The 52562-nt window shown below is 64.7% G+C and carries 62 protein-coding genes (1 of these 62 cut by a window edge); 32 read left to right on the top strand and 30 right to left on the bottom strand.

The features are described 5' to 3' along the window. Positions 1-473 precede the first annotated feature (473 nt). Complete coding sequence (locus IVB31_RS23875) at positions 474-1253, top strand: fumarylacetoacetate hydrolase family protein (protein ID WP_247328416.1); 780 nt, start codon at positions 474-476, stop codon at positions 1251-1253. A gap of 296 nt (positions 1254-1549) precedes the next feature. Here the strand turns inward: IVB31_RS23875 and flgH are convergent, their stop codons facing one another. The 4 genes from flgH to flgF are packed head-to-tail and all read right to left on the bottom strand — an operon-like array spanning position 1550 to position 5044. Continuing rightward, positions 1550-2317, bottom strand: a complete 768-nt coding sequence (flgH, locus tag IVB31_RS23870) for a flagellar basal body L-ring protein FlgH (protein ID WP_247328413.1) — start codon at positions 2315-2317, stop codon at positions 1550-1552. Positions 2318-2321: 4 nt separating this feature from the next. Next, entirely contained in the window at positions 2322-3467 is a 1146-nt protein-coding gene (gene flgA / locus IVB31_RS23865; protein WP_247328411.1) for a flagellar basal body P-ring formation chaperone FlgA, read from the bottom strand. A gap of 10 nt (positions 3468-3477) precedes the next feature. Continuing rightward, positions 3478-4266 carry a flagellar basal-body rod protein FlgG gene (flgG, locus tag IVB31_RS23860; RefSeq protein WP_247328409.1) on the bottom strand — a complete coding sequence of 263 codons (789 nt, stop codon included), beginning with the start codon at positions 4264-4266 and terminating at the stop codon, positions 3478-3480. Positions 4267-4282: 16 nt separating this feature from the next. Further along, positions 4283-5044 carry a flagellar basal-body rod protein FlgF gene (gene flgF, locus IVB31_RS23855; protein ID WP_247328467.1) on the bottom strand — a complete coding sequence of 254 codons (762 nt, stop codon included), beginning with the start codon at positions 5042-5044 and terminating at the stop codon, positions 4283-4285. Between the two features lie 382 nt (positions 5045-5426). Here flgF and fliL point away from each other — a divergent pair, with 382 nt between their 5' ends. The 5 genes from fliL (at position 5427) to IVB31_RS23830 (ending at position 12173) form a co-directional block, all read left to right on the top strand. Then, positions 5427-5927, top strand: coding sequence for a flagellar basal body-associated protein FliL (fliL, locus tag IVB31_RS23850; RefSeq protein WP_247328406.1), 501 nt, complete (start codon positions 5427-5429; stop codon positions 5925-5927). A 19-nt stretch (positions 5928-5946) separates the two neighbouring features. Continuing rightward, a complete protein-coding gene (gene fliM / locus IVB31_RS23845; protein ID WP_027567600.1) occupies positions 5947-7149 on the top strand; it encodes a flagellar motor switch protein FliM in 1203 nt (400 codons plus the stop codon). Next, positions 7146-7592, top strand: coding sequence for a DUF6468 domain-containing protein (locus tag IVB31_RS23840; RefSeq protein ID WP_247328404.1), 447 nt, complete (start codon positions 7146-7148; stop codon positions 7590-7592). The genes fliM and IVB31_RS23840 overlap by 4 nt, the downstream gene beginning before the upstream one ends. 9 nt (positions 7593-7601) lie before the next feature. Further along, positions 7602-8357 carry a flagellar protein FlbB gene (locus IVB31_RS23835; protein ID WP_247328402.1) on the top strand — a complete coding sequence of 252 codons (756 nt, stop codon included), beginning with the start codon at positions 7602-7604 and terminating at the stop codon, positions 8355-8357. A gap of 102 nt (positions 8358-8459) precedes the next feature. Beyond that, a complete protein-coding gene (locus IVB31_RS23830) occupies positions 8460-12173 on the top strand; it encodes a tetratricopeptide repeat protein (protein ID WP_247328465.1) in 3714 nt (1237 codons plus the stop codon). A gap of 442 nt (positions 12174-12615) precedes the next feature. Here the strand turns inward: IVB31_RS23830 and fliP are convergent, their stop codons facing one another. Beyond that, a complete protein-coding gene (gene fliP, locus IVB31_RS23820; protein WP_007612290.1) occupies positions 12616-13377 on the bottom strand; it encodes a flagellar type III secretion system pore protein FliP in 762 nt (253 codons plus the stop codon). Continuing rightward, positions 13374-14339, bottom strand: a complete 966-nt coding sequence (locus IVB31_RS23815; protein WP_247328400.1) for a flagellar biosynthetic protein FliO — start codon at positions 14337-14339, stop codon at positions 13374-13376. The genes fliP and IVB31_RS23815 overlap by 4 nt, the downstream gene beginning before the upstream one ends. A gap of 347 nt (positions 14340-14686) precedes the next feature. Between IVB31_RS23815 and flgB the strand changes: the two genes are divergently transcribed. From flgB to atzF, 9 genes are all read left to right on the top strand, one after another. Further along, positions 14687-15091 (top strand): flagellar basal body rod protein FlgB, encoded by a 405-nt coding sequence (gene flgB, locus IVB31_RS23810; RefSeq protein WP_027518914.1) that lies wholly within the window; start codon positions 14687-14689, stop codon positions 15089-15091. A 72-nt stretch (positions 15092-15163) separates the two neighbouring features. Further along, a complete protein-coding gene (gene flgC / locus IVB31_RS23805; protein ID WP_247328398.1) occupies positions 15164-15589 on the top strand; it encodes a flagellar basal body rod protein FlgC in 426 nt (141 codons plus the stop codon). A 16-nt stretch (positions 15590-15605) separates the two neighbouring features. Next, on the top strand, positions 15606-15914 hold the full coding sequence (gene fliE / locus IVB31_RS23800; RefSeq protein WP_247328395.1) for a flagellar hook-basal body complex protein FliE: 309 nt from the start codon (positions 15606-15608) through the stop codon (positions 15912-15914). A 76-nt stretch (positions 15915-15990) separates the two neighbouring features. After that, positions 15991-16254 (top strand): flagellar biosynthesis protein FliQ, encoded by a 264-nt coding sequence (gene fliQ / locus IVB31_RS23795; RefSeq protein WP_129268713.1) that lies wholly within the window; start codon positions 15991-15993, stop codon positions 16252-16254. A gap of 17 nt (positions 16255-16271) precedes the next feature. After that, positions 16272-17042: a flagellar biosynthetic protein FliR gene (gene fliR / locus IVB31_RS23790; RefSeq protein WP_247328391.1), complete on the top strand. Its 771-nt coding sequence runs from the start codon at positions 16272-16274 to the stop codon at positions 17040-17042. A gap of 11 nt (positions 17043-17053) precedes the next feature. Beyond that, positions 17054-18133 (top strand): flagellar biosynthesis protein FlhB, encoded by a 1080-nt coding sequence (flhB, locus tag IVB31_RS23785; RefSeq protein ID WP_247328389.1) that lies wholly within the window; start codon positions 17054-17056, stop codon positions 18131-18133. Positions 18134-18287: 154 nt separating this feature from the next. Further along, positions 18288-20867 (top strand): PAS domain-containing protein, encoded by a 2580-nt coding sequence (locus tag IVB31_RS23780; RefSeq protein ID WP_247328387.1) that lies wholly within the window; start codon positions 18288-18290, stop codon positions 20865-20867. 338 nt (positions 20868-21205) lie between these two features. Next, positions 21206-22234, top strand: a complete 1029-nt coding sequence (locus tag IVB31_RS23775; RefSeq protein ID WP_247328385.1) for a Tim44-like domain-containing protein — start codon at positions 21206-21208, stop codon at positions 22232-22234. An 11-nt stretch (positions 22235-22245) separates the two neighbouring features. Continuing rightward, entirely contained in the window at positions 22246-23787 is a 1542-nt protein-coding gene (gene atzF / locus IVB31_RS23770; protein WP_247328383.1) for an allophanate hydrolase, read from the top strand. Between the two features lie 10 nt (positions 23788-23797). Here atzF and IVB31_RS23765 read toward each other — a convergent pair whose 3' ends face one another. The 4 genes from IVB31_RS23765 to IVB31_RS23750 all read right to left on the bottom strand — a co-directional run bounded on the left by IVB31_RS23765 (position 23798) and on the right by IVB31_RS23750 (position 27312). Beyond that, positions 23798-24523, bottom strand: a complete 726-nt coding sequence (locus IVB31_RS23765; protein WP_247328380.1) for a Crp/Fnr family transcriptional regulator — start codon at positions 24521-24523, stop codon at positions 23798-23800. A gap of 91 nt (positions 24524-24614) precedes the next feature. Further along, the gene (locus IVB31_RS23760; RefSeq protein WP_247328462.1) at positions 24615-25454 is read right to left on the bottom strand and encodes an ABC transporter ATP-binding protein; all 840 of its coding nucleotides are present in this window, start codon (positions 25452-25454) and stop codon (positions 24615-24617) included. Between the two features lie 20 nt (positions 25455-25474). Further along, positions 25475-26131, bottom strand: coding sequence for an ABC transporter permease (locus IVB31_RS23755; RefSeq protein ID WP_247328378.1), 657 nt, complete (start codon positions 26129-26131; stop codon positions 25475-25477). A 182-nt stretch (positions 26132-26313) separates the two neighbouring features. Then, the gene (locus IVB31_RS23750) at positions 26314-27312 is read right to left on the bottom strand and encodes an NrtA/SsuA/CpmA family ABC transporter substrate-binding protein (RefSeq protein WP_247328375.1); all 999 of its coding nucleotides are present in this window, start codon (positions 27310-27312) and stop codon (positions 26314-26316) included. Positions 27313-27595: 283 nt separating this feature from the next. Here IVB31_RS23750 and IVB31_RS23745 point away from each other — a divergent pair, with 283 nt between their 5' ends. Further along, a complete protein-coding gene (locus IVB31_RS23745; RefSeq protein ID WP_247328372.1) occupies positions 27596-28303 on the top strand; it encodes a glutathione S-transferase in 708 nt (235 codons plus the stop codon). Positions 28304-28600: 297 nt separating this feature from the next. Here the strand turns inward: IVB31_RS23745 and IVB31_RS23740 are convergent, their stop codons facing one another. From IVB31_RS23740 to IVB31_RS23730, 3 genes are all read right to left on the bottom strand, one after another. Continuing rightward, positions 28601-29275, bottom strand: a complete 675-nt coding sequence (locus IVB31_RS23740; protein WP_247328369.1) for an isoprenylcysteine carboxylmethyltransferase family protein — start codon at positions 29273-29275, stop codon at positions 28601-28603. 116 nt (positions 29276-29391) lie between these two features. After that, complete coding sequence (locus IVB31_RS23735) at positions 29392-29568, bottom strand: hypothetical protein (protein WP_247328367.1); 177 nt, start codon at positions 29566-29568, stop codon at positions 29392-29394. Positions 29569-29850: 282 nt separating this feature from the next. Continuing rightward, positions 29851-30324 (bottom strand): hypothetical protein, encoded by a 474-nt coding sequence (locus IVB31_RS23730; RefSeq protein ID WP_247328365.1) that lies wholly within the window; start codon positions 30322-30324, stop codon positions 29851-29853. A 245-nt stretch (positions 30325-30569) separates the two neighbouring features. Between IVB31_RS23730 and IVB31_RS23725 the strand changes: the two genes are divergently transcribed. Continuing rightward, positions 30570-32225 (top strand): fumarate hydratase, encoded by a 1656-nt coding sequence (locus IVB31_RS23725; protein WP_247328362.1) that lies wholly within the window; start codon positions 30570-30572, stop codon positions 32223-32225. Positions 32226-32415: 190 nt separating this feature from the next. Here the strand turns inward: IVB31_RS23725 and IVB31_RS23720 are convergent, their stop codons facing one another. The 5 genes from IVB31_RS23720 to IVB31_RS23700 form a co-directional block, all read right to left on the bottom strand. Next, positions 32416-32712, bottom strand: coding sequence for a hypothetical protein (locus IVB31_RS23720; protein ID WP_247328360.1), 297 nt, complete (start codon positions 32710-32712; stop codon positions 32416-32418). Positions 32713-32819: 107 nt separating this feature from the next. Continuing rightward, positions 32820-33374, bottom strand: a complete 555-nt coding sequence (locus IVB31_RS23715; protein WP_247328358.1) for a septation protein IspZ — start codon at positions 33372-33374, stop codon at positions 32820-32822. 12 nt (positions 33375-33386) lie between these two features. Then, on the bottom strand, positions 33387-33962 hold the full coding sequence (locus IVB31_RS23710) for a hypothetical protein (protein WP_247328355.1): 576 nt from the start codon (positions 33960-33962) through the stop codon (positions 33387-33389). 77 nt (positions 33963-34039) lie between these two features. Further along, on the bottom strand, positions 34040-34303 hold the full coding sequence (locus tag IVB31_RS23705) for a hypothetical protein (protein WP_247328351.1): 264 nt from the start codon (positions 34301-34303) through the stop codon (positions 34040-34042). Positions 34304-34343: 40 nt separating this feature from the next. Continuing rightward, positions 34344-35741: a carotenoid oxygenase family protein gene (locus tag IVB31_RS23700; RefSeq protein WP_247328349.1), complete on the bottom strand. Its 1398-nt coding sequence runs from the start codon at positions 35739-35741 to the stop codon at positions 34344-34346. Positions 35742-35847: 106 nt separating this feature from the next. Here IVB31_RS23700 and IVB31_RS23695 point away from each other — a divergent pair, with 106 nt between their 5' ends. Beyond that, positions 35848-36585, top strand: coding sequence for a TetR-like C-terminal domain-containing protein (locus IVB31_RS23695; RefSeq protein WP_247328347.1), 738 nt, complete (start codon positions 35848-35850; stop codon positions 36583-36585). 48 nt (positions 36586-36633) lie between these two features. Beyond that, on the top strand, positions 36634-37266 hold the full coding sequence (locus tag IVB31_RS23690; protein ID WP_247328345.1) for a DUF6321 domain-containing protein: 633 nt from the start codon (positions 36634-36636) through the stop codon (positions 37264-37266). Here the strand turns inward: IVB31_RS23690 and IVB31_RS23685 are convergent. Continuing rightward, on the bottom strand, positions 37263-37868 hold the full coding sequence (locus IVB31_RS23685; protein ID WP_247328342.1) for a hypothetical protein: 606 nt from the start codon (positions 37866-37868) through the stop codon (positions 37263-37265). The genes IVB31_RS23690 and IVB31_RS23685 overlap by 4 nt on opposite strands. Before the next feature lie 162 nt (positions 37869-38030). On the opposite strand from IVB31_RS23685, the gene IVB31_RS23680 reads away from it, so the two are divergent. Next, positions 38031-38603 (top strand): SET domain-containing protein, encoded by a 573-nt coding sequence (locus IVB31_RS23680; protein WP_247328340.1) that lies wholly within the window; start codon positions 38031-38033, stop codon positions 38601-38603. 137 nt (positions 38604-38740) lie between these two features. Here IVB31_RS23680 and IVB31_RS23675 read toward each other — a convergent pair whose 3' ends face one another. Continuing rightward, complete coding sequence (locus IVB31_RS23675; RefSeq protein ID WP_247328338.1) at positions 38741-39139, bottom strand: hypothetical protein; 399 nt, start codon at positions 39137-39139, stop codon at positions 38741-38743. Positions 39140-39177: 38 nt separating this feature from the next. Next, positions 39178-39408 carry a hypothetical protein gene (locus tag IVB31_RS23670; RefSeq protein WP_247328336.1) on the bottom strand — a complete coding sequence of 77 codons (231 nt, stop codon included), beginning with the start codon at positions 39406-39408 and terminating at the stop codon, positions 39178-39180. Positions 39409-39509: 101 nt separating this feature from the next. Here IVB31_RS23670 and IVB31_RS23665 point away from each other — a divergent pair, with 101 nt between their 5' ends. Next, the gene (locus IVB31_RS23665; protein WP_247328334.1) at positions 39510-40331 is read left to right on the top strand and encodes a helix-turn-helix transcriptional regulator; all 822 of its coding nucleotides are present in this window, start codon (positions 39510-39512) and stop codon (positions 40329-40331) included. Between the two features lie 79 nt (positions 40332-40410). Continuing rightward, the gene (locus IVB31_RS23660; protein ID WP_247328332.1) at positions 40411-41076 is read left to right on the top strand and encodes a DsbA family oxidoreductase; all 666 of its coding nucleotides are present in this window, start codon (positions 40411-40413) and stop codon (positions 41074-41076) included. Between the two features lie 6 nt (positions 41077-41082). On the opposite strand, the gene IVB31_RS23655 is transcribed toward IVB31_RS23660, so the two are convergent. Continuing rightward, the gene (locus IVB31_RS23655) at positions 41083-42255 is read right to left on the bottom strand and encodes a GNAT family N-acetyltransferase (RefSeq protein WP_247328328.1); all 1173 of its coding nucleotides are present in this window, start codon (positions 42253-42255) and stop codon (positions 41083-41085) included. A 171-nt stretch (positions 42256-42426) separates the two neighbouring features. Here IVB31_RS23655 and IVB31_RS23650 point away from each other — a divergent pair, with 171 nt between their 5' ends. Then, positions 42427-42855, top strand: a complete 429-nt coding sequence (locus tag IVB31_RS23650; protein WP_247328324.1) for a YeeE/YedE family protein — start codon at positions 42427-42429, stop codon at positions 42853-42855. 5 nt (positions 42856-42860) lie between these two features. Then, positions 42861-43325 (top strand): DUF6691 family protein, encoded by a 465-nt coding sequence (locus IVB31_RS23645; RefSeq protein ID WP_247328322.1) that lies wholly within the window; start codon positions 42861-42863, stop codon positions 43323-43325. A 57-nt stretch (positions 43326-43382) separates the two neighbouring features. Here the strand turns inward: IVB31_RS23645 and IVB31_RS23640 are convergent, their stop codons facing one another. Both IVB31_RS23640 and IVB31_RS23635 read right to left on the bottom strand, forming a co-directional pair. Beyond that, positions 43383-43715: a hypothetical protein gene (locus IVB31_RS23640; protein WP_247328319.1), complete on the bottom strand. Its 333-nt coding sequence runs from the start codon at positions 43713-43715 to the stop codon at positions 43383-43385. 107 nt (positions 43716-43822) lie between these two features. Continuing rightward, positions 43823-44227, bottom strand: coding sequence for a hypothetical protein (locus tag IVB31_RS23635; protein ID WP_247328317.1), 405 nt, complete (start codon positions 44225-44227; stop codon positions 43823-43825). A 152-nt stretch (positions 44228-44379) separates the two neighbouring features. On the opposite strand from IVB31_RS23635, the gene IVB31_RS23630 reads away from it, so the two are divergent. Both IVB31_RS23630 and IVB31_RS23625 read left to right on the top strand, forming a co-directional pair. Next, positions 44380-44613 (top strand): hypothetical protein, encoded by a 234-nt coding sequence (locus IVB31_RS23630; RefSeq protein ID WP_247328315.1) that lies wholly within the window; start codon positions 44380-44382, stop codon positions 44611-44613. Continuing rightward, positions 44614-46662, top strand: coding sequence for a pyrroloquinoline quinone-dependent dehydrogenase (locus IVB31_RS23625; RefSeq protein ID WP_247328313.1), 2049 nt, complete (start codon positions 44614-44616; stop codon positions 46660-46662). A 46-nt stretch (positions 46663-46708) separates the two neighbouring features. Here IVB31_RS23625 and IVB31_RS23620 read toward each other — a convergent pair whose 3' ends face one another. After that, positions 46709-46951 (bottom strand): PilZ domain-containing protein, encoded by a 243-nt coding sequence (locus IVB31_RS23620; protein WP_247328459.1) that lies wholly within the window; start codon positions 46949-46951, stop codon positions 46709-46711. 181 nt (positions 46952-47132) lie between these two features. Between IVB31_RS23620 and IVB31_RS23615 the strand changes: the two genes are divergently transcribed. Next, positions 47133-47426: an HdeA/HdeB family chaperone gene (locus tag IVB31_RS23615; protein ID WP_247328311.1), complete on the top strand. Its 294-nt coding sequence runs from the start codon at positions 47133-47135 to the stop codon at positions 47424-47426. 108 nt (positions 47427-47534) lie between these two features. Here the strand turns inward: IVB31_RS23615 and IVB31_RS23610 are convergent, their stop codons facing one another. Next, the gene (locus IVB31_RS23610; protein ID WP_247328309.1) at positions 47535-47999 is read right to left on the bottom strand and encodes a PaaI family thioesterase; all 465 of its coding nucleotides are present in this window, start codon (positions 47997-47999) and stop codon (positions 47535-47537) included. A gap of 145 nt (positions 48000-48144) precedes the next feature. Between IVB31_RS23610 and IVB31_RS23605 the strand changes: the two genes are divergently transcribed. The 3 genes from IVB31_RS23605 to IVB31_RS23595 all read left to right on the top strand — a co-directional run bounded on the left by IVB31_RS23605 (position 48145) and on the right by IVB31_RS23595 (position 49039). Next, complete coding sequence (locus tag IVB31_RS23605) at positions 48145-48279, top strand: peptidylprolyl isomerase (protein ID WP_247328307.1); 135 nt, start codon at positions 48145-48147, stop codon at positions 48277-48279. 107 nt (positions 48280-48386) lie between these two features. Next, positions 48387-48680 carry a hypothetical protein gene (locus IVB31_RS23600; protein ID WP_247328304.1) on the top strand — a complete coding sequence of 98 codons (294 nt, stop codon included), beginning with the start codon at positions 48387-48389 and terminating at the stop codon, positions 48678-48680. Between the two features lie 104 nt (positions 48681-48784). Then, entirely contained in the window at positions 48785-49039 is a 255-nt protein-coding gene (locus IVB31_RS23595; RefSeq protein ID WP_247328302.1) for a hypothetical protein, read from the top strand. Positions 49040-49049: 10 nt separating this feature from the next. Here IVB31_RS23595 and IVB31_RS23590 read toward each other — a convergent pair whose 3' ends face one another. Further along, positions 49050-49283, bottom strand: coding sequence for a hypothetical protein (locus tag IVB31_RS23590; RefSeq protein WP_247328300.1), 234 nt, complete (start codon positions 49281-49283; stop codon positions 49050-49052). 242 nt (positions 49284-49525) lie between these two features. After that, the gene (locus IVB31_RS23585; protein ID WP_247328298.1) at positions 49526-49714 is read right to left on the bottom strand and encodes a hypothetical protein; all 189 of its coding nucleotides are present in this window, start codon (positions 49712-49714) and stop codon (positions 49526-49528) included. Positions 49715-49993: 279 nt separating this feature from the next. Between IVB31_RS23585 and IVB31_RS23580 the strand changes: the two genes are divergently transcribed. After that, positions 49994-50251, top strand: coding sequence for a DUF2798 domain-containing protein (locus IVB31_RS23580; RefSeq protein ID WP_247328457.1), 258 nt, complete (start codon positions 49994-49996; stop codon positions 50249-50251). An 814-nt stretch (positions 50252-51065) separates the two neighbouring features. Here the strand turns inward: IVB31_RS23580 and IVB31_RS23575 are convergent. After that, positions 51066-51233 carry a hypothetical protein gene (locus IVB31_RS23575; protein WP_247328296.1) on the bottom strand — a complete coding sequence of 56 codons (168 nt, stop codon included), beginning with the start codon at positions 51231-51233 and terminating at the stop codon, positions 51066-51068. 256 nt (positions 51234-51489) lie between these two features. Between IVB31_RS23575 and IVB31_RS23570 the strand changes: the two genes are divergently transcribed. Then, positions 51490-51645 carry a hypothetical protein gene (locus IVB31_RS23570; protein WP_247328294.1) on the top strand — a complete coding sequence of 52 codons (156 nt, stop codon included), beginning with the start codon at positions 51490-51492 and terminating at the stop codon, positions 51643-51645. A gap of 842 nt (positions 51646-52487) precedes the next feature. Here the strand turns inward: IVB31_RS23570 and IVB31_RS23565 are convergent. After that, on the bottom strand, positions 52488-52562 hold the 3' portion of the coding sequence (locus tag IVB31_RS23565) for a hypothetical protein (RefSeq protein ID WP_247328292.1). Its footprint extends 123 nt past the window's final position; 75 of the gene's 198 nt are visible here — the last part of the coding sequence; its start codon lies beyond the right edge, outside the window; the stop codon is at positions 52488-52490.

Genomic DNA, 52562 nt, shown 5'->3' with positions numbered 1-52562 from the left:
GGACGCAAGGCGCGGTTTCGCGCAGCGATCCTCATTTTGCCTGTCGCTTGCCGCCGCGCGCTTCAACATGCGAGCGCGATGGCGAAAAGTGAATCGCGATCAATGGACTAGACTCAACTCCTCCGAGCTCACGTGAGTTCGGATGAGAAACAGCCTTCACTTCAGGTGGGGCGAGTTTTGCGAGTCGCATCAACGACATCGAGTCGGATGCTGAGACGCCGATCCAGCAGCTTCACGGATCGCTGCAATCAGGCTTGCTGCGCCACTACAGGGCGCGCATCTCCATAAAGCCTGGACCAGCTCAATATTTCCTTAAACGCCGGCAGCAGGCCTTAGGAGTTCCCATAGCGAGATTGATCTGCTTTCGCGGGTCATCCGGCTTGGGTTGGTCATGAGGTGCCCCCGCGCTTGTCACACCCCCGCGGGGATGCTGAAGTGCCGCTCTCGATTGCGTAGCGTGGGAGGCGGCGCCGATGGACAATATTCTCGCAGCCGCAAAGGCGATCGCGCTGGCGCGCCGCAACCACGCGCCGCTCGCGGCGCTGGACCACCCGCCCGCCGATGAAGCCGAGGGCTATCAGGTCCAGCGCGCGCTGCACGATCTGCTGCTGCCGCATGTCGGCCCGCTCGTCGGCTACAAGATCGGCTGCACCAGCCAGGTAATGCAGGATTATATCGGCATTCCCCATCCTTGCGGCGGCGGCGTGTTCCAGAAGGGCGTGCACGACAGTGGCGTGCAGCTCGCAGCTGCCGACTATGTCCGGGTCGGCGTCGAATGCGAGATCGCGGTGCGGCTCAAGCGCAATCTCGCCGCCGGCGAGGCGCCGTTCACGGCCGAATGGGTCGGCGAGGCCGTCGAGTCCTATCATCCCGCGATCGAGATCGTCGACGACCGCTACGTGAAGTGGGAAACGATGGGGGCGCCGACCTTGATCGCCGACGATTTCTTCGCCGCCGGCTGCGTGTTGGGGCCAGTGGTCTCGCGCTCGTCGGTGCCGGACCTGAAGGCGGTCAAGGGCCGTGCCATCGTCAACGGCGAAGAGGTTAGCCACGGCACCGGCGCCGACGTGCTCGGCCATCCCCACAACGCACTCGCCTGGCTCGCCAACCATCTCGCCGCCGAGGGCAAGGACCTGCATGCTGGACAGCTCGTGCTGACGGGGAGTCTGGTGAAGACGCTGTGGCTGAAGGCCGGCGACAAGGTGCGGATGGAGCTGGACGGGCTCGGCGTGGTGGAGGCGGAGTTTAGTTGAGGGTGCTGCGGCATTCTCCGCCGTCATTCCCCGCGAAGGCGGGGAATCCAGTACGTCGCGCTATATCGATTTAGCAACGAAGGCCTCGGCGTACTGGATCGTCCGCTTTCGCAGACGATGACAGCGGAGGGCCTGGCTTGCGGCACGCTCGTCACAGCCGCGGGTGCGGATTAATTACCCAAATCACCATCGCCAAAAATACATGCGGCCCTCGCCAGGGGAGCTAGCGAGGGCCGCGTCGTACATCGTCGTTCGCGCCTAGGTTCGCGAACACGATGTGGGAGCTCGGGAGAAACTTAGAAGGGCAGCAGCACGTCCATGACTTGCTGGCCGTAGCGCGGCTGCTGCACGTCCATGATCTGGCCGCGGCCGCCATAGGCGATGCGGGCCTGCGCGATCTTGCTGGAATCGATGGTGTTGTCGCTCTGGATGTCTTCGGGGCGGACGATGCCGGCAACGATGAGCTCGCGGATCTCGTAATTGACGCGGATCTCCTGCTTGCCTTCGACCACGAGATTGCCGTTCGGCAGCACCTGGGTGACGACCGCGGCGACGTTGGTCTGCAACGCTTCCTGGCGGTTGACCGAGCCCTTGCCGTCGCTGGAGGCGGTGGAGTCGGCGGCGAGGATACGCCCGGGCAGCACCTTCGCCGCCTGCGCGCCCAGTGTCTTGGCGCCCATGAAGTCGTCGATTCCCGAATTTTCCTGGTTGGTGCGGCTGCGCTGGGTCTCGTTGGACAGGTTGGCCTTGTCGGTGATGTTGACGGTCACGGTGAGGAGGTCGCCGACATGGGTCGCGCGCTGGTCCTTGAAGAAGGCGCGGCTGCCGTTGCGCCACAGCGAGTTCGGATTGTAGGAGGCGACTTCCGGCTTCGGCATCGGCATCTGCACCGGCTTGTAGCCGGGCTGCGTCGTCGGATTTTCGATCGCCGCCAGCTTCGGTTGCTCGCCGATCTGCGACAGGCGGTCGATCGAGGAGCAGCCGCTCGCCAGCGCGCAAATTGCCAGCAGCAAAGCAGAGACCGCGATGCGACGAGGACGGGAAGCCGAACTGAAGCTGGACATGAACTTACTCTGACTTGGCTGGAGCTTGCGAGACGCGAACTTGCGGGATCTGGGCTTGTGCGATCTGGGCCGGGGACGCCGGGGTCTGGATCAGGCTCTGGGCGAGTGCTGCGGCCGTGGCGGCCGCGGGGACGGGCGCTTCGTCGCGCTTGAGCGAGGAGGTCTGCTCGACCGCGGCCGGCGTCGGCGCGGACTGGCTGGCGCCCTGGACCGTCACCTGGCCACGGGCGGTGACCACGCCGGTCAGCGTGCGCTTGGTCTGCAGGTTGAGGACGCTGACGGTGTCGCCCTCGGCGCCGCTCTCGATCGCCTTGCCGCGGGTGGTGAGGTAGATCCCGGGGACCTGGTAGATCACGGTGACGCTCTGGTCGCGCTGCACGAAGTCGGGCTTGACGATGTCGGCGACGCGGATCGGCGTCCCCGCCCGCATCGGCCGGCGGAGCTGCATGCCGAGCGTGCGGTCGCGCGAAGCGGCCTCACCGGTGACCTCGGCCTTCGGCCGGCGTTCCACGGCGACGTCGGAGGACTTGAGGAGATCGGCGCGGTCGATGTCGCGCGTCAGCACGGCCACTTCCACCGTCTCGATCGCGGTGCCGGTGAAACGCAGCTTGGTCGGCGCCGGATTGTTGTCGTTGTTGATCTCGAAGGCGACGTCGAAACGGCCGCCGCGGGCGTCATAGCGGGTTGCGACCGGCTGCAGCACGCCGGTGTTGGAGGCATCCAGCCGCATGTCGGCGATGCCGCGGTCGAACGTCACGGTGATGTTGGCGGCATCGCCGAGGCCGAAGCGGCGCTCGAGCGCCGAGGCGACCGCGGTTTCGAGGTCCTTGTTGACGAGCGTGCGGGCGAGGCGGGTGACCTGGACCTCCTTGATGTCGCCGGTCATCACGCCGATCACCTGCTTGGCACGGAGCACGCTCAGGACCTGGGCGACCGGCAGCGCGCCGGTGGTGCCGAGATCGGGCGAACGGTAGACCGGGATCAGCGCGGCGGATCCGGCATTGTCGATGAGATCGCCGACCCGCACCACGTCCGAGGTCACGGTGATGCTCGCGCGCAGCGTCGGCGTCGCGATGAAATCGTCGGCGGCCCGTGCAGGCAGCGCCAGCACGAGGAGAGCGGAGATCGTGGCGAGGGTGGTCCGGATCATCGTCATCACCTCAGCGGAACAGCGCCGTGGTCGATTGCATCATCTGGTCGGCGGCGCTGATCACCTTGGCGTTCATCTCGTAGGCGCGCTGGGCGGCGATCAGGTCGCTCATCTCCGAGACGACGTCGACATTGGCCTGCTCGAGGCTGCTCTGGGTGATGTTGCCGAAACCCTCGGCAGTCGCCGTGCCGTCCTGCGGCGGGCCGGAGGAGGGCGTCTCGGTGAACTGATTGTTGCCGACGGGCTGGAGGCCCGCCTTGTTGATGAAGCGGGTCAGGCCGATCTGGCCCTGGACGGTCGAGGTCGACGAGCCCGGCAGCGTCACCGAGACCTGGCCCTGCACGTTGATGGTGAGGCCCGAGGCGTTGTTCGGGATCGTGATCGTCGGCTGCACCGGGTTGCCCTGCGCGGTGACGATGCGGCCCTGATTGTCCATCTGGAAGGTGCCGTCACGGGTGTACTGGAAGCTGCCGTCCGGCATCAGGATCTTGAAGAAGCCTTCGCCGGAGATGGCGACGTCGAGATCGTTGCCGGTCTGCGACAGCGTGCCCTGGGTCATGCTGCGCGGCGTGCCGACGGTCTTGACGCCGCCGCCGATGTCGACGCCGACGGGCAGGATGGTGCCCTGGTCGGAGGACTGGGCGCCGACGCGGCGGACGTGTTCGTAGATCAGGTCCTGGAACGCCGCGGTCTGCTTCTTGAAGCCGGTGGTGCGCAGGTTGGCGATGTTGTTGGAGATCACCTGAACGTTGAGTTCCTGTGCCGCCATTCCGGTCGCTGCGGTGTGAAGCGCCTGCATATCAGTTCTCCTTCAATCAGGCCGGAACGTCGGCGAGCTTCTCGATCGCCGATTTGTGCATGTCACTCTGCTGCTGGAGCAGATTGGCGATGGCCGTGTAGCTGCGCATGACTTCGACCATGCGGCTCATCTCACCGACCGAGTTCACGTTCGACTTCTCGACGTAGCCCTGCTGCACGGTCGACTTGGTGCCGGCCTGCGCGGTCGCGGAGCCGGCGCTGTAGAGGTTGGCGCCGAGCTTGGTCAGCTTGGCTGGATCGTCGAACGAGGCCATGCGGATCTTGCCGCGGATCGAGTCGGCCTTGGCCGTGCCCTCGAGCACGGTGACGGTGCCGTCGGGGGCGACGTTGATGTCGTGGTCAGTCGGCTGGAAGGTGATCGGGCCGCTGGTGCCGAGCACGAGGTTGCCGTCGGTGGTGACGAGCTGGCCAGTGCTGTTGAGCGAGAATTTGCCGTCACGGGTGTAGCGTTCGCCGCCATTGGCCTGCACTGCGAAATAGGCGTTGCCGGTGATCGCCATGTCGAGCGGGTTCTTGGTCATCTCCAGCGGCCCCTGGCTGACGTCGCGGAAGGTGCCGCGGTCCTGCACATAGGAGACCCGACGGTCGGAGCCGGCGAAATTGTCCTCACGCGCATTCGAGTTGAGGTACTCCTCGAACAGCGAATGGTCGGCCTTGAAGCCGTTGGTGTTGGCATTGGCGACGTTGTTGGCGACGACATCCATCTGCCGTTCCAACGTCATCTGCCGTGACAAGCCGATCAGAAGCGCGTTCTGCATCGGAAATCTCCCCTGAGTGAGATCCGCCATTTCGCTCTCCCAAGCGCCTTGGCCGACCCCGTGAACGAGACTGTCAGGTTCTCCCAAACCGTCGGGTCTCGGTCCTTTCTCAGCGAAAGTCGTGCCACTCCGGAAGATTGTGTAATTTCAATGTCTTGTTGATTTTTCGAGGGTGCGGGGAGGCGGCAGAAAGGGTCTGTTAGCCATGTTTGCCCGGCAGATTTTTCCTAGTGAAGGCCCAATCGAAAGGTTCCGTTAACCATTATTACCGTAGCGTTTGCACATAAGAGGAGCGCACTGCGCTGGGGCATTTGTATCGCGTCACTGTCTGCAGGAGCTTCGCTCTTTCGATCCCTTTGAGACATGAACGAGCGCGGCGACCATGGCAGAGAATGAAGCGGAAGGCGGCGCAGCTGCCGAAGGCGCGGAAGCCGCTCCGCCGAAGAACAAGCTCAAGATCATCATCATGGCCGTGGGCCTGCTCGCGGTCCTCGGCGGCGGTGCCGCGACCTGGTTCTTCTTTTTCCGGCATGGCGACGACGAGCATCACGCCGAGGTGGCGCCCCCGCCGAAGCCGCCGGCTTTCGTCGAGGTTCCCGACATCATGGTCAACCTCGCCGGCGCGCCGGGCGAGCGCGTGCAATATCTGAAGCTCAAGGTCGTGCTGGAGCTGAAGGAAGAGAAGCAGATCGAGGCGATCAAGCCGACGATGCCGCGCATCACCGACATCTTCCAGACCTATGTGCGCGAGCTGCGCTCCTCCGACCTCAACGGTTCCGCCGGCGTCTTCCGTCTCAAGGAAGAGCTGACCAAGCGCGTCAACGCGGCGGTGGCCCCGGTCCAGGTCAGCGCGGTGCTGTTCAAGGAAGTCGTGATCCAGTGAGCATGACGGGCTAGGGATCATGGCAGGCACCGACCAACCAGACCAGGATGCAATTGCCGCCCAATGGGAGGCCTCGCTCGATTCCGAGGATCCCGCCGAGGCCGCGAAGGCTGCTGCCGAAAACGAACTATCCGAGACCATGGCCCTGCAATGGGCGGCCATGGTCGAGGACGGCAGCCGCGATCTCGGCGCCGGCAAGAATTCCGGCGAGCGCGTGCTGTCGCAGGAGGAGATCGACAACCTCCTCGGCTTCGCGGTCGGCGACGTCACGCTGGACGACCATTCCGGCATTCGCGCCATCATCGATTCGGCGATGGTCTCCTACGAGCGTCTGCCGATGCTCGAAATCGTCTTTGACCGCCTGGTGCGGTTGCTGACGACCTCGCTGCGCAATTTCACCTCCGACAACGTCGAAGTTTCGCTCGACCGCATCACCTCGGTGCGCTTCGGCGACTACATGAACTCGATCCCGCTGCCCGCCGTCCTCACCGTCTTCAAGGCCGAGGAGTGGGACAATTTCGGCATGGCTGTGGTCGATTCCAGCCTGATTTACTCGATGATCGACGTGCTGCTCGGCGGCCGCCGCGGCTCGAGCCAGCTCCGCATCGAAGGCCGGCCCTACACCACGATCGAGACCGAGCTGGTCAAGCGGCTGGTCGAGGTGGTCATGGCCGACGCCGAGCAGGCGTTCCGGCCGCTGTCGCCGGTGACCTTCACGATCGACCGGCTCGAGACCAACCCGCGTTTCGCCGCGATCAGCCGTCCTGCCAACGCCGCGATCCTGGTACGCCTGCGGATCGACATGGAAGATCGCGGCGGCAACATCGAGCTCTTGCTGCCTTACGCGACCATCGAGCCGATCCGGGGCGTCCTGCTCCAGATGTTCATGGGCGAAAAGTTCGGCCGCGACCAGATCTGGGAAGGCCATTTCGCCACCGAGATCGTCCAGGCCGAGATCTCCGTCGACGCCGTGCTCTACGAAGCCGACATTCCGCTCAAGCAGCTGATGCGGCTGAAGGTCGGCGACACGCTGCCGCTGGACATGCGCGCCGATGCCAACGTCACCGTGCGCTGCGGCGACGTCACCATCACCGAAGGACGCATGGGCCGGGTCGGCGACCGCGTCGCTATCAGGGTGACGAAACCCCTGCGCAAGCCAAGTACGACACTTGCGATGTTCGAGAAGGTCGACGAGCAGAACAAGATGATGGAGGCCCCATGAACCACTCCCTGGGAATGGCGATCGAGACGCTGGTGGCTATTCTGCTGCTGCTGACGATCGTCTACTGCGTCACGCTCAACAAGCGGCTGACACGGCTGAAGGCGGACGAGCATTCGCTGAAGGCGGTCATCGGCGAGCTGATCACCGCAACCGAGATCGCCGAGCGCGCGATCGGCGGGCTGAAGCTCGCCGTACGCGACGTCAACGAGAACCTCGGCAGCCAGCTTGCGGCGGCGACCCAGATGTCCGAGCAGCTCTACAAGCAGCTCGGCGAAGCCGACAACGTGGTGCGGCGCCTGTCCAAGATCGCGATCGCCGCGCGCCCCGTGACCAACCCGGAAATGGTCGTGGCGCCCGCAGCCAAGCCCTCGTCGGCGAAGGCGGTGGCGGCTGCGGCCGAAGCCTTCTCCGAGCGACGCCGATCCAACGGCCTTGCGGCATAAAGTCAGGGTATGAAATCCTTTCGTAACATCCGCGTCATTCCGGTCGTGCTGGTCGCTATCGCAGGTCTCGCCACGCTGAAGGTCGCGGGCCTCGTGATCAATGGCGGCTATGTCTTCGACTACAAGCCGAACCAGACCAAGAAATCCTGGGCACAGGAGAATCTGAACTTCCCGAGCGGCCGCGAGGACCCCGATATCACGGGCTCGACCCATGGCGCGCCGGCGCCGAAGCCGGCCGCGCCCGACACCAAGGCCGAAGGCACCGTGGTCAAGGCGGAGGAAGCCCCGCCGCAGATCCCGGCCTCCGAGCGCGCGATCCTGGAACGCCTGCAGTCGCGCCGCCAGGAGATCGAGGCCCGCCAGCGCGAGATCGACATCCGCGAGAGCCTGTTGAAATCGGCCGAGAAGCGCATCGAAAACAAGGTCGAGGAGATGAAGGCGGTGGAAACCCGCATCTCCGCGACGCAGGCCGAGCAGAAGGCCGCCGAAGCCCAGCGCATGAAGGGCCTCGTGACCATGTACGAGGGCATGAAGCCCAAGGACGCCGCGCGGGTGTTCGACCGGCTCGAGATGGGCGTGCTGATCGAGATCGCCTCCGCGATCGCGCCGCGAAAGATGTCGGACATCATGGGGCTGATGTCGCCCGAGGCCGCCGAGCGGCTGACGGTCGAGATGGCCCGCCGGGCCAATGGCGGCGGCGATCAATCCGCCTCGGCCGGCGAGCTGCCCAAGATCGACGGCAAGCCGACGCAAAAGCCGAATTGAGGGCTCATACTTAAGAAGTCCTTAATTGGCAAAACCTACAGTCGAGGGCAGGGGCCGGCAGCAATGCCGGCGTGGACCGTCGAACCGGAAGAAATGCCGCCAATGGCGCGAGAGGCTGCCGCTGGATTTGTGTCGCGAGCCCGCGCCCTGGCGCTGGGATTGTCGCGTCATGTCCGCGTGGCGCCGCTGCTGGCAGCCTGCCTGCTGACCGGCTTCAGTGCGCCGACCCGGGCGGCCGATGCCATCCGTGGCGAGGCGACTTTCTCGGCCGGCGGCGGCTTTGCCCGGCTCGTGATCAAGCTCGGCGAGGACGTCCCCTCCGAGGTGACGATGGCCGGCTCCATTCTCGTCATCCGCTTCGACCGGGCGGTGGACGTTCCCGTCGATCGCGTCCCGGAAGGCGCCCCCGACTACGTCAACTCCGCCCGCCGCGATCCCGATGGCGGCGCCATCCGCCTGTCGCTGGCGCGGCGCGTCACCGTCAACACCATGAATGCCGGCGAGCGCACCTTCATCGACCTCATGCCGGAGGGGTGGAAGGGGCCGCCGCCGAGCCTGCCCATGGATGTGGTCAAGGAACTGGCCGAGCGCGCCCGCGTCGCCGAACGCGCCCTGCGCGCCCAGCGCGCCGCAGCCGAGTCCAAGAAGCGTCCGCAGATCCGCGTGCGCGCCTCGGTGCAGCCGACCTTCGTCCGCTTCGTGTTCGAGATGCCCGACGGCGTCGGCGTCTCCTCCGTGCTCAACGAGCAGAAGCTCACGCTCGCTTTCAACGCCAACCTCAATTTCGATCTGGCGGATGCGGTCGTCGCAGCGCCCCCGAACGTCGCCTCGATCAAGCAGAAGGGCGACATCGACCAGACCAGTGTCGAGATCGCGCTGATCGGCGATTCCGACGTGCATTCGTTCCGCGACGACAAGAACTACGTCGTCGACATCGCCTTCCAGCCGGACAAGGGCAAGATGGCCATGACGGCCGAGGCGGCGATCGCGCAGGCCAAGCCTGCCGGTCACGGACCTGCGCCTGCGGCTGAAAAGCCGGCGGCCGAGAAGCCGAAGGACGCGCATCGCGAGATCGCGCCCCCGACGTCGGAGACGATCGCGCGCGAAGCCAAAATCGACGTCAAGCCCGAGGTGAAGCCGGAAGCGCCCGCCGCCATGCCGCCCGCTGAAGCGCCGAAACCAGCGCCGGCTCCCGCGGTCGAAGCCGCGCACGCTGCGGAAGCGCCCAAGGATGCTCCCAAGCCCGTTGCAGAAGCCGCGGTTGCGCCGGCCAAACCGGTTGTTGCCGAAGCGCCTAAAGAGGTCGCGAAGGAGCCGGTCAAGGAAGCCGTCAAGCCTGCGCCGGCAGAGGCGCCGGCCATGCCGCCGCCCACTGCTGCCAGCGTCGATGCCCGCCGCGACAGCGACGGCCTGCGCGTGACTTTCCCGCTTCCGGTCGCAACGCCTGCGGCGGCATTCCGTCGTGGCGACACCGTCTGGCTGGTGTTCGATACGGCCAAGCCGATCGACGTCGAGGCCATACGCACCAAGGGCGGTGCGATGATCGGCGAGGTCGGCCGCATCCCGCTCGACAAGGGACAGGCGGTGCGCATCCGTCTCACCCGGCCGCTGGTCTATTCGCTGACGAGCGAGGAGGTCGGCAAGGAGACCAACTGGCTGTTGACGCTCGCCGACAAGATCCAGGCGACGCCGCTGCCGCTGCTGATGTCGCGCAACATCACCGACCCCGCGCTCGCCAACATCGCGATCCCTTTCGCCAATCCGGGCCTTCTGCACAAGCTCACCGACCCCGACGCCGGCGACACGCTCTATGTCGTCACCGGGCAGCGGCCGGTGCGCGGTTTCATCAAGCGGCAGGACCTCGTCGATCTCGCGCTGCTGGAATCCGCGCATGGCATCGCGATCCGGCCGAATTCCGACGAGATCGGCGTCGAGGTCGGGTCCGACAAGGTGATCCTCGGCAAGAAGGGCGGGTTGACGCTGTCGCCGGTCGACATCTCGGCCGAGCGGGCGCCGACTGCGGTGCGACCGATCTTCAGTCCCGAAAACTGGCGCAAGGGCCAGTCGGAGGATTTCTGGACGCGCCAGGGCAACCTGATCACCGCGATCTCGGCCGTCGAACCTGCGCTGCGCTCGCTACCGCGGCTGGACCTCGCGCAATTCTACATGTCGCGCGCGATGTATCATGAGGCCAAGGCCGTCACCGAATTGATGCTGAGCGATCCCCTCAACAAGGAGGAGAGCGGTGCGCTGATCATGCACGCGATATCGAGCATCCTGATCGGCCGGCCGGCGCAGGGCCTGAAGGACCTCGCCAACCCCGTGATCGGCAACAGCCACGATTCCCAGCTCTGGAAGGCGCTCGCCTATGCACGCCAGGGCAAATGGGCCGATGCGCGCGAAAAATTCAAGAACGTCGAGTTCGCCATTGCCTCGCTGCCGCTCGACATTCAGCGCATCGTGACGATGGAGGCGATGCGCGCTTCGCTCGAGGTGAAGGACTATGCCGGCGCTTCCAAGCGCCGCAGCGAGCTCGAGGTGGTCGGCGTCTCGCCCGAGGCCGCGCCCGGCTTCGCCGTGCTGCGCGGCCGGCTCGCCGAGGCGCTCGGCCACGACAAGGACGCGCTCGACGACTACAAGTTCGCGGTCGGTTCGGCCGACCGGCCGGCTGCGGCCGAGGCCAAGCAGCTCGAGGTCGCGCTGCGGCAGAAGCGCGACGAGATCGGCAGGGAAGACGCGCTGCGCGAGCTCGAGACGCTCTCGATGACCTGGCGCGGCGACTCGATCGAGGTCAAGACGCTGCAGATGCTGTCGCAGATCTATGCCGAGAACGGGCGCTACCGGGACGCGCTTACCGCGGCGCGTACCGCGACGAAGCTGCAGCCGAACGCGGACGCCTCGCGCCAGGCACAGGACCTCGCCTCCGATCTGTTCACGCAGATCTTCCTGGGCCCCAAGGGCGACGAGTTGCCGCCGGTCGAGGCGCTCGGGATGTTCTACGAGTTCCGCGAGCTGACGCCGATCGGCCGCCGCGGCGACGAACTGATCCGCCGCCTCGCCGACCGTCTCGCCTCGATCGATCTGCTCGACCAGGCCGCCGAGCTCTTGCAATATCAGGTCGACCACCGCCTCGAAGGCGCGGCGCGTGCGCAGGTGGCCGCGCGCCTCTCCATGATCTATCTCGCCAACCGCAGGCCCGACATGGCGATCACGGCGTTGCGCGCGAGCCGGATCAGCGACCTCTCCGGCGAGCTCAGGCAGCAGCGCCTGCTGCTGGAGGCGCGCGCGCAGAGCGACGTCGGCCGCCACGATCTCGCGCTCGACATCGTCTCCAACGTCTCGGGGCGCGAGGTGCTGCGCCTGCGTTCCGACATCTTCTGGGCAGGGCGGCGCTGGCGTGAATCCGCCGAGCAGATCGAGCTTTATTACGGCGACCGCTTCCGTGACTTCAAGCCGCTCAACACGGTGGAGAAGAGCGACATCATCCGCGCCGCCGTCGGCTATGCGCTCGCCGACGATTCGATCGGCCTGTCGCGCTTCCGCGAGAAATACGCACCGCTGATGAGCGAGAGCGCCGACCGGCTCGCCTTCGACATCGCGAGCAAGCCGGCCGGGGCCTCGAGCGCCGAGTTCGCCGAGATCGCCAAGCTGGCCGCCAGCGTCGACACGCTCGACGGCTTCCTGCGCGAGATGAAGCAGCGCTTCCCCGACGCCACCGCCCGCGCGCCGGCCTCGCCGCAGGCCAAGGACGAGAGCGACCACACCGGCTCGCTGCCCACGATCCCCGTCGTGCGGCAGATCAAGATGACGCGGTAGGAACCCTGCACCCTCTCGCCTCTCGACAGGTGTCGCGCAAGGCGGCGGCCTGATGCCCTCTCATGCTAGGAGAGTGCTGATATGGGCAAATCTGCCAAGACGAAGCCGAACCCATCGCCATGGCGCGGGCCGAATTGTAGGTCGATGCCGATGGCCCCGCCGGCCTGACCATCTCGATCCTCCGCGACGGCGACAGCTGGGAGTTCCGCGCCCATGCCGACCAGGCACGTGAGACCGGCCCGGCTTCCCCGAAGCGTGGCCATGCTGCGCAGATCGGCGATCACCTCAGCAGGCAGTATGTGAAAGGGAAGGGGGGACTACGCTATTCCGCGCGCAGCGCGGCCCGATGACAGGCTCCGCGAAGCAGTCCAGAGTCTTCCGCGGCCGCAGCCTGGCTTGCTTCGTCGCAAGTGCTCCTCGCAATGACGGGAGAGTGGGGCAGCTATCCCCCGTAGCTCTGCACCAGACTCCCCGCCACCAGCGACCAGCCGTCGACCAGCACGAAGAAGATCAGCTTGAACGGCAGCGAGATGGTTGCCGGCGGCAGCATCATCATGCCCATGGACATCAGCACGGAAGCGACGACGAGGTCGATGATCAGGAAGGGGAGGAACAGGAGGAAGCCGATCTCGAAGGCGCGCTTCAGCTCGGAGATCATGAAGGCGGGGACGAGGATGCGTAAGCCGAGCTCGTCGGGAGTGGCTGGCGGCGGCTCGCCGGAGAGGTCCAGGAACAGCTTGAGATCCTTCTCGCGCACGTTCTTCTGCATGAAGCCGCGCAGGGGGACGGAGGCGCGCTGGAGCGCGTCCTCGACGCCGAGCTGGTTGGCGACGAGGGGACGGATGCCCTCGTCGTAGGATTTCTGCAGCACCGGGCCCATCACGAAGAAGGTGAGGAACATCGCGAGCGCGATGATCACCGAGTTCGGCGGGGCGGTCGCGGTGCCCATCGCGGTGCGCAGCAGCGACAGCACGACCACGATGCGCGTGAACGACGTCATCATGATCAGGATCGACGGCGCGATCGACAGCACCGTGAGCAGCGCGATCAGCTGGATGGCGCGCTCAGTGACGCCGCCACCGCCTGCGCCGCCGCCGCCGAGATTGATGCTGATATCCTGTGCATGCGCCGGCATCGCGAGCGATGCCGCGCCGATCAGGACAGAAAGAAAAAAAACTCTACGCGGGAGGGCCGGCAGCCTCACGAAGACGGCTTCGGACGGCCAAGCAGTGAGGCCATCTCGTCTTCAAGATTTTCAAAGCTGGTCTTTTCCGGTGCCGGCTTTGCGGGCGGGGCCGGCGGCGCCGGCGGCTCGCTGCGAGCCACGCGCGGGGGAGCGGCCGGTGGCTCCGGCGCGACCGGAGGGGCAACGGTCTCGCCGGCGGGGCGGCGCAGCGCAGCTTCGAGCCGCTGCGCCATCTCGGCGAGATTTTGCTCGGCGTTCGAAGGTGCAGGAGCCGGCGGCGGAACGGGCGGCGCCTGCGGCACAGGCGGAGGAGGCGGCGGCGCTGCGCGCTCGGCGCGCACCGGCGGCACCTTGACAGGCTCACTCTGGCGCGGCGGACGCGGCATCAGAGGGGGTTCGTTGCGCGCAACGCGCGGCGGAACAGGTTCCGGACGCAACTCGCGCTCGGGGCGCGGCGGGATCGGATCGGGCGTGAAGCCGGCCAGTGGCGGCTCGATGCGGCGCTCGGCCAAAGCAGGCGCGGGCCGGCGTGCTTCGTCGGCAAAGGACGGGCGCACGGGCCGCGGCGGCGGCTCGGGCATTTGGGGTTCGGGATGATCGAGCAGTTCGGGCCGCGGCGCTTCGTCGGCCCAGCCGCCGGTATCCGGCATCGGCGCAAGACGCGGCGGCTCGGCGGCATTGGGACGCTGCGGAAGCTGGTCACGGCCGGGCGCTGCGCGCACGATGTTCGGCTCGACGACGATGTCGGTGGGGCCGCCGATCATCAGGAGATGCTCGACATTGTCACGCCGGACCAGCACCAGGCGGCGGCGGCCGTCGACGGCGGCGGCATCGATCACGGCGAGCCGGGGCATCCGTCCGCGCTGGGTGTTGGCGCCGAGCCGGCTGGTGGCGAATCGGCGAACCAGCCATGCAGCGACGCCGATCAACGCCAGAACGACGATGAACGCGACGATGAAGGTGATAGGGCTGCCTTGCATACTTGTCCCCGACAAACGGTGATTTTCTCGTGCCTGTGGTCAGATGCGCCAACCACCGGCGTACGATGCCCCAAACTGCGATTTCTTAACGTCCCACGGCAAGTTTTGCCGTCCCCAACTCTTAATAACCTATGAATCGCTCGATCCAAAACGACTTCTTGGCCTGTGCACGCGCCGCCAAACGGTTGGGTTAACGCCGTTTTTTGGGCGTGGAAACACGGGAGGCGCGCATGCGTGTCCCGGCGAGCGACGTCTGCCCGTAACATCTTTAACCAGCTGTTAACCATACACACGGCAAATTCTGCCTAGCTTCGGACCTGGTCCGAGAGGCGGAAGGAGCCGCGACGATGTCCATCAACGACCTCCCGGTGCTGTCGGCGCTTCGCACCAAGATGCAGTGGCACCAGGAGCGCCAGCGCGTCCTGTCCGAGAACGTCTCCAATTCCGACACGCCCAAATTCCGGCCGCGCGACCTGGTCGAGCCGAAGCTCGACAAGGCCGGCGCCGTCACGGGCTCGATGGGCCCCTTGGCGCTGACCCGCACCAGCGGTTCCCACATGGCGCCGTCAGGCGCGGCCTCCGGATTCGACCAGAACAAGAATGCGGGTTTTGAGACCCGCCCCGCGGGCAATGCCGTCAATCTCGAAGAGGAGATGATGAAGGCCGCCAGCAACCAGATGGACTACGCGGCGGCGACCTCGCTCTATTCGAAGAGCCTGCATCTGCTCAAGACCGCGATCGGTAAAGGCTAGAGCATGATCCGGAAAAATGTGCAGCGGTTTTCCGACGAGATCATGCCCAAACAAAAGAGCTGGAGGTAAATCATGGCGAATGACAGCAGCGACTTTGCCCGCTCGATGGCGATCGCGACCTCCGGTCTGCGCGCGCAGGCCGGGCGCATGCGGGTGATCTCGGAAAACATCGCGAATGCGGATTCGACGTCGCAGAGTGCCGGCGGCGATCCCTACCGGCGCAAGGTGCCGACCTTCTCCTCCGCGCTCGACCGCACGCTCGACGCGCAAGTCGTCACCCTCGGCCGGATCAAGCCCGACCAGTCCAACTTCCGCACCAAATACGAGCCGAGCAATCCGGCGGCGGATGCGACCGGCAACGTCAAGTACCCCAACGTGAACTCGGTGGTCGAGATGACCGACATGCGCGACGCGCAGCGGTCCTACGAGGCCAACCTCAACATCATCAGTGCGACGCGCCGGATGATCCAGCGCACCCTCGACATCCTCAAGAGCTGAACAGGACATTTGAGCCATGGCAACACCGACAATTGCCGCCAACGCCTATGCAAACCTCGCTCGCGTGCTGGAGAACAGCGGCGCCGGCAAGGGCAGCGAGCCGAGCGGGCAGTCCTTCGCCTCGCTTCTGAAAGACACCGTCGGCAGCGTCATGGAGTCCGGCCGCAAATCCGATGCGCAGACGGTGGCGATGGCCGCCGGCAAGGCCAACGTGATGGACGTGGTGACGGCGGTGGCAGACACCGACGTCGCGGTGTCCACGCTGGTCTCGGTCCGCGACCGCGTGATCGCGGCGTATGAAGACATCATGAAGATGCCGATCTGATTTCGACCTCCGGGGATAGGTCTTCGCATCGCTTCGTAGGCGGTGGGAGGCGAGACACGAACAAAGGAACTTTGCAATGACCGGACCTGAAACCCTCGACGTCGCGCGCGATGCGATCTGGACCATCGTGATCGTGTCGTCGCCCCTGATGATCGTGGGGCTCGTGGTCGGCGTCGTGGTGTCGCTGTTCCAGGCGCTGACGCAGATCCAGGAGCAGACGCTGATCTACGTGCCGAAGATTTTGGCCATCTTTGCCACGATGCTGTTGGCATTGCCGTTCATGGCCGATGCCCTCCATTCCCACATGCTGCGGATATCGTCGCGAATCATCGGCGGCTGAGGCACAATGCGTGAATTATGCGCATCGACGTCTCGCTGCTGCCGGCGCTCGCCGCTTCCTTCATGCTCGCCTTCGCCCGGATCGGCGCGATGGTGATGCTGTTGCCGGGCCTGGGCGAGACCAACATCCCGACGCGGATCAAGCTGTCGATCGCGCTGCTGCTCACGCTGATCATCCTGCCGCTGCATCGCAATGCCTATCATGTCGACATGGGCTCGCTCGCGCCGCTGCTGGTCCTGATGCTGCATGAGATCGTGATTGGCATCGTGCTGGGGGCGACGGCGCGCGTGACGCTGTCGGCGCTGCAGGTCGCCGGCGCCGTGATCGCGCAGCAGATGGGGCTTGGCTTCGTCACCTCGGTCGATCCGACGCAGGGACAGCAGGGCGTGCTGGTCGGCAACTTCCTGACCATGCTCGGGGTGACGCTGCTGTTCGCCACCGATAGCCATCATCTGGTGATCGCGGCATTGAACGACAGTTACGCGATCTTCGCGCCGGGCGAGACGGTGTCGAGCGGCGATGTCGCCGCGCTCGCCACCCGTGCTTTTTCTGCTGCGTTCCTGCTCGGCTTGCAGCTCTCCGGTCCGTTCCTGGTGTTCGGCCTCGTCTTCAATATCGGGCTCGGCGTGCTGGCGCGGCTGATGCCGCAGATGCAGGTCTATTTCGTCGGCGTGCCGCTGTCGATCTTCGCCGGCTTCCTGGTGCTCGCGGTGGTGCTCACGGCGATGATGGGCACGTATCTCGACTATTTCATCGGTGTCATGCACCAGATGATGCCACTCAAGTGACCAGGTGATCGATGGCGGAAGACAACGATCCAGAGAGTCAAACAGAAGACCCGACGCAAAAACGTCTCGAAGATGCGCTCGAACGCGGTGACGTCGCCAAGAGCCAGGAGATCAACACCTGGTTCATGATCGCGGGCGGCACGCTCGTGGTCTCGACCTTCTCGGGATCGGTCGGCAGCGGGCTGACGACGCCGATGCGCAACCTGCTTGCCAATTCCTGGATGATCAAGACCGACGGCAGGGCTTTGCTCGCCCTGATGCAGCAGATCGAAGTCGCGGTGCTGGCGGCGGTCGGCGTGCCGCTGATGATGCTGGTGCTGGCGGCCATTGCCGGCAACTTGCTCCAGCACCGCCTGGTCTGGTCGGCCGAGTCCCTCAAGCCCAAGTTCAGCAAGCTGTCACCGGCCGAAGGCCTCAAGCGCATCTTCGGCAAGCAGGCGGCGGCGAACTTCCTCAAGGGTCTCGGCAAACTGATCGTGCTCGGCGCGGTCATGACCACGATCCTGTGGCCGGAGCGGCATCGCATGGAGGCGATGGTCAAGCTCGATCCGGCCGCCATGCTCGGCGCCACCACCAGCCTGACCATTCATCTGCTCGGCGCGGTGGTCGCCGCACTCGCGATCATCGCCATCGGCGACTATTTCTTCCAGTATCGCAGCTGGTTCCAGCGGCAGAAGATGTCGCTCCAGGAGATCAAGGAAGAGTTCAAGCAGTCCGAAGGCGACCCGCACATCAAGGGCAAGCTCAGGCAATTGCGCCAGCAGCGCTCCAAGAAGCGCATGATGGCGGCGGTTCCCAAGGCCTCCGTGATCATCACCAACCCGACCCACTATTCGATCGCGCTGTCCTACGAGCGTGGCATGTCGGCGCCGATCTGCGTCGCCAAGGGCGTCGACAACCTCGCTTTCAAGATCCGGGAGATCGCGCGCGAGCACGACATCCCGATCGTCGAGAACGTGCCGCTCGCCCGCGCGCTCTATGCCACCGTCGAGATCGACCAGGAAATCCCGACCGAGCATTACCATGCGGTCGCCGAAGTCATCGGTTACGTCATGCGTCTGAAGAGCGGATTCGGCGCCGGGCGGCAATAAAACACCCGGAAAGTACCGGAAATGGCCGTAATCTGGGAATCAGCGTACCTTTCGCCCCTGCTGCTCTTGCACCTTCGGGTCCGATTCAGGCAGGGAGGACCCCACGCGCCCCATGGTGCGTTGATTCTCTGCCAACAGGCTGCGCCAGCTTGAAATGACTGCCGAGACCGACCACGACCTCACGCGAGAGCCCGTTGCGGCGCACGAGCCGGCGCCGCGCTCGGGCAGCATTGCGCTGGTGTTGCTGGTGGCCGCCGGCCTTGTCGCCGTTGCGGTCGGGCTGATGACGCTCGGGCGCGCGCAGGCGCAGCCCTATATTCTCGGCATCCTCGCCGTGCTGGCGATGGTCGGCCTGTTCAACCTGTTCGCCTTTGCCGCCGGTATCATCCGCTTCGCCGACCGCAATCTCGACGATCCGGTCGTGGGCCGTATCGCCGATCATGGATTCGACGGGCTGGCCGTGACCGATCCGCGCGGCCATGTGGTCTATTCCAACGCGGCCTATCTGACGCTGACGGGCGCCACCGGCGCGCAGGACGTGCGTCCCGTGGAGCGCGTCTTCATCGGCAACCCCGACGTCTCCGAAGCCGTGTTCCGCCTGCTGAAGGCCGCGCGTGAAGGCAAGCGGCAGCAGGAAGAGGTGCGCATCTCCGGCCAGGACGGCAGCCAGGGCCGCTGGCTGCGCATGCGGGTACGCCCGCTCGGCACCGGCAAGCGCGAGACGAAATACGCGGTGTGGTCGATCGCCGACATCACGCGCGACCGCGAACGCCAGGAGGACGTGTTCCAGGAGCTCCAGCACGCGATCGAATATCTGGATCACGCGCCTTGCGGTTTCTTCTCGGTCAATCCGGCCGGCGAGCTCGCTTATGTCAACGCGACGCTGGCGAACTGGCTCGACTACGACCTCGCCGAGATCGGCTCGGGCGGACTGAAGCTCACCGACATCGTCTCCGGCGACGGCGCTTCGCTGCTCACCGCGATCGTGGCGGTGCCCGGCGAGGTGAAGACGGAAGTCTTCGACATCGACCTGCGCATGCGCACCGGCAAGACCATGCCGGTGCGGCTCTATCACAAGCTCGCCTTCGGGGCCGACGGTGCGCCGGGGCCGTCGCGCACGCTGGTGATCAGCCGTGCCCGCGACGAGCGCAGCGATCCCGACCGCGCCGCCGAAGTGCGCTTCATGCGCTTCTTCGACCATACGCCGATGGCGATCGCGACGGTCGATCGCGGCGGCAACGTCGTGCGCTCCAATGCCCGCTACGCCAAGCTCGGGCAGGCGCTGGGGCTCGACAGCGCCAGCAAGTCGATCTTCCGCGCGGTCAATGCGCGCGACCGGCATCTTTTGATCGCGGCCATTAACCAGGCCGCGGAGGGCCATGGCGACGTCGCGCCGGTCGAAGTGGCGCTCGAAGGAACCAAGGAGCGCTGGGGCCAGTTCTTCGTCACGCCGGTGGACGCGGCCGAGAACGACGCGGAAGCCGCCATCGTGCACATGCTCGAGACCACCGAGCGGCGCGCGCTGGAGAACCAGATCAACCAGTCACAGAAGATGGAAACGGTCGGCCAGCTCGCCGGCGGCATCGCCCACGACTTCAACAACGTGCTCTCCGCCATCATGATGGCGAACGACTTCCTGCTGAACGCGCACAAGCCGACCGATCCGTCGTTCCAGGACATCATGCAGATCAAGCAGAACGCGACGCGCGCCGCGACCCTGGTGCGGCAGTTGCTGGCGTTCTCGCGGCGGCAGACGCTGCGGCCGCAGGTGCTCGATCTCGGCGACGCGCTGTCCGACCTTGCCATGCTGCTGCGGCGCCTGATCGGCGAGAAGGTCAAGCAGGAGACCATCCACGGCCGCGATCTATGGCCGGTCAAGGTCGACGTCTCCCAGTTCGAGCAGGTCGTCGTCAACCTCGCGGTCAACGCGCGCGACGCCATGCCAGACGGCGGCAAGCTGATCATCCGCACCGCCAACGTCACCGCGGAGGAAGCCGCCAAGCTCGCATACAAAGGCATGCCGGCCGCGGACTATGTGAAGATCGATGTCGCCGACACCGGCACCGGCATCCCCGCCGACATCCGCGACAAGATCTTCGAGCCGTTCTTCTCGACCAAGGAAGTCGGCAAGGGCACGGGCCTCGGGCTCTCCACCGTCTACGGCATCGTCAAGCAGACCGGTGGCTTCATCTACGTGGACTCCGAGCCGGGGCAGGGCACCTCGTTCCACATCTTCCTGCCGCGCCATCATGCCGAGCCGGAGGTGCAGGTCGAGCAGCCGGCGGCAGCGGTCGGCGCGTCCAATGGTGCCGCGAACGAAGCTGCGGCGGCCGAGGCCAAGCCGCGTACCGATCTCACCGGACAGGGCACCATCCTCCTGGTCGAGGACGAAGAAGGCCTGCGCGCGCTCAACGCACGCGGCCTGCGCTCGCGCGGCTACACCGTGGTCGAGGCCGAGAACGGTGTCGAGGCGATGGAAGCGCTGGAAGAGCAGAGCGGCGGAATCGATCTCGTCGTCTCCGATGTCGTGATGCCGGAGATGGACGGCCCGACGCTGCTCAAGGCGATGCGCGAGCAGAATCCCGACATCAAGTTCATCTTCGTCTCCGGCTACGCCGAGGACGCGTTCGAGAAGAGCCTGCCCGAAGGCCAGCAGTTCGACTTCCTGCCGAAGCCGTTCACGCTCAGCCAGCTCGTGGCGGCCGTGAAGGAGACGATGGCGAAGGCGGGGTGAGGGCGACACGTCCTCAATGTCGTCCTGGCGAAGGCCTGGACCCATTACCCCTAGCCTGTTGTTGCTGGAGATGCCGACCAACATCCGCGCAAAATAACGTTGCTCTGGGGTACCGTTGCTCTGGGTAATGGTCCCTGGATCAGCGCTCGCTTGTCCAGGACGAGGCTGGAGAGCCGCGAATGCCGCCGGTAACCCGCGACCGCGGTTCCGCCGCGTATCCAGCCAAACCCTCGCCAAACATGGGTTTTGCCGCATCCCCGCGACTGAGGGCCGCAGCCTTAAGTTCCGAAACCATCTTCACTTTTCGGGAAGTCTGCCCATCTTAGGAGCACGTCCCCATGCCGGGGATTTGGGAAACGCACATGAAGTTCTCGCAACGCTCCCGCAGCCTCTTCAAGACGATCGCCGTCGTGCTGGCGCTTGCGCTGCCGACTGCGCTGGCGATCTCGTCTGCCGACGCGCGCGTCGGCGGCGGCATGTCGTCGGGTTCGCGCGGCTCGCGCACCTATTCGGCTCCGCCGTCGACCACGACCGCGCCGGGCTCGACCTCGCAGTTCAACCGCACCTACACCCAGCCGGGTGCAGGCATGAATTCGGCCGCGGCTGCACCCGCGCGTGGCGGCCTGTTCGGCCGCGCCGGCGGCTTCATGGGCGGCCTGGCGGCCGGCTTCCTCGGCGCCGGCCTGCTCGGCATGCTGTTCGGCGGCGGCCTGTTTGGCGGCCTCGGCGGCATGTCCTCGATCCTGGGCCTGATCATCCAGATCGTGCTCGTGGTGGTCGTGGCGCGGCTGGCGATGTCGTGGTGGAAGCGCCGCCACACGCCGCAGGCGGCCTATGCCAACGCTGACGCCGGTGCCGGTCCGGGACCGCAGACGAACTATCGCAGCGGACTCGGCGGCGGTCTCGGCGGCGGTCTTGGCAGCGGACTTGGCAGCGGCTTCGGCTTCGGCGCCAACAACGCGCCGCTCGAGATCAAGCCGGACGACTATGAAGCGTTCGAGCGTCTGCTCAGCGAGGTCCAGGCTGCCTGGTCGAACGAGGACGTGGCCAAGCTGCACACGCTCGCGACGCCGGAGATGGTTTCTTACTTCGAGCAGGATCTCGGCCAGAACCGCGGGCGCAACGTCGTCAACAAGGTCGGCAACGTGAAGCTGCTGCAGGGCGACCTCGCGGAGTCCTGGCGCGAAGGGGAGACCGACTACGCGACGGTCGCACTGCGCTTCGCGCTCACCGACAAGACGCTCGACCGCAACACCGGCGCAATCGTCGCCGGCAGCGAGCAGCCGGGCGAGGCCACCGAAGTCTGGACCTTTGCCCGGCGTCCGGGCGGTGCCTGGGAATTGTCGGCGATCCAGCAGACCAACTGATCGCACTCGGATTGAAGACAAGGGCGTCGTGCTTCGGCACGGCGCCCTTTTCGTTTGAGCGGCACGTTTTCGGTCCAGGCGGCCATTTGAGGGAAGCACTTAATTGCTTGTTGGCCGCGCAGAGCTCCCGCAATTTCGCTCCTGCCAGTTGGAGAAGGAGATATTCGGTGAGCCAGTCTGTCGCGCGCTTGAGGACGAACCAGGACGCCATCGCCAGGAATTCGTCCCTGCTGCTGGAGGCGATCGGAACGGCCTATGACCGCATCGAGGCCGAGCGCGAGCGCAATTGCTGGATCTATCTCCGCCCGCGGGAGGAGGCGCTCGAAGAATGCCATCGGCTGGTGGCGCGCGCGAGGACGGGCGAAAACCTTCCGCTGCTCGGCATTCCCTTTGGCGTGAAGGACAATATCGACGTCGAGGGAATGCCGACCACTGCCGCATGTCCGGCGTTCAGCTACACGCCCTGGCATTCCGCGCACAGCGTCGAACGCCTCACCGCGGCCGGCGCAATCTGTCTCGGAAAGACCAATCTCGATCAGTTCGCCACAGGCCTGTCCGGCGCGCGCTCGCCCCATGGCCCCTGCGCGTCGGTTGCCGATGCGCGCTATGTTGCGGGCGGCTCCAGTTCCGGGTCCGCGGTCGCCGTGGCGGCCGGGCATGTCGCCTTCGCGCTCGGCACCGATACCGGCGGATCCGGCCGCATACCTGCCGGGTTCAACAACATCGTCGGAATCAAACCGACCCTTGGGCTGGTGTCATCACGCGGGCTGGTGCCGAATTGCCCGACCATCGATTGCGTTTCGGTGTTCTGCAATAGCGTCAGCGATGGCGAGGCCATTCTCGACATCATCGAAGGATTCGATTTCGAAGATCCCTACAGCCGCCTGCCGAGAACCTTTTTTCCCGCCGACGGGGCGGCGTCATCGTTCCGGTTCGGCCGCATTGCGTCCGCAGATCTCGAATGCTTCGGCATGCCGGAATGCGGCGAACTCTATGAGCGCGCCTGCGAGCGTTTTGCTCATCTCGGAGGAACGGCGATCGAGGTGGACTTCGCCCCGTTCCGCCAAGCCGGGGAGCTGATGTTCAGCGGTCCCTGGGTGGCGGAACGGCACGCGGCGATCGCATCGCTCATGGACGTCCAATCCGGTTCCTTGCTTGATGTCACGAGGACCGTGCTGGGCACGGCCGCCGGCTATTCGGCGATCGACACGTTTGCTGCCATTCACCGGCTGCACCGGCTTCGCCGCGACGCCGAGGCGATCTTTTCGGGCATCGATGCTCTGGTGGTCCCGACCGCACCGCGCCCGTTCACGCTGGAGGAGATGGATCGCGATCCGATCACCCTCAACAATCGCCTTGGCTACTACTCGTACTTTGCCAATCTGCTCGATCTCTGCGGCGTGGCCATTCCGAACGCGACATTGCCGGACGGCATGCCCATGGGCGTGACCCTGCTGGCGCCGGCCTGGCATGATCGCGCGCTGATCGGGCTGGCGCGGCGGTTCGAGGCCGGTGCAGACGGAGCGGCGTTCGAATTGAAGTCCAGCACCTGAAAGGCGGATACTATTCCGTCTCCCGCCCCAGCGTCGAAAGATCCAGGATCGAAATCACGGATCTGTCGTATCTGATCACGCCTTCCTCCTGGAGCCGCGCGAGTTGCACCGTCACCCATTGGCGGGTGGATCCGATGAGGTTGGCGAGATCGCCGTGGGTAAACGGCATGCCGACGACGATCTCACCGTCGCGCTTCACGCCGTAGACGTGCGACAGGAAGATCAACAGGCTATGCGGCCGCTCGGTGACCGAGCGCGTCCCGAGCATCTGGGCCATTGCCGAATAGCATCGCGCCTTGAATGCCAGCGCATCCAGCAAAGCGACGGCGATCGCCGGCGAGTCCAGCGCGAGTCGCCGCAACGCCGGTCCGGGCATGAACGTCAACCGGCTGCGCTCGGCCGCAACCGATGTCCACATGTGCGGGCCCGTTCCGAATATGTCGGGCCCGCCGACGAAGTTGCCCGGAAACCAGTAGGCGAGCGTGACTTCGCGCCCCGACGGCGCCGCATAGTAGCTGCGTATGCGCCCCTCGCTGATCAGGTAGATCCCGGCCTGTGCGTCGCCCTGAGACCAGATCAGTTGGCCGGCTTCCAGGACCTTCTCGCGTCCGATCGCCCGCAAGCGATTGCAATCAGCCCGGTTGAGACCGTCCAGCAAGCCGGGCAGTGGTCTGACGAGATCGTCCGACTCCGCGAGCATCACACCTGCCGCTATCGCGCTGTTCGCCCTGTGCATCGCCGGCTCCGCATGTGAGACCCGGCATCGATTATTCAAGAACCATGCCAGCCCGCTGCGGTCCGCTTCACGATCCGCGAGCTCCGGGCGATCAGTTCGCGTCGGACTGATTGAACGCCCGCAACCCTTCTGCGCGGATGACGTCGAGACAATCCTTCTTGAGGGACAGATAAGCCGGCTCGACCATGACGGAACTGGACCGCGGGCGCGGCAGCTTGACCGCGACTTCGCGCAGGATGCGGCCCGGTCCCGCGCTCATGATGAGAACGCGGTCGGCCAGCACGATGGCTTCGTCGATGTCATGCGTGACGAACACGATTGTCGCCTTGATCCGGTCGCGCAGCGCCAGCAGATTGTCCTGCATCACCGCCCGGGTCTGCGCGTCGAGAGCCCCGAAGGGCTCGTCCATCAGCAGCACGCGGGGCTGATTAGCCAGCGCTCGCGCAATCGCCACGCGCTGCTGCATGCCGCCGGACAGCGTGCTCGGATAAGCGTCGGCGAAACGCGTGAGACCGATCATCGCGATCAGATCGTCGGCGATGGCATTCGCTTCCGTCCTGGACTTCCCGAGCATCCTGGGACCGTGGGCGATATTCCTGCGGACGGACTTCCAGGGGAAGAGATGCGGCTGCTGGAACACCATGCCGACATCGGGGCGCGGACTGTAGACAGGCGCGCCCTCGACCAGGATGTCGCCTTCAAACGGCACTTCCAGTCCGGCGATCGTATTGAGCACCGTCGACTTGCCGCAGCCGGAGGGCCCGGCGATGCAAACGAACTCGCCAGGGGCGACGTCAAAGGAAACGCGATCCACCGCGATGACCTGTCCGCGCTTGCTGTCGAAAACGATGCTCAGGTTCGAGACTTGAATGGCCGGTTGCTTCCGCGCCGCCTCGACGGAGGCAGGCGAATTTGTCGCAGCCAGTTTCATGCTCGATCGAAGTCCCGACATCAGCGCCACCAGACAAGCCGTTCGGCAAGAGCCGCAAACAGCCGGTCGGCAATGAACGACATCAACCCGAGCGCTGCGAGCCCGCCCATGACCTGGCCCGTTTGTAAATTCTGCTGCGCAATCTCGATCCTGTAGACAATGCCGGCGAAAGCGCCGGCCAGTTCGGCCGCGACAAGCGTGTAGAAGGAGATGCTGACGGCGGTGCGCAACCCGACCACGATGTAGGGGAGCGCGCCCAGCAGCACGATTTCCTGGAGCATCTGCCGTCGGGGCGTGCCGAGCATCAATGCCGCCCGGATCAGGCCGCGGTCGACCTTCTGCACGCCGATATGGGTCGAGAGCCATACCGTGAAGAACACGCCCCATACGACGAGGAACAATTTCCCCGCCTCCGACAGGCCGAACCAGAGGATGACGATCGGCACGAAGGCGATCGGCGGAATTGGCCGCAGGATGTGGAATAGCGGGGACAGCAGGCTCGAGATGACGGGGAATTGGCCAGTGAGAATACCGAACAGGATGCCGAGCGCGCCGCCCACGATGAATCCCGTGGTGACGCGAAACAGGCTGGCCAGCAGATCGCCAAAGAACTGTCCGCTTCGTATCCACTCGAGGACGGCCGTGGCAACCACCGTCGGCGGCGGAAACAACACCATGTTGACGGTCCCGGAACGGGAGACAAGTTCCCACAGGCCGACGAACAAGGGAAGCGAAAGCGCCCCGACCAAAACGTTGAGACGGCGACGACGAACCAAATCCGGCCGCCGAGCGCGACCATCGGTGCGGATGGCAGTCGCTCGTCGCGTCGAAGCGGCGTCCTGCATGGCCATGCGGGGGCCTATTTCCACGAAAGCGTGACGCGTGCGGGGTCCACCTTTTTCAGCGGCTCGGTGACGACGACCTTGCTGAAGTCGGGCATCACCGCTCCCGGAGGATGGTTGCCGCTCTCGAGACGCCATGCGGAATGGGTCTTGAGAATCTCGATCAGCCGGTCGTCGAGACGCACCCGGTAAATGTAGTCGGCCCAGATCGGGGCGAGTTCGTCCCGCTTCATTCCGACCGCCTCCGCCACTGCGGTGATGGCTTCATCCGGGTGGGCCTTCATCCAGACCTCGGCATCGATCAGTGCGGCGATGAACTTCTCAACCAGCGCCGGGTTGGCGTCCAGGTAGGACCTCATGACGACAATGTTGAACGTCTCGGAGTAGGTGCCCTTCGTATCGATCTCGATGGCGGCTTCGCCCAGGGCCTTCTTCGCATTGGCGATGTGGGGCTCCCAAGTGTCGAATGCGTCGATGCTTCCGGCTGCAAATGCCGGCAGCATCTCCTGCGGCCGCAGATTGACGAGGGTGACATCCTTTGGAGTCAAACCCGCCGATTTCAGGAGAGTCGCCGTGTAAACCTCGCTGCCGGTGCCGGCGGTGAATGCGATCCGCTTGCCGCGAAGATCCGCCTTGGTCTTGACGCCGGCCTTGGCTGCGACGAGCGTCTTGAGGTCGGAATATTCCATGCCGGCGACGAAGGCGATGGGCTGGTTTGCCATGGCTGACGCGGTGACCGGCGCCTCCGCTGTCGTCGCGATGTCGGCGCCGCCCCCGATCACGGTGTCCAGGCACTGCTTGCCCGACGTGAAGTTCGAGACCGCGATGTCCAGACCGTGCTTTTCGAAAATTCCCTTCGACTTGGCGACGATCGCAAGGCCGGAGATCGGTCCGAGGTTTTGCGCCAGCCGGGCTTTGAGCAGTTCTGCGGCCGAGGCGCGGTCCAAACCGATGGCAAGGCAAAGCGCGGCACAGCCGGCAATTGCCGCGATTGGGCGGACTTTGTTCCAGTGCATGACGATCTCCCCTCGCGCCGCGCCCGGCGGCAGCCCCGATGTGATCGCGGATGCCGCCCCTGAACGGTCCCGCTACAAACTCCCCGCGTCCTCCCCTGGACGATCGCTTGCGGATCGGCCCATTGTGCATGCTCGCCCGGCGCACCGGTCCCGGAAAGCAATTAATCGACATGGCATTCGGAGCGCCAGGGCCCGAGCCGCCGCGACCGGATTCCATCCTGCACTGACGGAAGCGTGGGCCGCGTGCTATATTGGTGGGCCCCCACGCTCACGGACCCATCCCATGAAATACGAGCTCTATTACTGGCCCGAGATCCAGGGCCGCGGTGAATATGTGCGGCTGGCGCTGGAGGAGGCGGAAGCGGCTTATGTCGACGTGGCGCGCGGTCCGCGCGGCACGGCTGCGATGATGAAGATGATGGACACGCATCAGGGCACGCCGCCCTTTGCGCCGCCGTTCCTCAAAGCAGGAAAACTCGTCGTCGGCCAGACCGCAAACATCCTGCTCTATCTCGGCGCCCGCCATGGGCTCGCGCCGAAGACGGAAGCCGGAAAACTCTGGGTGCATCAGCTCCAGCTGACGATCACTGATTTCGTACTGGAAATTCACGACACCCATCATCCGCTCGGGCCGTCGCTCTATTACGAGGACCAGAAGCCGCCGGCGAAGAAACGCACGGCCGATTTCTGGAAGGAGCGCGTGCCGAAATATCTCGGCTATTTCGAACAGATCCTTGAGAGCAGTGGTGGCGCCTATGTCACCGGCCGTAGGCTCACCTACGTCGATCTCTCGCTGTTCCAGATCGTCGATGGGCTGCGCTACGCGTTCCCAAAGCGCATGAAGGCGTTCGAGGGTGATATCCCGGGCCTCGTCGGCTTGCACGATCGCGTGGCGGCGCGGCCGAACATCAAGGCGTATCTCGAAAGCGAACGCCGCATTCCCTTCAACGAGCAGGGCATCTTCCGCCGCTATCGCGAGCTGGATAATTAGCCGGTCCGGAGGGAGACTGGCGGCAGCCCCCGTTCCGGACCGGCCGTTTCGGGCGCGATCAATCGCCCGAACGCGTCGTGGCTTCCGAGCGTTTGCGAACGCACCGGGCCAGAGCGATCGTCTGGATCATTGGGGACGTGAGCGAGCTCATGGTCGTCAGGGCAGGGGGGCTTGCAGAACATCGTCGCGTCTCCCGTTGCGTGGGTGCATTCCTCTAGCGAGGTTCGCATCCGGTGACGTCAGCCGATCGGAGGAGAGGGACGCTTTTCCGTGCAGTGCACAGGGAGTGATGCACGCTCACCACACGCCGGGCAGCAGGCGATGGCGAACGCGCGTCACGTAGTCGGAATAGCCCGGCAGGCCCTCGCGCAACGTGCGCTCTTCGATGCCGATGCGGATCGCAAACAAGCCGACGATGACCGGCACCATCACGAGGCCCCACCACGAGCCCAGCAGCAACGGCACGCCCGCGAAGAACAGGATCATGCCGCTGTACATGGGATGGCGTACATGCGCGTAAGGCCCGGTCGAGATCACACGCTGTGCGCGTTCGGCCTGTAGTTTCACCACGGGTGCGGCAAACGAGTTCTCGCGGAACACCCAGAGGATGAACAGCGTCGAGAGCAGGAACAGAACAAGGCCGAGCACCTGGGACGCAACCGGCATGTCGGATGATTGAGTGCGCCGGTCGAGCCCCATCGCAGCCAGCCAGGCCAGCATCGCGACGACGAAGACGGCCATGAAGGCTTTGTCGGCGGCGGGCTGACCCTTTTGCAGGACCGGCCGCAGACGTTCGGCGAGCAGTGCGGGATCAACCCGATAAAGCCACCAGCCGCAGAGCGGGCCGAGCAGGGCGCAGGTGAGCAGGAATACCCAGGCAGACGGCCAATGCAGCGTGCCGGCGGACGCGAACAGCAGCGCGCCCATTGCGACGGTGGTGATCGTGTTCTGCAACAGCAGTTTTGCGATCATGTGCTGATCCCGGCTCAACCGCGCACGATGTTGCTCCGGTTATCCGGCGAAGATGCGGCCGGACACGCGAAAAGCCCGATCGACCGGATCGGGCGTTTCATCCTCTGCAAGGCTGATCAGGCGAGCTGATCGATCCGCGTGCCCTGACCCGGCGGCAGCGGCGCGGGCGGCGGCGGCTTGTAGGTCGGGTCGTTGTCCTTCGTCTTGGTCTGGTCGTCCTGCTGCTGCTTGGTCGTGTCGTAGCTCGGCACCACGATCGCGATCGGCGGCGGCGCAACGGTTGAAACGCTCATCCACAAATCCTCACACATGGAAACAACTGACCTTGCGCAGCGAGGAGCGAAATTTCCTTCAAGGCAATCGTTAAAATGCGAGGGATCCTGTGCGCTGTTTTGTGCCTCATCCCGCTATGTCAGGAAGACAACGAGACCTCTCTCGTCATTGCGAGAAGCCCTTGCGACCAAGCAATCCAGTCTGCCTCCGCGGAAAGATTCTGGATTGCTTCGCTTCCGCCTTCGCTCTTCGGCGGCAAGCGCTCGCAATGACGGAGTGTGTGGAAAGAGCGAGTGCCCCGCCTACTCGTCCTTGCCGCGCGTGATCGCGATCGACGCATCTGTCTTGGTGCGGGTGCATTCCATGTTGAGCCGGCGGTAACGCATGCTGATCTTGTCACCGCGCAAGAGGCCCATCCGCTTCAGGCAGCGTGTCGCGCCCGTCGTGGTATCGTCCTTTGTCACGGTGAAGACGATCGCCGCCATCGACCCCACCAGCGCAAAGAACTCCGGCTTGGGCTTGCGATCGCCCTTGGCATAGAGCTCGATCGAAAATTTGTCGCCGCGGCAAGCCACCGACAATTCCTTGGCCGCCGGATGCGTGAGGTAGACGACGTTGGCGGCGCGGAAGTTCACCTTGAGGCGATCCACCTGGTTCGACAGCTCCTTGGCGCTGTCGTCGCAACGGTCCGCACGCGCAGGCGAGGCGAGGGTCACAAGGCCGGTGATGGCGGCGGCGATCAGGATCGCGCCGCGGACGTTCAAGTTCAATGTCATGATAAAAAGCCCCTTAGCGCGCGCATTCAACCGTCGTCGCGCGCGAAGCGCAAGGGGTGTACTTCGGTCTTCCCTGGCATGATGATGGCCACGGGGCCGCGTTGCCGACTGCCGGAGAAGGGCCGCTATGCCGCCGAATCGGGATGCCCCGACCGCGCCGGAACGCCTTCCCTTTGCGGCAAAAAAGCTTAGAACGCTTCTATGCTTAGAGGCCCGCGAGGGCCCCAAACCCCGAGATCCGCCCCATGAACGCTCCCACCGCTTTCCCCGACCCGTCCAAACCCGTTCCGCCCTACAAGCACACCCCGCTGTTCCCGCTGGGCAAGGACGAGACGCCCTACAAGAAGATTTCGTCCGAGGGAATCAGGGTCGAGAAGGTGCTGGGGAAGGACATGCTGGTGGTGTCGCGCGCGGCGCTGCAGGCGCTGTCGGAGGCGGCTTTCGGCGACATCAACCACTATTTGCGGCCCGGGCACCTGAAGCAGCTCCGCGCGATCCTGGAGGACGGCGAGGCGAGCCCGAACGACAAGTTCGTCGCGCTGGATTTCCTGAAGAATGCCAACATCGCAGCCGGCGGCGTGCTGCCGATGTGCCAGGACACCGGCACCGCGATCATCATGGGCAAGAAGGGCAGCAACGTCATCACCGACGGTGACGACGAGGCGGCACTGTCGGAAGGCGCGCGCGACGCTTACCTGCGCCGCAATCTGCGCTACTCGCAGGTGGCGCCGCTCTCGATGTACGAGGAAAAGAACACCGCCAACAACATGCCGGCGCAGTGCGAGATCTACGCCGAGGGTGATGACGCCTACAAGTTCATGTTCATGGCGAAGGGCGGCGGAAGCGCCAACAAGAGCTTTCTGTTCCAGGCCACGCCTTCCGTGCTCACCAAGGACCGCCTGCTCGCCTTCCTGAAGGAGAAGGTGTTGACGCTCGGCACCGCGGCATGCCCGCCCTACCATCTCGCCATCGTGATCGGCGGCACCTCGGCCGAGCTCTGCATGAAGACCGTGAAGCTGGCGTCGGCCCGCTATCTCGACGCGCTGCCGACCCACGGCTCGCCCGACGGCAACGCGTTCCGCGATCTCGAGATGGAGCAGGAAATTCTGAAGATGACGCAGTCGCTCGGCGTCGGCGCGCAGTTCGGCGGCAAGTATTTCTGCCACGACGTGCGCGTGATCCGCCTGCCGCGCCACGGCGCGTCGCTGCCGATCGGGCTTGGCGTGTCCTGCTCGGCCGACCGCCAGGTGCTCGGCAAGATCACCAAAGACGGTGTCTATCTCGAAGAGCTCGAGCACAACCCGGCGCAGTACCTGCCACAGGTCGAGCAGTCGCTCGGCGGCGAGGTCGTCAAGATCGACCTCAACCAGCCGATGAAGGATATTCTGGCGACGTTCTCGAAGTACCCGACCAAGACGCGGGTCTCGATGAGCGGCACCATGATCGTCGCGCGCGATTCCGCCCATGCCAAGCTGCGCGAGCGGCTGGACAAGGGCGAGCCGCTGCCGGATTATTTCAAGAACCATCCGGTCTATTACGCAGGCCCCGCCAAGACGCCCGAGGGTTATGCCTCCGGCGCATTCGGACCGACCACGGCGGGCCGCATGGATTCCTTCGTCGACCAATTCCAGGCCGCCGGCGGCTCGATGGTGATGGTGGCCAAGGGCAACCGGGCGCCTGCCGTGCGCGAGGCCTGCAAGAAGTATGGCGGCTTCTATCTCGGCTCGATCGGCGGCGCGGCTGCGAACCTCGCCGAACACTGCATCAAGAAGGTCGAGGTGCTCGAATATCCCGAGCTCGGCATGGAAGCGATCTGGCGCATCGAAGTCGTCGATTTCCCCGCGTTCATCATCATCGACGACAAGGGGAACGACTTCTTCAAGGAGTTGAATTTGGGCTGAGGCTGCGTCCCCGGACGCTGCGCAGCATGACATGATGCGCTGCTGATCCGGGGTCCATGACTTCCGGGGTGCATGACTTCCGGGCTCCATGATTTGGATCCCGGCTCCGCGGAGCAGCCCCCTAAGCGCGCTTATGCGCGTCTTTGACGTGCTATGGCGCTGCACCGCGTGCGGGAAGCGGAAGTGTTGCTTACGCGCGAACGCCCGTGAACTGAAAGCTGCCCATCGGGCCGATGCCCATCTCGCCGCTCATGCTGTCGCCGGAGACGGTGCCGATGAACTCGAGCGTCAACGGCATCGGATTGGTGATGGAAACCTTCCAATTGACGGCGTCGCCGCTGATGGTGCCGTCGAAGATCTCGGCGGTATTGCCTTCCGCGCCCTGCGTGCCCGTCAGCGTGCCGCCGGAGCTCGAGAGGTTCAGCGTCGCCTGGCGCTCGCCCATCGGCGTTGTCATGGTCAGATTCCAGTTACCGTCAACGGCCATTCCCGTCTCCCGAACAAATCCCGGCGGGCTACGACGATCCGCAGCCAGTCCTGCGCCGAGCGTATAGCGCAACTCGCCGCGGCTGACTAACGCCGCGTGAGCGGCAATCAGGCGCGGGCGGCGGCGCGCCGGCGGCTGGTGACGATGAGCCTAAAGAGGACGTATTGGACGGCAAAGGCCAAAATCTTGGCGCCGCCGGCGACCACCGAGATGTAGAACGCCCACAGCTTCAGATCGCCACTGGAAGCGACCGCGATCGTGCCGGCGCCGATCGCGAACATCAGCGCGGCCCAGACATAGCCTGCGGCCGTCACATATTCCGGGACGGTCTCCGTGACGATCGGCGGCATGTAGCGCAGCATCCAGCCGCGCTTGAGCATGATGACGCCGATCGCGAAATGCGCGATCGAGGGCTTTGCCATCATGAAGCGAGGATCGTTGGTGAGCAGCGTGACCGTGCCGAGCAGGATGACGAGCGCGACGCTCGCATAAGTCATGAAGCCGAGCTCGCGTCCCTTGACGCGGGCATAGATCACCTGCGCGATCGCGCCGGCAATCGCCACCGACGTCGCGAGGATGACGTTGTCGGTGATGAGATAGATGACCAGGAAGATGATGGCGGAGAGGAAGTCGGAGGCGAGGCGGGCGAATACGTCCTTCATCGTCGATCCTGTTCAGCGAGGGGTGGGCACTGCGCCAGCCGGCGTACCGTACTTGATCTGGCGATATTCCGGATACCACTTCGTGAAGTAGATCGCGCTGTTGCGCGCGGCAAAGGCGACCGCAAGGCTCGACCAGAGCGGCAGGCCGGGGACATAGAGCAGCACGAGATTGGCGGCCGCCATCAACAGCGCGGCCACGGTCCATGCGCCGGTGATGACGTAGTTGGCATAGAGAAAGCCCGGCATCGCCGCGGTCTCGGCGGGCACCGATTCAAGCGCGTATTGCAGCGTGAAGGGACGGCGGACCAAAATCGAGCCGAGCGAGATGACGAAGATGCCGATGTCGACGGACAACTTGACACCGAGCGTGCCGAGCGCCGCGTCGACCAGCGCGAGATAGAGGCCGATTGCGGCGAACAGCATCGCCGAGCCCACAGCCAGGGTCTTCACGGAGCGGCCACACACCACATCGATCGCGACGGTGGTGAGGCAGATTGCCGATGCCGCGAACACGCTGATCGCCGTCGACGTCACCAGCATCAGGATGGTGTAAGCGCCGTAGGGGGCAAGGATGAGGAATATCGTCATGGGCAGCCTCGGTATGGCCTAATCTTTACGATGTAAAGATTAGTAGTGCGGAGACATCGCTTGGTCAACTGAAATCTTTACAGTGTCAAAATGACATAGGTCGTCTCTAAAAATTGTATTACTGCAATGACTTGGCTGAATCCTTCGTCCATGAGTTCCGCCCAGGGCAGGCGGGACAACGCTGGTAGTGCGCAGGCGATCGAGAGGCTGAGGGCCAGCAACACGCCGCCGTTGAAGATGGCCTGGCTGCTGCGCCGCAACCGGATCGTCTGGAGCGCGATCGCGGCGCAGATCAGGACGAAGACGGCGAGGCCGTCCGCGGTGATCGAGGGCATATGCATGAGAGACCCCTTGGGTGACATCCGCGATGTCGAGGAAGAGTTACTGCGTTCCTACCCAATTGCCGTGAAAGCCGTCGGGCACGCGGTGACCGAGCTGCACCAGCGCAACGGGGCCGGCCTCGACATCTCCGGCGTTGAACACGGCGAGGTCGCTGCGGTTCTCCCGCGCGCGCCAGACCACCGCCAGCAGCCAGCCATCACCTTCCGCCGCATCTTTCGACCGCTCGACGAACACCGGTTCGGAAGTGGTGTCGCCGGCCGGCAGCAGATAATGGCCGAGGCGCTTTCCATTCCCGTCGACATGGACGATGCCGGACAGCGCACCGAACATCGGCAGCTTCGGATTGGCGCAGGCGTACCAGCCGTGACGGCTCTTTAATCCGGCGCGGCGATCGTCGATGCGGGGAAATTCGCCGGTCAGATCGTCGAGATAGGTCTGCTGAAAACTGTCGGTATTCCCCGAGAGATCGAAGGTCCAGCGGCAATGACGCGCAAACGATTTGTTGGGATTGGTCGGTGTGCCGTCGGGATGCGTGAACAGCGGTGCTTCCTCGAACTGCATGACGTCGGCGACAATGCGGTCGCCGTCTTCCCAGGCATTCATGACGTGGAAGACATAACAGGTCTCGGCGCGGAACCAGACGATGTCCTTGCCGGATCCGTTGCGCCTCATCACGCCGACATAAGCGCCTTTCTCCGGTTCCCATGCGTAAGGCGGTTTCCCCTTCATCGCGCGGTCCATGCTGCCGGTGATGGGCAGGATCGGAAACAGCACGTGGTTCTCGGTGACGATGAAGTCGTGCACCATGCTGGCATAGGGCGCCTCGAACCGTTCGAACCGCGTCGCCTTGCCGGACGCGTCGATCGCGCCATAGGAGAGGGCGGACGTCAGCGGACCGGCGGCATTGTAACCGAAGAACACCAGCTCGCCGGTGACGGGGTCGATCTTCGGATGCGCCGTGAAGCTGCCGGCGATGCGGCCCTGATAATTGTGATAGCCGCGCGTTGCGAGCGTGCCCGGCTCGATCTCGGTCGGCGGATGCAATTCTTCCAGCGCCAGCAGCTTGCCGGCATGAAAGATGATGTTGGTGTTCGCGACGCCGCCGTCGCTGAGGTTTTGTGGGGCATCCGGCAGCTTGCGGCCGAAGCCGCCGAACAGCGCGCGGCCGGCCTCGTGCTCGGCCAGCCATTTCGGCGTACGGATCCAGCGGTTGCGGTAGCCGGCGCGGCCGTTCTCGAGGTGAAAGGCGTGCAGCATGCCGTCGCCGACGAACCAGTGCGCGCCGGGAGAATCGAACTGCGGATTGGGCCCGTTGCGGTAGAGCGTGCCGTTCAGCTCGCGCGGCAATTCACCGACGATCTTGAGAAAGGGCGCGTCGGCCTCGAATGGGATCGGCGCGACGTTGTTGCGGCGCTCGGCGATGGCGTCCTGCTGCACGGCGTATCCCTCCTTATCTTTACATCGTAAAGATCAGATAGCGCCGATCGTCTTGGCGGTCAAGCGAAATCTTTACACTGTCAATATTGCGCCTTATAGCTTGACCATGGGCAAGAGCGAAACCAGGACCTACTCCCCGCGGCGCGCGCGCACTCCGCGAAAGACGTCGTCGGCAGCGGGCACGCCGCCGCGTTCCGCGCGGCGTCTGGCGGCCGCGAAGACCGAGGCGCCTTATCACCACGGCGCGCTGCGCGAGGCGCTGCTCCAGGCCGCCGAACGGGTGCTGGAGCGCGATGGCCTTTCCGGCCTGACATTGCGCGCGGTGGCGCGCGAGGCGGGCGTCTCGCATGCCGCGCCCACCCATCATTTCGGCGACCTCACCGGGCTTCTCAGCGAGCTCGCGGCGGTCGGCTTCCGTCAGTTCAATGCGGCGATGGCGTCGTCCGGCGACGCCGCAACGACACCGCTCGCGCGCGCTCTGGCGCGGCCGAAGGCCTATGTCGCCTATGCGCAGGCGCATCCCGGCATGTACGGCATCATGTTCCGCAGCGAGCGCCTCGATCATACCAGGCCGTCGCTGCACGAGGCAGCCGAGGCTTCCTTCGCCGGGCTCGCCAATGCCGTCGGCATGATGCGGCAGGAGCAGATCAGCGGCGACGCGCTGACGCTGAACCAGGGCGCGGCCATCGCGCGCGCCTGGTCGATGGTGCACGGTTTCACCATGCTGCTGCTCGACGGGCGGCTCGAGGATATTTTGGGGCGTCTGCCCGAGGGCATGACGGCAGAACGCCTGCTCGAGGCCATGCTGACAGCGCCCGTGACGGGGAAGCCGCCGGGTTCCTGATCGATAGGCACTAAGGCAACCCTTGCCATCGTCAGGCGTTGACGCCGCATGGCAAGATCACCCCGCGCCCCCTGGGCACGATCAAACCCGCGCAAGCGCGCCGGCAAAGCGTCCAAGCATCTCACGCCTGCGCAGAAATCGTCGGCCAAGGCGCGTGCCCGCCGTGCCGGCCGCCGCTATCCCAACCTCGTGGACAACATGCGCATGGCAGCGAAGAAAACATCCAAGGCGAAAGCTTCGAAGAAAAAATCCGTGAAGAAGGCGCCCAAGCGTAAGGGTACAAAAAAGGCTGCAAAGAAGAAGTCTGCAAAGACGTCGCGCAAGCGCCGCGCATCCGCGCGTGAAAAGGATCCGCGGGGCGGCTTGACCGCGGCGGGCCGCAAGGCGTTCGCGCGCAAGCAAGGCGCACATCTGCGGCCGGGCGTCACCAAGACGGCGTCCGAGATGACACCGCAGGACATGCGGCGCAAGGGAAGCTGGGCCGTGCGATTCTATGGACGCGCCAAGCTGCCGGCCCTCCTCGATGCCCACGGCCGGCCGACCCGGCACGCGTTGTCGGCGCATGCCTGGGGCGAGCCGGTTCCGAAAACGGTGGCGGCGGCGCGGCGCATCGCTGCGAAGGGTGAGCGCCTGCTGGCGCGCTATCACCGCGTAAAGACGGGTGTAAAGACGAAAGCCTAGCGCACCGTCGCAAGCTCGACGGCACGACCGCGCGAGCCGATGATCTTCACCTCGTCCTTGCCGCAGGCGAAGCTGCGGGCAAACTCGTCCGCCGCCTTGCGTGCGAGCTCATTGCTGTTCGAATTGGCGATCGCGTCGACATAGGCGACGTGGCAGACCGGTCCCGGCGGCAGCCGGGTCACGACGAGCATGGCCTTGGTGCTCGGCCGCCCCTGCTTGTCGGGATCGGTGCCATCGGCGATGTGCCAGCGCTGGATCATCGCAAACGGCTTTGTGGCCGCTGTCCGCCATTCCACGGTGGTCTCGGACGAGTTGAACGGAGCGAACCAGACTTTTGCCGCCGGTTCCTCGGCGGCTTCCTTGCGATTGCGGCCGACCGAGACGATCTCGCGAAGATCGTCCTCGGCAATCAGGACCACGAGACCATCCCTGCCCTTGCAGACCCGCGTGGTGCTGCCGTCGAGCTCGCTGGGCCTGCCGACCTGGCGGCAATCCTTCGGCGCGGTCGAGGTGTAGGTGCTGCCCAGCGATTGGGCGTCGGCAAGACCTGCATTCATGCAGGTCAGCAGCATGGCCAGGCAAATAAGCGCAATATGCCTCATGACGACACCTTGATGTCCGGGAACTCGCTTCATCAGACGTCTTCATTGTGGGCAAGGTTCAAACAGGCTCGACAGACACCTGACAGCGGCGCGGAATCGTTCTAGAAGAACGGCCTCGCTTGGGCTCATCCAGCCTCGTTCGCGTCCTCATTTCTCTCGATCATGCCAACCATAGCCTCAAACAAACACTATCGCGTCGGCCGCTCCAAGACCGGACTCGGTCTCTTCGCCACCAAGCCGATCAAGAAGGGCACCCGGATCATCCGTTATTACGGACCGATCCTGGACTCCCGGATTCCCGAGCACGACGACATCGAGAACAAGTACCTGTTCGAGCTCAACGGCCGCTGGACCATCGACGGCTCGGTGCGCAAGAACCTCGCGCGCTATATCAACCATTCCTGCCGCCCGAACGCCGAATCCGACGTCAGGCCGCGCGAGCGCAAGGTCTTCATCCGCGCCATCAAGAACATCGAGCCGGGCGACGAGATCAATTACGATTACGGCACGGACTATTTCAAAGCCTATCTGAAGCCGATCGGCTGCAAGTGCCCTTCCTGCGAGAACAAGCGCAAGAAGCTGCGCGCCGAGGCGAGGGCCGACCGCGCCAAGGTGAAGGCACGCGCGGAGCGCAAGGCCAAGAAGGCGGGCACCACGAGTTCCAAGAACAAGGCCGCCAAAAAGAAGAAGCTCAACGGCCACGCCGTTGGCAAGAAGAACGGCGCACGGGCGTAGTCATTGCCATTACGCCCCCCGCAGGCGGGGCGTCCAGTACGCCGCGGCCTCTCGGCTCAATCGCAACCGTCTCTGAATACTGGTTCGCCCGGCTAAACCGGGCGACGTCTGCTGGTGGTGACCGGGTCGACCAAAGATCACGCCGCCATCACGCTCCCACTCCTCCGCAAGCCCACATATTGCAGCTCGGCAAATATGCCGGTGGCGATCGCCTGCGCGACGACCATGAGCTCGCCGGCAAGGTTCGGCGACACAGCACCCGAGAGCAGCAGCGCGATGCTGCCGACCGTCCAGGCCGCGTTGCCGATCACGACCAGCAGCACGAGCGGCTTTGCCACCGAGGCGCGTGAGGCGAGCCAGCCGACCAGCGCGGTGTAGGCGATCAGGAACAGGCCGGTCTCGCGCAGCAGTGCTTCGGGCAGGTTGAACAGCGTGGCGAACGCGCCGGCGCCGAGGGTGAAGCCTGTTGCGGCGATGCCGCTGAAGATGGCGTCGGCAAGAAGCGCGCGGCGGAGGAAGGTGGATGCGTCGATCATCGTGGGTCTCCATAATTGGGTTGGGTGCGAGGTAAAACTCATTGCAATCCGCGCCACCAGGCGCGGAGCAGGCGGGCGAGGCGGAACGGGCAGAGACGTCTGCCGACGCCGTGCTCGAAGGCTGTGACCTGCGCGACCACATAGTCACCGGTCGAATGCACCAGCGGCTCGGGCATGCTGAGGCTGTGTGCCAGCATGCGGGTCGCGAGCGTCACGGCCCAGGGAACAAGGTGGTCTGTGACGGTCCGGTAGAGCAGCAACGCGATCATGGTCGTCTCCTGTTGCGAACGAAGATGCGCGTACCCAGGGACCAATTCGATTACCTCGCGGGTAATGGAAGGGGTGAAATCTGCATGCTAGGTTTTCGGCCATGAACGCACATGCATCCACGGCACAGGCCGAACGCAGCCAGCCGGTCCATATCGGCGACCATTTGCGCGAATGGCGGCAGCGCCGCCGCATGAGCCAGCTCGATCTCGCAGGCGAGGCCGAGATCTCCGCGCGCCATCTCAGCTTCGTCGAGACCGGCCGGGCCGCACCCTCGCGCGACATGGTGCTGCGGCTCGCCGAGCGCCTCGACGTGCCCTTGCGCGAACGCAACGTGCTGCTGGTTGCCGCAGGCTTTGCCCCGGCCTTTCCGCAGCGCGCGCTGGAGGATCCCGCCTTGAAATCAGCCCGCCAGGCGATCGACCTCGTCCTCAAGGCGCACGAGCCAAATCCGGCGCTGGCTTATGACCGGCACTGGAATCTGGTCTCCGCCAACCGCATGCTGGCGCCGCTGCTCGCCGGCGTTCCGCAGCGGCTGTTGGCCCAGCCCTTGAACGTGCTGCGGCTCGCCTTCCATCCCGAGGCGCTGGCACCGCGCACGGTCAATCTCGCGGAATGGTGCGGGCATCTTTTGGAGCGGCTGCACCGGCAATGCGAGGCGACGGCCGATCCTGAGCTGATCAAGCTCTACAATGATCTGAAGAGCTATCCGATCCCGGCGCGCGCGGCGCCACTGTCGAGCGACAATGTCGCGATTCCCTTCAAGCTGCGCCACGACGGGGAGATACTAAGTTTCTTCTCCACCACCATGGTGTTCGGCACGCCCGTCGACATCACGCTGTCGGAGCTGGCGCTGGAGACGTTCTTTCCCGCCGACGAGCGCACGGCCGAACGGCTCAGGCAGATGGCCGCAGCCATGACCTAGCGCCCTCATCTGGCGCTCTTGCCTCGGGGCGGGTTCGGCTTATCTTGGGTCAAACCCGCATCGCCCGAAGGAGGCGCTCATGAGCACCCTGAAACCGCTCCAGATCGATGTCGTCTCCGACGTGGTGTGCCCCTGGTGCTATATTGGCAAGCACCGGATCGAGAGCGCGCTGGCGCTCGTGCCCGACGTTCCGGTCAAGCTCAACTTCCGTCCCTTCTTCCTCAATCCCTGGGTGCCCCGCGAGGGTATCAGCCGCGAGGATTATCTCACTCAGAAGTTCGGCTCGGTCGAGGCCTACAAGGGCATTGCGGGGCGCGTCGTTGCGGCCGCGGGCGAGGAGGGCCTGATCTACCGGCCCGAGCGGGTCGCACGTCAGCCCAACACGACCGACTGCCACCGCCTGATCCTCTGGGCCGAGGCGATCGGCAAGGCGCCCGAGATGAAGCAGCGCCTGATGGAGCTGTATTTCCGTGACGGCGGCGATCTCACCGACGCGAACGTGCTGGTGCAGGCGGCTGCCGACGTCGGCCTGGATGCCGACGACGTGCGCAAGCGCCTTGCCACGGACCAGGATGTCGCGCGCGTTTCGGCGGACGCGCAGGAAGCCGCCGAGAAGGGCATCTCCGGCGTGCCGACCTATGTCTTCGCGCAGAAATACGCAGTGTCCGGCGCGCAGGATCCGAACATGCTTGCAAACGCGATTCGGCAGGTGTCGGCGGAAATCAATGCACAGGCTGCGGAATAGCTTCGCTTATTTGCGGAGCAAATGGACCACGCGTCGCGCAGCTTCGTGCGCGATTTTGAGGCCGGACAGTGCTGCGTGAATGAGCGCCACAACCGGGTCCTTCCGCCGCAGCGGGATCAGCACATCGCCGATTGCGAAGCGCCCGCGCCAGATCGGGTTGATCATGGGGTGGTCCGCGCTCGCGGTTGAATCCGCGCTGGCGATGGCGGGGTCGGCGCAGAGGTGGCGGGTGAGGTCGAGCGTGAGCTGCACGCCCGGCGAATATTTTGCAAAGCGTTCGTCGATGCCGAGCTTGAAGAAGAAGGCGCGGTCCTGATGGCGCAGCACGATGCCGGCGGCCACTGGAATCGTGCCGGCGCGCAAGGTCACAATCTCGCACTGTGCGGTCTCTGCCAGCGCTGGGACGGCGCGGCGGATGAAGGTCGCATCGCCGGCATGCTGGATCAACGCGGTGCCGCGCTTGCCCTTCCAGCCGCCGGATTCGAGCTGCAGGAAGGTTTCGAGCGCAGGCCGGATCTCGTCCGGCTTGCGCGCGACGTCGAAGGCGACGGGGCCATGCTCTTCGAGGCGATGGCGCTGGCGACGCAGCTCCTTGAGCTTTTTGGTGCCGAGCGCCTCATGCAACAGTGTTTCGCCATCCTGCGTCGCATCTAAGCTGGCGCGGATGTAGGACGAGAGGACACGCGGCTTCAGGCCGTCGCGGTCCAGAACCTGGTTGATGGCGGCCATCGCCGCACCGTCGAGCGCGACGTCGTTCAGCACGAGCGCATGCGCACCGGCCTCGCGCGCCCGCTGCAACAGACGCGTGGCGGCTTCCATCGGCGCGTCGCGGTCGATCAGCGGGCTGCACAGCGTGCCATAGGGATGCGCGCTCACCAGCGCGGGGAGGGGGACCTTCCATGCGCGCCAGAGCGAAATCACCGGCATCAGCCCGATCAGGCGGGTCGAAGCTCCATCGAAAGCGGGAAGCGCCGAGGCATCCGTGCGGCCGCGCGCGGATGCGCTCACGGCGAGCTCCCAGCCCGGCAAATAATATCCGTTCGGCTCGATCGCGCGCTGCGCGAGCGCGCGCCATTGGCCGGGTTCGATCGCCGTGAGAGGGACGCGCGCGCGCAACGCCGCCGCGGCATGCTTTGCCGATGCCGGATTGATCGCAGCCTGGTGCGCGATATCGACCACGTCCCGTCGTTCCCCGTTCAGGAGGTCATGCTTAGCGCAAAGATTGGAAAATACAGTTGGGACGCCGCTTCAATTCGAGTGGTAATATTAACATCTCATTGAGCATGCGGGCGCTCGGCGGCCGGACGCCGCGATGGGTACGCGAAATCGCTCTCGATCCGGAGGATGACGATGGTCGCCACACCATTCACGCCGCTTGCATCGCTCCTTGGCGGTGCCCTGATCGGTCTGTCCGCCGTGCTCCTGATGTGGGCGACGGGGCGGATCGCCGGGGTCAGCGGTATCGCGGCGCGGTTGTTTCCGCCTTACGAGGATCGGCAATTCACCGGCCGGCTCGCCTTCGTCGCGGGCCTCGTCGTCGCGCCCATCCTGGTGCGCCTTGGCACCGGAGGCTTGCCGCCGCAGACGATCGCTGTGGCAACGCCGCTTCTGATTGTCGCCGGATTGCTCACCGGCTTCGGCGCGGTGTGGGGCAGCGGTTGCACGTCGGGCCATGGCGTCTGCGGCCTGTCGCGGCTGTCGGTGCGCTCGCTGGTCGCGACCATCACCTTCATGGCGACTGGCGTCGTTACAGTGTTCCTGATGCGGCACTGGAGCTGACTGCGATGGCCATCCTCGTTCAATTCGCGATCGGCCTGATCTTCGGTCTCGGCCTCATCGTCTCCGGCATGTCGAACCCGGCAAAGGTGCTGAATTTTTTGGATGTCGGCGGCATACCGGCAGGCACGTGGGATGCGAGCCTCGCTTTCGTGATGGCCGGCGCGGTCGCGGTGACCTTCATCGGCTTCAGCCGCGTGCTGAAACTCGCGCGGCCTGTCCTCGCCGACCGCTTTTACGTCCCGACGCGAAAAGATATCGATCCGAGAATTATTGCCGGTCCCGCCATCTTCGGCATCGGCTGGGGGCTGGCGGGTTTCTGTCCGGGACCGGCACTCACCGCGCTTGGGTTCGGTTCGGCCTCCGCGTTCATCTTCGTCGTTGCGATGTGCGCCGGCATGGTGCTCGCGCGTGTCATCGCAAACTTGCCGACGTCGAACATCGTCGCGCCGGCCGATCCGCTCGAAACCTGAAATGGACAGGACCGGGCGAGTGTCTCGTCCGGTCCTGCCGCATTACAACGTTATTGGTTACCAGCGGTCCCCGCCGACACCGACGCCCACGCTGACGCCAGGTGCGCGGATGCCGACGCCGCCGCGCGGACCATCGTCCCAGTCGCGATAGCTGCGACGCTCGTAATAACGCTCGCGCGGCATGGTGTTATAGGAATCGCGCACGATCACGCGCGCGCCGCCCCGGCTGCGATAGCAATTGCCGGCATCGTCGCAGACCAGCCGGACCTGCTGAACGAGATCGGGGCTGGTGTATTCGCTGGTGGTGTAGATGTCGGCGGCCTTCGCGCCGCTCGCCGCGGCCATAGCTCCGATACCCGCCAGCAGTGCAATCGTGAATGTCCTCATCATGACCTCCTCCGTCCAATGCTGCCCTTGGCCGTAACAAGAAGGGGAGACGGCGATCGTTCCGGTCGAATTACAGGTTTTTCCCGGAACCGATCGCAGGTCGGTGTGATTTAGATCGGCTCGTAGCTTTCCGATCCGCAAATGTCGTCTGCCTCCGCGCGCCGCCGATCGACGACTTTTCCGCCCGTGATGGTCACGATGTAGGTCTGGGCGCCGAGTGATGAGCCGGTCGCGGACGTGAGCTGCGCGCGGACGCAGGCGGTCCAGCCCGGTCCCCGTACTTCACGATGGGGCGTGGCGACATGCACCTCGCGCGGATAGGACGTGTTGAGGAAGACGAATTCGATCTGCTCGCGGACGACGCGCTTGACGTCGGGGGGCAGTTCGGGCGGCTGCTGCTCGGCTTCCTTCATGCGCATGAACTCGGGCACCGGCGCGCGGCTGTCGGCAAAGCCGCAGGCACCGAGCGCGAGCGCGCCGGCCAGCAGCACCGCTTGAGCAATAATCCGCAACATCCGTGAAGGTCCCCTGCGGGCCAACAGATAGGCATGATTGCGATCCGACGAAGTCCGGGCCGATCAAAATTTGCTGAAGCCCTGAAACCGTCGGCATTTGCTATTCCGGAATTGCAGGCTAATTTGTACCCCAGACGAGGGGGATTGCGCCGATGAGGATTTTGGTCATAGCGGCCGCGGTGCTGGCGCTGACGGCTGTCTCCGCGCAGGCGCAGATGGGCGGCGGCAGGCGCCAGCCCAACGAGGGCGGCCAGAAGGCGGATAACAAGCCCAAGGTGGACGAGAAGGCCTACAAGGCCGCTCTCGAGCGCATTCCGGAGTCCAAGGAGAAGTATGATCCGTGGAGCGGGGCGCGTCCGCCCGAACCCGCCAAGAAGCCGAAATAGGTGAAGCGGGTGTTGGCGACCCGCCCATTCTATTTGGCCGCTCTCATCACGCTCCTCTTGTTGTCGTCGCGACCAGGCATCGCCTGGGAGAGCTGGGGCGGCGATCCCGGCGGCTCGCGCTTCTCGCCATTGCGAGAGATCACGCCCGACAATGTCGGCAATCTGGTTCGGGCCTTCGAATTCCACACCGGCGATGTCGCGGCGCGGCCGAGCGAGGTGATGCGGCGAACCAAATTCCAGGCGACGCCATTGTTCGTCGAGGACAGCCTGATCTTCTGCTCGCCTTTCAACGAGGTGATCGCGCTCGATCCCGGCACGGGTGCGCAGAAATGGCGCTACGATCCCAAGATCGCCACCAATCAGCGTCCCGCCAATCGCTATGTCTGCCGCGGGGTCACCTACTGGATCGACGAAAAGGCGCCTGCGGGTGCCGCCTGTCGATCACGCATCTTCATGGGCACGAACGACGTCCGCCTGATCGCGCTTGATGCAAGGACGGGAATTCCCTGTCCCGGTTTCGGCAATGGCGGCGAGGTCAGGCCCGAGATCGGCATGGCGCTGGATTGGCCCGGCGAATTCCAGATCACCTCGCCGCCGGCGATCGGCCGCGATGTCGTCGTGATCGGATCCGCGATCGGCGACAACCGCCGCGTCGACGCGCCGAGCGGCGTCGTGCGTGCATTCGACGCGCGCACTGGTTCAATGCGGTGGACGTTCGAGCCGCTCAAGCGCGGCGGCATCGAAGCCGGTCACGCCAATGTCTGGGCGCCGATGTCGGTCGACGCGGCGCGGGGCCTGGTGTTCCTGCCGACATCCTCGCCGTCGCCGGATTTCTGGGGCGGCAAGCGGCCGGGCAACAACGAGCACGCCAATTCGGTGGTCGCGCTCCGCATCGAGACCGGCGAGCTCGTATGGGCATTCCAGACCGTGCATCATGACGTCTGGGACTACGATCTGCCGGCGCAGCCGACGCTCACGCGCATCGACACCGGAGAAGGCCAGCGCGATGTCGTGATCCAGCCGACCAAGCAGGGCTTTGTCTTCGTGCTCGATCGCGACACCGGCAAGCCGGTGTGGCCGGTCGAGGAACGCGCGGTGCCGCAGGACGGCGCGGAGGGTGAAAGGCTGTCGCCGACGCAGCCGTTCCCGACGCATGTGCCGGCGCTGACATCGCAGGCGATCTCGACCGATGATGCGCTCTCGCTCTTTCCCGGCCCGCGCCGGTCGTCTTGTGAAAGACAATTCGCGGAGGCGCGCAACGAGGGGCTCTTCACACCGCCTTCGGTGCGAGGCACGCTGGAATTCCCCTTCACCGGCGGCGGCGTCAACTGGGGCAGTGCGGCGTTCGATCCCGTCAACCAGATCCTGTATGCCAACACCGGCCGCGCCGTTCATCTCATCAAGCTGATCCCGCGCGCGGAGGCTGCTGGATTCGATCCGCCGCCTGGCCATGATTTCGGCCAGCAGAAGGGCGCGCCGTTTGCGATGTCGCGCTCGGTGGTGATGTCGCCGCTCGGGTTTCTCTGCAACAAGCCGCCCTGGGGCGAGATGGTCGCGGTCGATCTGAAGGCCGGCAAGATCCTCTGGCGTTCGACGGTCGGCACCACCGAGGACCTCGCACCATTGGGCGTGCCGCTGCCCTGGGGCGCGCCGCTCCTTAATGGGCTCGCGGTCACCGCAGGCGGGCTCGTGTTCACCGGCGCGATGGACGCCTATTTGCGCGCCTTCGATGCGCGAAGCGGCCGGGAGCTGTGGCAGGGACGGCTGCCGGTGCCCGGCGTCGCCAATCCCATGACCTATCTCTGGAAGGGCGAGCAGTATGTCGCGATCGGCGCCGGCGGCCACTCCGAGGCCGGCACCTCGATCGGCGACAGCGTCGTTGCGTTTCGCCTGGCAAGATCCGGCGAGGAGCCGTCATTGTGGTCGCGCACCATCGATCGTCCCGGCGGACGGTTTCTTGCGGCATCATCGGCGATCGTGCTCGCGATCGTCGCGCTCGTGGTCGCAAGCCTGCGCTGGCGTCGCCGGCGTCGTATAGCGCGAACATGACGCAGCATCGCGCGCGCGATGCGAACGTTCGTTCACATCATATGCACTACCGTACGAAAGCGAGGCCGATGCGCGTGTCGCTGCGCCAGACGGTGCGGCAATTCCGCACGAAATTGTCGCGCGCGATCGCGAGCGTGAATGATTGCGGCAATTTGACGGGAGCATCGAGGTCGATCGCTGCGCCGCCTTCAGACATGTTTCGCACCGTGCACGCGATTCCGCTATTTTCAAAGGTGAGCGTTCCACCCTTGAAAACACGGTGACGCGGCGCTGCACGCTTCTCGATCATCGGCATTAATCCATAACGATGATTGTGAAGTAGTGCATAGAAATTACGTTGAAATAAATTCAATACTGGCGCTACTTGCACAGCACTTCAGATTTCGTTTACGACGTTGACGCGGAGGTAGCTCCGCCGAGTTTCCCCACAAGCCTTTCGTTTATGGCGTCACGCGCCGATGGAGATATTGATGAAGACCACGCTTTCGCTTTTGTTCGCCGCGGCGCTCTCGCTGTTGTCGATGCCCGCCCACGCCACCAAGCTCGATCTCGCGACCATGAGCTGCAAGCAGTTTCTCGAGAGCGGCGACGACACCATCAAGATGGTGCTGACCTGGATGGATGGCTGGTACAAGGGCGACGAGGACAACGCGATCATCGACACCGACGTGTTCGTCGAGAATGCCAAGCAGTTCGGAACCTATTGCGGAAAGAACCCGAACGTCAGCATCGTCACCGCGGCCGACGAAGTGCTCGGCAAGTAGTGTCTCCTGCGTGACGACGCGAAGCGCGATCGCAATCGCGTTTCCTGATTCCATCCAGAGCCGCGGTGCGCTTTGCGCTCACGCGGCTTTCTTCTTTACGGCTGACGCTCACCCCGGCAGCATCGCGAACGCGCTCGAGACCATCGCCACCGGCTTGTTGTCGCTGGCCGAGAGCAGCGTGACCCGGCCAAAGCTCATGGTGCGTCCGAGCCGCACCACGCGGGCATCGGCCAGCACGTCCGACGAGGAGACGGCGCGCATGAAATGCGTGGTCTGGTCGACCGTCGTCATCGGACGATAGCCGCGGTTGGCGGCGAGGTTCGCGATCACCATCGCGGTGTCGGCCAGCGCCATCAGCGCCTGGCCGCAGACCACGCCGCCGTTGCGGCACAGCCGCTCCGAGAACGGCATGCGCAACAGCGCCGCCGGCTGCCAGTCCGGCACGTCCGGCGCCGGCAGGTGCTCGATGCGCTCGACCGACAAATTGAGATCCTGGACCCAGGGCGCAAAGACCTCGCTGAGGATGCGTCGGGCCTCGATGATACCGAACTCGGCTTCTGGCTGCGATGGCATTGCTGTCGTTTCCTCCCTTGTTGCCGGATGTTGCGGCCATTCTGAGCGGATCGGCGCGGCAAAGTCACCCGGTCTGCCGCGGGTCCCGTCGGCTTGAAAATGCCTGACTTCGCCCGATATGATGCCATGGAGTGGGGATGGGTGGATGATGTTGCGTCGGTATGTCCTGGTGTTTTGTCTGGCCGCGCTCGGCCTTGCGCTGAACGGGTGCACCAAGTGCGGCCCGATCTGGGACGACTGGCTGAACGCGCCGAAATCGTGCAAATCGGACCGGCTCTAGTGGGCCGAGCGGCCCCTGCGGTCGCGACCCGGCTGTGAGACCCGGCTGTGACAAGGACGACAAGGCGCGGGCGATCCGCGCCGTCATGGATGATCAAGGAGTAGATGATGAAGCTTTTCCGTATGGCCGCGGTGCTGGCCGTGCTGGCGGGACCGGCCTATGCGCAAATGCCCAATATCAATCTGCTGCAGGAAGCCCCGGGCAAGACCCCCGAGGAGAAGGCCGCGGAAGCCGAGCGGGACAAGGCCTACAAGGAAACGCTGAAGAAGATTCCGGACTCCAAGGCGTCCAACGATCCCTGGGGCGGCATGCGCGCCGATCCGCCGAAGCAGCCGGCGGCGCCAAAGGCCTCGGCCGCGACCAGCGCGCCCAAGAAGAAGTCCGGCACGACCGCCAATTGACTGTCTTCCTGATCGGAGGCGGCTGCGCCTCCGGCCGGGACTCCACTTTGGCCGGCCTGCTTCCTACATCTGGCGAGAGCGTATTGCGTCGAGGAGGGCAGGACATGGCCGATCGTCCGCGGGATCTCGCCGAGCGGATGGCGCGCCGGCGCAGGATCGGCGGCAAGCCGGGCCCAACAGCCGGCGACGGCTATCTGCGCGAGACCTTCACGCTGCCGCGCGCGGCGGCGCGGGAAAGGGCGCAGGCCTTCTTCGCCCGCTATCCCAAGGCCGGTTATATGAGCGCGGTCGAGAACTGGCGCGAGCTGCCCGACGGCGAGATCGAATTCACGATGCGGCGGCTGCCCAGCGCGGACTAGGGAGGGATCCCTATTCGAAGGTTTCAGCGGTGAGGCGGATCCGGAACACGGGCGCCTTGGCCTCGTCCAGCAGCTCCATGTGCCATTCGGAGTTTTCCTGGAGCTTGCGGGCGATGCCGGCGGCCATGTCGGCGCAGACGCTGGTCATCTCCTTCCAGGCCAGATCGCGATTGGCAAATTCCGACGCCTGGTCGGCACAGCCGGAATAATTTCCGTTCCGGATGCGAAAGAAGTAGAGCGGCATGGCTGGCACCGATCGCGCGTGAAGACCCCGCCCCCAAAGGCCGTCCTTCAACAAGGCCGTCCCGAGAAGGCCGTCCCTCGAGGCCATGGGCGGGCGCACTCCAATCCCAAACCAGCTGCAGATCAATTCCGGGCGGCTACGGAATACACCCGGTGGCGCCATGGCGCCCTTGCAGGCCATGACGTGCCGCGGCGTATATGGCGCCGGGCCGCCGCCGATCCGGCCGGTTCAGGCCGTGCGGTTCAGGCCGTTTTGCGCCCGATCGCTTTCAGCTCCCGATCGATGCGCAGTTGCACCCGCCGGATCGCCAGGAGGTCGATCTTGGTCTCGGTCCTGCCGGCCTTGATCTGCTCGCCGATCCGGAACTGCCACTGCCAGATTCCAGGAATGGCCGTCTTGGCGACGGTGAACTCCACGCCCCTGTGGTTCATGGTCAACTCCCACGATTCACCTTCCAATCACTGCGAACATGTTGGGCGGCGTATTATTCCGGGGACAAGCAAATTCTGTCGGTAAGTCCCGGATAGTTCACGGCTATCTCGCAAACGCACGCGCTCCGAAACAAACGAAATCGAATCTCGAAAGACGGCGCCCACGAGACCGCCATGCCCGTGGTTCTCCGACCGTGAACGGAGTTCCTCGGCCCTCCGGGCGCTTGCGACGGCATGTGGTTTGCTTGGCCCGATGACGGCAACCAATATGGGCGCGTCATGCTCGGCATTCCCCGGCGCTACTCTCATTTCGTCTTCGGTGTCATCCAGTCCGGCCTGACCTCGCTGATCGCGGCGGGGATCGCCAGCCTGCCCGCGGGCAGCGCGATGGTCTTCCTCGCGCATTGGATGGTGTCGTGGCTGATCGCATGGGCCGCGATGCTGCCGATCGTTCTGCTCGCAGCGCCCGCGATCCGCGCCTTCTCGCTGCGGCTGACGCGGGAGGAGTGTGGCTCGCAAACCGGCCGGCCGGCATGAAAAAACCCCGCTTGGGAAGAGCCAAGCGGGGAGCAGGTTATTGGAGGCTGAGGTGCTGGGCTGCAACACCATAGCCAGACGACCCTAGCCGGCTCAGCTTACGACAGCCTGACAGGCCATCAATCGGATCGGCCCCGGTGCGTTCGCCTGGGCCCGCGAACAGAAAACCCCGCTCGGGGAGAGCGGGGTCGTCGACCGGGTATGGAGGCCCGGTGTTGGTCCACCGGGCACGACCAGACTAGGAGACGAGGCTTACGCGTGCCCGACAGGGGCCTGCGAAAGTCGCGATCGGAGGCCCCAGACTGACCCCGCACCCGTCCCAATTTCGACATCCGTTCGCACGACTGCGGACACACAGGCAGGCGAGATTCCGCACCGACGGCGACGCCATGGGGGAAACGTGGCGCGCCGGCAACGGGGTGGCATCATGGACAACGTAGAGCGGTCATTTGCCGCCGCGACGGCGGCTGGCTTCGTCGTGCTGGTGATCGGCATCGTGTTGCTGGCGTTGCTGTAGGGCGGCGGAGCCTGCCTTGGGACAGTGGCACGCCCGGCCCAAATTGCAGCTCCCGCGCTGGAAGGCCTGCGCGCCTTTTAAAAAAAGTGGAAAACAACCCCATGCACAGTAGCCCGCTCGGAAATCTCGTCGCTCTATCAATGGCTTACAGGTAGTATTTAGATACCATATCGGACGCGATTCGTTCGCCGGGGCATGCGAATGGCGATTTGGATACTGTTCTCTCGAGATGAACAGGGCCGCCGCCTGCCGCGGCGCTGGCGCGGCCTCGGCCAACACGAAGCCCACCCTGGCAGCCTAATGAACCTTGATCGCGTCCAGCGGCAATTGGAGCTCGGCGGCGCGCTCTTCGCGGTCCCGCTTGCGGAACTCGTTTTCCTTGCGCTCGAACTTGATCATCTCCTCCCGCGCCGCCTCCAGCAGGGGATTGCGCCTGGTCGTATGGTGGTGCGTGTTTTCCGCCATGACTGAGATCCCCAGAGTTACGGTCCCCATCCCAAGGAAAACCCAAGACCGCAAAAAAGTTTCGGTGCCGCAGAATTGCGGAATTATGACGGCGCGCAAACCGTCTGTCTTTGATGCGCGTCATCTTTTGAGTCGAAGAGGGAATCGCTTCGGGAGACTACGGAATCCCGCTCAACCTGTGTTAGAAAACGGTTTGACACGCTGCCGAATTCAACAGGGCGCGAGATCGAAGAGCCCACGCACGGGAGAGGCGCACATGACCGAGCAGAAGGACGTCGAATTCAACTGCGCTGAATGTGACGGGACGGGCCGAGACACCGGCATGAAGCCGGCTCGCCTTGGTGAAAAGATCGAGTTTCGGCCCTGCACGAAATGCGGCGGCTCGGGGAAAATCAGAAAAGCTGCCAACTGAGGCAGGCTCTCTCCCGTCTTTGAACGGCGCGTGGCAATTCTTGTTTTGATCCTTATCGCCCTCGCCATAGCTGGGATGATGGTGGAGAATTATTGGGACTGTCGCCTGTCGAAAGGGGGTTCGTTTAGGGAGTGCGTACCGCCGCATCCGGTGCCGGGCGGCATCTACTAGGTCGACCGGGCCGCCGCTGCTCGCTTCAACTTGGGGGTACTGCGCTCGGAAACAGGTCAGCCCCCACATCCGGGTACTGGCCCCGCGTGTGGCAGCAATCGTCATGACGATGGTTGGCTCAAAGAGTCGGCTTCGTGCAACGCCTGACCGCGCCTCTAGAATGTATGTGGAACGGGCGCATTCAATTGCAGAAAAGTATCACAAGCTGTTTGACCACGAGAACCCCGCGGATTCGTTCGCAATTACTGACGACTTCGTGTCGGCAGCCGCATCACCGGCCCCCAGAGCATTCCAATCTCGCGATTGAAGATCGGCAGTTTCCATATGGTCGAAGGGAAGCGGCTGCAGGTGAATTCATCTGCCGAACGATACCAGCGGGAATTGGCCTACCTACTCAGCATCCTTTGAAACGAAAGAGGCCGCCCCCTGAGGCGGCCTTACTCTTTGTCCTCGGTCCAGCTGCGTTCGCCGCACTGGCATTCAAACACGCGGACGGTGAGGCCTCGGACCGGGTCCATCATTTTGTGCGCTAGTCTTGGCTGAGCGCCGCAACCGCAGCGCCGTTCCTCCCGGGTCTTCGGTCCTGAAAACTTGTCGCCGCTATAGAAGTTCATAAGCTCACCCTGCCAAAGGCGAGTCACTAAGTATCAAAGTGCACATTTGTTCCAAAGCTAATCTGGCGGCTGCAGTCCCGGGGATCTCAACCACTCGCTCATGTGCGAGCCGGTTTCGGCCTGCCGGGCGCG

The organism is Bradyrhizobium sp. 21 (genome assembly GCF_023073335.1).
In the GTDB taxonomy this organism is placed as follows: Bacteria; Pseudomonadota; Alphaproteobacteria; order Rhizobiales; family Xanthobacteraceae; genus Bradyrhizobium.
This window is presented reverse-complemented; position numbering and strand designations above follow the sequence as displayed.

Bases quoted from the DNA above. Each gene is read 5' to 3' on its own strand.
- IVB31_RS23875 (WP_247328416.1), top strand. From the start codon at position 474: ATGGACAATATTCTCGCAGCCGCAAAGGCGATCGCGCTGGCGCGCCGC.
- flgH (WP_247328413.1), bottom strand. From the start codon at position 2,317: ATGTCCAGCTTCAGTTCGGCTTCCCGTCCTCGTCGCATCGCGGTCTCT.
- flgA (WP_247328411.1), bottom strand. From the start codon at position 3,467: ATGATCCGGACCACCCTCGCCACGATCTCCGCTCTCCTCGTGCTGGCG.
- flgG (WP_247328409.1), bottom strand. From the start codon at position 4,266: ATGCAGGCGCTTCACACCGCAGCGACCGGAATGGCGGCACAGGAACTC.
- flgF (WP_247328467.1), bottom strand. From the start codon at position 5,044: ATGCAGAACGCGCTTCTGATCGGCTTGTCACGGCAGATGACGTTGGAA.
- fliL (WP_247328406.1), top strand. From the start codon at position 5,427: ATGGCAGAGAATGAAGCGGAAGGCGGCGCAGCTGCCGAAGGCGCGGAA.
- fliM (WP_027567600.1), top strand. From the start codon at position 5,947: ATGGCAGGCACCGACCAACCAGACCAGGATGCAATTGCCGCCCAATGG.
- IVB31_RS23840 (WP_247328404.1), top strand. From the start codon at position 7,146: ATGAACCACTCCCTGGGAATGGCGATCGAGACGCTGGTGGCTATTCTG.
- IVB31_RS23835 (WP_247328402.1), top strand. From the start codon at position 7,602: ATGAAATCCTTTCGTAACATCCGCGTCATTCCGGTCGTGCTGGTCGCT.
- IVB31_RS23830 (WP_247328465.1), top strand. From the start codon at position 8,460: ATGGCGCGAGAGGCTGCCGCTGGATTTGTGTCGCGAGCCCGCGCCCTG.
- IVB31_RS23815 (WP_247328400.1), bottom strand. From the start codon at position 14,339: ATGCAAGGCAGCCCTATCACCTTCATCGTCGCGTTCATCGTCGTTCTG.
- flgB (WP_027518914.1), top strand. From the start codon at position 14,687: ATGTCCATCAACGACCTCCCGGTGCTGTCGGCGCTTCGCACCAAGATG.
- flgC (WP_247328398.1), top strand. From the start codon at position 15,164: ATGGCGAATGACAGCAGCGACTTTGCCCGCTCGATGGCGATCGCGACC.
- fliE (WP_247328395.1), top strand. From the start codon at position 15,606: ATGGCAACACCGACAATTGCCGCCAACGCCTATGCAAACCTCGCTCGC.
- fliQ (WP_129268713.1), top strand. From the start codon at position 15,991: ATGACCGGACCTGAAACCCTCGACGTCGCGCGCGATGCGATCTGGACC.
- fliR (WP_247328391.1), top strand. From the start codon at position 16,272: ATGCGCATCGACGTCTCGCTGCTGCCGGCGCTCGCCGCTTCCTTCATG.
- flhB (WP_247328389.1), top strand. From the start codon at position 17,054: ATGGCGGAAGACAACGATCCAGAGAGTCAAACAGAAGACCCGACGCAA.
- IVB31_RS23780 (WP_247328387.1), top strand. From the start codon at position 18,288: ATGACTGCCGAGACCGACCACGACCTCACGCGAGAGCCCGTTGCGGCG.
- IVB31_RS23775 (WP_247328385.1), top strand. From the start codon at position 21,206: ATGCCGGGGATTTGGGAAACGCACATGAAGTTCTCGCAACGCTCCCGC.
- IVB31_RS23765 (WP_247328380.1), bottom strand. From the start codon at position 24,523: ATGCACAGGGCGAACAGCGCGATAGCGGCAGGTGTGATGCTCGCGGAG.
- IVB31_RS23760 (WP_247328462.1), bottom strand. From the start codon at position 25,454: ATGAAACTGGCTGCGACAAATTCGCCTGCCTCCGTCGAGGCGGCGCGG.
- IVB31_RS23755 (WP_247328378.1), bottom strand. From the start codon at position 26,131: ATGGTGTTGTTTCCGCCGCCGACGGTGGTTGCCACGGCCGTCCTCGAG.
- IVB31_RS23750 (WP_247328375.1), bottom strand. From the start codon at position 27,312: ATGCACTGGAACAAAGTCCGCCCAATCGCGGCAATTGCCGGCTGTGCC.
- IVB31_RS23745 (WP_247328372.1), top strand. From the start codon at position 27,596: ATGAAATACGAGCTCTATTACTGGCCCGAGATCCAGGGCCGCGGTGAA.
- IVB31_RS23740 (WP_247328369.1), bottom strand. From the start codon at position 29,275: ATGATCGCAAAACTGCTGTTGCAGAACACGATCACCACCGTCGCAATG.
- IVB31_RS23735 (WP_247328367.1), bottom strand. From the start codon at position 29,568: ATGAGCGTTTCAACCGTTGCGCCGCCGCCGATCGCGATCGTGGTGCCG.
- IVB31_RS23730 (WP_247328365.1), bottom strand. From the start codon at position 30,324: ATGACATTGAACTTGAACGTCCGCGGCGCGATCCTGATCGCCGCCGCC.
- IVB31_RS23725 (WP_247328362.1), top strand. From the start codon at position 30,570: ATGAACGCTCCCACCGCTTTCCCCGACCCGTCCAAACCCGTTCCGCCC.
- IVB31_RS23720 (WP_247328360.1), bottom strand. From the start codon at position 32,712: ATGGCCGTTGACGGTAACTGGAATCTGACCATGACAACGCCGATGGGC.
- IVB31_RS23715 (WP_247328358.1), bottom strand. From the start codon at position 33,374: ATGAAGGACGTATTCGCCCGCCTCGCCTCCGACTTCCTCTCCGCCATC.
- IVB31_RS23710 (WP_247328355.1), bottom strand. From the start codon at position 33,962: ATGACGATATTCCTCATCCTTGCCCCCTACGGCGCTTACACCATCCTG.
- IVB31_RS23705 (WP_247328351.1), bottom strand. From the start codon at position 34,303: ATGCATATGCCCTCGATCACCGCGGACGGCCTCGCCGTCTTCGTCCTG.
- IVB31_RS23695 (WP_247328347.1), top strand. From the start codon at position 35,848: ATGGGCAAGAGCGAAACCAGGACCTACTCCCCGCGGCGCGCGCGCACT.
- IVB31_RS23690 (WP_247328345.1), top strand. From the start codon at position 36,634: ATGGCAAGATCACCCCGCGCCCCCTGGGCACGATCAAACCCGCGCAAG.
- IVB31_RS23685 (WP_247328342.1), bottom strand. From the start codon at position 37,868: ATGAGGCATATTGCGCTTATTTGCCTGGCCATGCTGCTGACCTGCATG.
- IVB31_RS23680 (WP_247328340.1), top strand. From the start codon at position 38,031: ATGCCAACCATAGCCTCAAACAAACACTATCGCGTCGGCCGCTCCAAG.
- IVB31_RS23675 (WP_247328338.1), bottom strand. From the start codon at position 39,139: ATGATCGACGCATCCACCTTCCTCCGCCGCGCGCTTCTTGCCGACGCC.
- IVB31_RS23670 (WP_247328336.1), bottom strand. From the start codon at position 39,408: ATGATCGCGTTGCTGCTCTACCGGACCGTCACAGACCACCTTGTTCCC.
- IVB31_RS23665 (WP_247328334.1), top strand. From the start codon at position 39,510: ATGAACGCACATGCATCCACGGCACAGGCCGAACGCAGCCAGCCGGTC.
- IVB31_RS23660 (WP_247328332.1), top strand. From the start codon at position 40,411: ATGAGCACCCTGAAACCGCTCCAGATCGATGTCGTCTCCGACGTGGTG.
- IVB31_RS23650 (WP_247328324.1), top strand. From the start codon at position 42,427: ATGGTCGCCACACCATTCACGCCGCTTGCATCGCTCCTTGGCGGTGCC.
- IVB31_RS23645 (WP_247328322.1), top strand. From the start codon at position 42,861: ATGGCCATCCTCGTTCAATTCGCGATCGGCCTGATCTTCGGTCTCGGC.
- IVB31_RS23640 (WP_247328319.1), bottom strand. From the start codon at position 43,715: ATGATGAGGACATTCACGATTGCACTGCTGGCGGGTATCGGAGCTATG.
- IVB31_RS23635 (WP_247328317.1), bottom strand. From the start codon at position 44,227: ATGTTGCGGATTATTGCTCAAGCGGTGCTGCTGGCCGGCGCGCTCGCG.
- IVB31_RS23630 (WP_247328315.1), top strand. From the start codon at position 44,380: ATGAGGATTTTGGTCATAGCGGCCGCGGTGCTGGCGCTGACGGCTGTC.
- IVB31_RS23620 (WP_247328459.1), bottom strand. From the start codon at position 46,951: ATGATCGAGAAGCGTGCAGCGCCGCGTCACCGTGTTTTCAAGGGTGGA.
- IVB31_RS23615 (WP_247328311.1), top strand. From the start codon at position 47,133: ATGAAGACCACGCTTTCGCTTTTGTTCGCCGCGGCGCTCTCGCTGTTG.
- IVB31_RS23610 (WP_247328309.1), bottom strand. From the start codon at position 47,999: ATGCCATCGCAGCCAGAAGCCGAGTTCGGTATCATCGAGGCCCGACGC.
- IVB31_RS23605 (WP_247328307.1), top strand. From the start codon at position 48,145: ATGATGTTGCGTCGGTATGTCCTGGTGTTTTGTCTGGCCGCGCTCGGC.
- IVB31_RS23600 (WP_247328304.1), top strand. From the start codon at position 48,387: ATGAAGCTTTTCCGTATGGCCGCGGTGCTGGCCGTGCTGGCGGGACCG.
- IVB31_RS23595 (WP_247328302.1), top strand. From the start codon at position 48,785: ATGGCCGATCGTCCGCGGGATCTCGCCGAGCGGATGGCGCGCCGGCGC.
- IVB31_RS23590 (WP_247328300.1), bottom strand. From the start codon at position 49,283: ATGCCGCTCTACTTCTTTCGCATCCGGAACGGAAATTATTCCGGCTGT.
- IVB31_RS23585 (WP_247328298.1), bottom strand. From the start codon at position 49,714: ATGAACCACAGGGGCGTGGAGTTCACCGTCGCCAAGACGGCCATTCCT.
- IVB31_RS23580 (WP_247328457.1), top strand. From the start codon at position 49,994: ATGCTCGGCATTCCCCGGCGCTACTCTCATTTCGTCTTCGGTGTCATC.
- IVB31_RS23575 (WP_247328296.1), bottom strand. From the start codon at position 51,233: ATGGCGGAAAACACGCACCACCATACGACCAGGCGCAATCCCCTGCTG.
- IVB31_RS23570 (WP_247328294.1), top strand. From the start codon at position 51,490: ATGACCGAGCAGAAGGACGTCGAATTCAACTGCGCTGAATGTGACGGG.